Here is a 57671-nt window from a genome sequence, read left to right as displayed (position 1 = left end):
GGAGGATCTTCTCGACCCGGGCGCCGAGCCCGGCATACGAGGGCTCGGCGTCCGCGACCTGGGCCTGGGCGTTCTGCGTCTCGAGGTGCAGCTCCTCGATCCGCTTCTCGAGGGAGGTGATGCGAGCCAGTGCGCTGTCGCGGTCGGCAACGAGTTTGGAGATGCGGTCGTCCACCTGCCCGCGGTCGTAGCCACGCCGCACGAGCTCGAAGCCGAAGGGGGAGGAAGTGTCGCTCATGGGGTTCCTGTCGATTCAGACGGGTGAGTGAGTAGTGGTCTTGGGCCTGGGCGTTCAGCGCTTCGAGGTCGAGCTCCTAAGCGTTTGATCAGCCTTCGATTTCTCAGACGGGTCCACGCCCTCGAAGGCATCATCCTAGGGGGCGAACCGGCGTGTCTTCGAGCCGATCCCCATTCTCTGTGGAGAATGTTCGCCTTCTCCTGCGCGATCCGCCCGTTCGGGTGCCCGCCAGGCGCCGTAGGGGTCCTGACGGTCCTTAGGCCCTGGCCTAGGACCGAGGGGACTTGCCGCCAGGCCGCGGCGGGCCGGGGGCGCCCGCGCCGGCCGCGGCGCCGGACTTCGGCTTCGGAGCCTCGAACGACTCCAGCGCCTCCAGCACGTCCTGCACGCGGGAGATCTCGGCGTTGATGTCCTCCCGCCGCCGCGCCAGCTTCTCCAGCTCACGCCGGCCCTCGTCGACCACGCGCTTGGCCTCCCGCTCGGCCTCGGTGCGCGTCCGCTGCGCCTCCCGCAGCACCTCGGAACGCTGCTTCTCGGCCTCCTTCAGCAGCGCCTCGGCCTTCTTCACGGCCGCGATACGCACCTTGCTGGCCTCGGCGTTGGCCTCCGACACCATGGCCTCCGCGGTGGCGCGGGCCTCGGCGCGCTGCTCCTCGGCGGCCTTCATCAGCTTGTCGACCCGCTCGCCGGCCGTGCGGGCCTGCTCGGCCGACTCGCGGCGCGCCCGGTCGTGCAGCTCCTCGACCTCCGCCTCGACGCGGACGCGCAGCTCCTCGGCGCGGGAGCGGATCGTGACCGCGTCCCGGCGGGCCTCGTCCAGCAGCTGATTGGCGTCGGCCCGGGAGTTCTCCACCATCTCGCTGCCGGCATCCTGCGCGTCGGCGACGATCCGGTTGGCCTCCTTGCGGGCCGCGGCGACCATGGTGTCGGACTGCTCCTCGGCCGAGGCGGCGATGCGCAACGCCTCCTCCTGCGCCTTCGCGATCAGCTCGTCCGCCTGGGCCGCCGCCTCGCTCCGCTTGCGGGCCGCCTCGCGCCGCGCCGTGTCCTGGAGCTCGTCGGCCTCGGACCGGGTGCGCTCGGCCTCGGCCTCGGCGGCGGTGCGGATGCGTTCGGCCTCGGCGATCGCCTCCTTGACGGTGCGCTCGGCCAGCGCCGAGGCGGCCTCCTTCTCCTCGGCCGACTCCCGCAGCACGCGGGCGGCCTCCCGCTCGGCCTCCGAGCGGTGGGTGGCGATCTCCGCCTCGGCCGCCTCCCGCAGCCCGGCCACCGAGTCGCGCACCTGATGCGCCTTGTGCTCGGCGGCGGCCACCAGCGTCTCGGCGCGCCGCTCCGCCTCGTCCATCCGGGCCCGCGCGGCGGCCAGCACCTCCTCGGCCTGCCCGCGCGCGGTGGCGCGCTCCCGGTGCGCGGCGTCGCGGGCGTCGGCCAGGAAGGCGTTGCCCTCCGCGCGCAGCCGCGCCGCCTCCTCCTGCGCTGCCGCCAGCGCCTGCGCCGCCTCGTTCGCCGTCCGCTCCGCGGCGGCGGCCGCCTCGGCCCGCACGTCGTCGGCGGCCTGCCGCGCCTCCTGGCGCAGCCGGTCCCCCTCGGCGATGGCCTCGGCGCGCACCCGCACCGCCAGCTCCTCGCCCTCGGTCCTGGCCCGGGCCGCGTCGGCCGTGGCCTCCTCGCGCAGCTCCAGCGCGGACCGCTCGGCCTGCTCGGTCAGCGACCTGATGCGGTCGGCGGCCTCGGCGCGCAGCCGCTCGATCTCGGCGTTCGCGTCGCTGCGCAGCCCGTCGGCCTCGGCGCGGGCCTCGACCAGCGCCTCCTCGGCCTGCAGGACGCGGCGTTCGGCCTCCTCGCGCAGCCGCTCCAGCTCCGCGGTCGCCGCCTCGCGATCCGCCCGCGCCGCCTCGCGCGCCTCGGCCCGCAGCTGGCGGGCGGCCTCCTCGGCCTCCCTCGTGGTGCGCTCGGCCTGCGAACCGGCGTCGGAGCGCTCCTTCTCCGCCTCGGCGCGGGCCTTCTTCAGCGCCTGCTCGGCCTGGTTGCGCAGGGTGGTGGCGCGCTCGATGGCCTCGGTGCGAACCCGCTCGCTCTCCGAGATCGCCGAGTTCCGGGCCTCCTCCGCGTCGGCCTTGGCCTGGGCGATGAGCTCCTCGGCGCTCGCCGCGGCCTGCTCGATCTGCTGGACGGCCTCCCTGCGGGCCTCGGCGCGCAGCCGCTCGGCCTCCTCGACCGCCTCCGCGCGCAGCTGCTCGGCCTCGCCGCGCAGCCGCCGCGCCTCCTCCTGGAGCTCGACGGTCTTGGCGCGGTACTCCTTGGTGTCGTCCTTGGCGGCGCCCTTGAGCTGCTCGGCGACGTCGTGCGCCTCGGCGCGCAGCCGGTCGGCCTCCGCCTCGGCCTCGGCGCGCAGCCGCTCGGCCTCCTCGGTCGCGGCCCTGGTGGTGGCCTGCGCGTCCTTGGCCGCCTTGGTCAGCACCTCCTCGGCGGTGCGGGCCGCGTCGGCGAGCTGGGCGGCGTACTCCTCGGCCGACTTGGTCCGCGCCTCCTCGGCGGCCTCGGCCAGCAGCTGCTCGGCCTGCGCGCGGGCCTCGGCCAGCACGTGCTCGGCCTCGGCGCGGCGCGACTCCGCGTCCTGGGTGGCCTGGCTGACCATGCGGGCGATCTCGCCCTTGGCGGTGGCGGTGCGCTGCTCGTACTCCGTCTCCGCGACCGTGCGGCGCTTCTCGGCCTCGGCGGTGGCCTCGGCGACCAGCCGCCGGGCCTCCTCGCGGGCGGCGCGCAGCTCGGCCTGCGCCTCGGCCATCCGCTCCTCGGCCTTGCGCACCAGGCCCGCGGCCTCGCGCCGGCCGGCGTCGGTCTCCTGCGCTGTGGAGGTGCGCAGCCGCTCGGCGTGTTCGGTGGCCTCCTGCGCCTGGGCGGAGGCGGCGTTCAGCAGCCGCTCGGCGTCGGCGCGGGCGCGGCGCAGCAGCTCGTCGGCCTCGGTCCGGGCGGTCTCGGACTCCTCGGCCAGCCGCTGCCGGGTCTCCTCGGCCAGCCGCTGCGCCTCGGACCTGGCCTGGCTGAGGGCCTGGTCGGCCTCGGTCCGGGTGTCCTCCAGCAGCCGGCGGGCCTGGGCCTCGCTGCGGGCGCGCAGCTGCTCGGCCCAGGCGACGTTCTCGTTGACGTGGGACTCGACGGTGGAACGCCGCTGGGCGAGCTCCTCGTCCAGCTGGCGGCGGCGCCCCGCCGCCTCGGCGTGCAGCTCCGCCTCCATGCGGGCCCGCTGCTCGGACTGCTCCTGCAGCACCCGCTGGGAGCGCGCCCGGGCCTCCCGCAGCTCGCGTTCGGCCTCCGAGCGCATCTGGTCGGCCTGCATGTGGGCGGAGCGCAGGATCTGTTCGGCGTGGGAGGGGGCGTCCCCGTAGAGGGGGCGCAGCGCCAGAGCGCGTCGGGCCTCGTGCAGCTTGGCCCGCAGCACCTCGACCTGGTAGCCGAGGTCGTCGGCATGATCGACCGCCCGGTCGCGCTCCTTCTTCAGCCGAGCCATCTCGGCTTCGAGCCGCGAGAGGTGGTCGTCAGTCTGGTAGGCGTCGTGGCCCGGCACTGCGCGGTCCCATCCGTCCCCTGGTCGTGATCATGCTGATCCGGATGCGATCTGCGAGGCGAACACCTCCGCAGGTCGTACGGATCACCGGCCGAACGCGGGACGAGGTGAATGCCCATGCCCCGGCTGGGCCACTCTACCGGGCGGCACTGCCGGAGTCAGTGGCCTGATGGTTACGCCGACGGGGCGGAGGAGGGCTCGCCGGGGGGCGCGTCCGGGGGCGCGTCGGCGGAGGCTTCCCGCTGGTGGGAGGTGGCGGCGGTGACGAGTTCGGTGAGCACGCCGTGGCAGTCCTTGGGGTGGAGGAAGGTGATGCGCGAGCCCATGGAGCCGCGCCGGGGGGTGTCGTAGAGCACCCTGATGCCCTTGCCGCGGATGGCCTCGGCGTCGCCGTCCACGTCGGCGGTCCCGAAGGCGATGTGGTGGACGCCCTCGCCGTTCTTGGCCATCCACTTGGCGACGGCGGAGTCCTCCCGGATCGGCTCGATGAGCTGGAGGTACGCGGAACCGCCGTCGTCGGTACCGTTGATCCTGAGCATGGCCTCGCGCACCCCCTGCTCCTCGTTGACCTCGAAGTGCACGTCGTCGAACCCGTAGGTGTCGCGGTAGAAGGCGACGGTGGCGTCCAGATCGAAGCAGGCGATGCCGATGTGATCGATACGCGTCAACATTCGTCCAGTTCACAGGCTTTGGCCCCGTCGCGCAACCAACGTGCGCGGAGTCACAGGTGAGCTTTAGTGACCGCTTTAGTCACTCTGAGTACATTGAGGTAAACCCTCGTTCACTCCTACACGGAGGAGTTCTGTCATGACTGCGAGCAATGATGCTGCGCCAGTCGGGCCATCGGTGATCGTCGCGGGAGCGCGCACGCCGATGGGCCGGATGCTGGGGGCGCTGCGGCCGTTCTCCGCCGCCGAGCTGGGCGGCTTCGCCATCAAGGCGGCCCTGGAGCGCGCGGGCATCACCGGGGAGCAGGTCCAGTACGTGATCATGGGACAGGTCCTGCTGGCCGGGGCGGGCCAGGTCCCGGCGCGCCAGGCCGCCGTGAAGGCGGGCATCCCGATGAACGTCCCGGCGCTCACGGTGAACAAGGTGTGCCTCTCCGGGCTTGACGCGATCGCGCTGGCGGACCAGCTGGTCCGCGCCGGCGAGTTCGACGTGGTCGTCGCCGGCGGCCAGGAGTCCATGACCAACGCCCCCCACCTGCTGCCGAAGGCGCGGGAAGGCTACCGGTACGGGGCCGTGGAGGTGCTGGACGCCATGGCGTACGACGGCCTGACCGACTCGTTCGAGGGCATCGCCATGGGCGAGTCCACGGACCGGCACAACGCCCGTCTCGGCATCACGCGCGCCGAGCAGGACGCGTTCGCCGCCGCGTCCCACCAGCGGGCGGCCGCGGCCCGGAAGAACGGCGTCTTCGACGCGGAGATCACGCCCGTGACCGTCCCGCAGCGCAAGGGCGAGCCGGTGGTGTTCGACGCGGACGAGGGCATCCGCCCCGAGACCACCGAGGAGTCGCTGGCCCGGCTGCGCCCGGCGTTCCCCGGCCGGGACGGCACCGGCACGATCACGGCCGGCACGGCCTCGCAGATCTCCGACGGCGCGGCGGCGGTCGTCGTCATGTCGCGGGCGAAGGCCGAGGAGCTGGGCCTGACGTGGCTCGCCGAGATCGGCGCCCACGGCAACGTCGCCGGGCCCGACAACTCCCTGCACTCCCAGCCCTCCCGGGCGATCGAGCACGCGCTGGGGAAGGCGGGGCTGGCGGTCGCGGACCTGGACCTGATCGAGATCAACGAGGCGTTCGCGTCGGTCGTGGTCCAGTCAATGAGGGACCTCCGCGTAACCGCCGAAAGGGTGAATGTGAACGGCGGGGCCATCGCCCTGGGCCACCCGATCGGGATGTCCGGCGCGCGGCTGGTGCTGCACCTGGCCCTGGAGCTGGGCCGCAGGGGCGGCGGCACGGGGGTCGCGGCCCTGTGCGGCGGCGGCGGCCAGGGCGACGCGCTGACCCTGCGGGTGCCGGCGGCGTAGGCGCGAGGCGCATGAGCCGCACGAGGCGCCTTCGGCGCCGTGCCGCCGGCACCGGGGCGGAGCCGCGGGGCTCCGCCCCGGACCCGCGTGGGGGGTTCCGGCGCGGCTCCTGCGCGGGTATCGGCCGGCCCCGGACGCCGGTGAGGGATGGGCCCGGCCTTCGGCCCGGGAATTCGGCCTGGGCCCGGTGGCGGTTCCGCCTAGGGTCCTGCCGGGAGTTCGGGCCCGGGCCTGCCGGGGCTCGGTCCTCGGTCCTCGGCCCGGTGTGTGTCCGGACCGGAGTCGTGCGCAGGGCTCTGGCCTCGGGCGTCGGTGTGGGCTGGGTCCTCGGCCCCGCCGGGGCGCGGCGCCGAGCCCCGAGGTAACACTCCGCAAGCCCCGGTGGGGTTTCCTCCAGGCCCTGTCACTGCTCGGCCCCGGGCGTGGTGAGGGATGGCCCCCGGGCCCGGGGTGGGGGTTTCGCCTCGGGTTCTGCCGGGGATTCGGCCCCGGGGCCCGCCGGGTCTTGGCCATGGGCCCTGCCGGGTTCCGCCTCGGGCCCCCCTGAGGGCTCGGCCGGGCCCTGCCGGGGGTTCCGATCCCGGCGACCCGCGCCTCTCCATCCGGGGGTGTGGGCAGTCGCCGCCCGAAGGGCGGAGGGCGGCAGGGGCCGGCCCGCGCACTCGCCGGGCGGGGCGGGCCAGAATGAGCGTACGTACGACGACGAACGCCAAGGGGTGGACGTGTCCGAAGTAGCGGAACTGGTGGCCAGGGCCCGCGAGGGGCAGCCGCGGGCGGTCGCCCGGCTGATCTCGCTCGTGGAGGGCGCCTCGCCCCGGCTCCGCGAGGTGATGGCCGCGCTCGCGCCCTACACCGGCGGCGCCTACGTCATCGGCCTGACGGGCGCGCCCGGCGTGGGCAAGTCGACCGCCACATCGGCGTTGGTCGGCGCCTACCGCCGGGCGGGCCGCCGCGTCGGAGTGCTCGCCGTGGACCCGTCCTCGCCCTTCTCGGGCGGCGCGCTGCTCGGCGACCGCGTGCGGATGGGCGAGCACGCCTCCGACCCCGGCGTCTACATCCGCTCGATGGCCACCCGGGGCCACCTCGGCGGCCTGGCCTGGTCAGCGCCGCAGGCCGTGCGGGTGCTGGACGCGGCGGGCTGCGAGGTGATCCTCGTGGAGACCGTCGGCGTCGGGCAGTCGGAGGTGGAGATCGCCGCGCAGGCCGACACCTCCGTGGTGCTGCTGGCGCCGGGAATGGGCGACGGCATCCAGGCGGCCAAGGCCGGAATCCTGGAGATCGGCGACGTCTTCGTGGTCAACAAGGCGGACCGGGAGGGCGCCGACGTCACCGTCCGCGAGCTGAACCACATGCTGGGCCTCGGCGAGACGCGCCGCCCCGGCGACTGGCGGCCGTCGGTGGTGAAGACGGTTGCGGCGCGGGGCGAGGGCATCGACGAGGTGGTCCAGGCGCTGGACAAGCACCGGGCCTGGATGGAGGAACGCGGCGAGCTCGCCAGGCGCCGGGCCGGGCGGGCGGCGCGCGAGGTGGAGACGATCGCGGTCACGGCGTTGCGCGAGCGGATCGGCGACCTGCACGGCGACCGGCGCCTGGAGGCGCTGGCGGAGCGGATCGTGGCCGGGACCCTCGACCCCTACGCGGCGGCGGACGAACTGGTCGCCGGCGTCACGAACTCCTAGCGGCGACGACGGGGTCGAGGGGCGCGAGGCTGCTGGCGGTGCGGACGGGCGGCAGCGGCTTGGCGAAGCACAGCACCTGCCCCGCCTCGGCGGAGTAGCGGCCGTACGGCGCGGTGCGGGCGTAACCGGCGGACTCGTACAGCGCGATGGCCGCCGGCTGCCTGTGGCCGGTGGCCAGGCGGAGCCGCCGGTAGCCCACCTCCCGGGCCAGGCCCTCCACGGCCCGCAGCAGGGCGCGCGCCACGCCGCGCCCGCGCGCGGCGGGGGTGACGTACATGCGCTTCACCTCGCCGGTCGCGGCGTCCTCCGGCGTCGGCTGGAGCGCGACACATCCGGCGGCCTCGCCGTCGGCGACGGCGACCAGGTACCGGGCCTCGCGGTGAACGCCGGACCGGCCGCGGGCGCCGTAGCGGGCGACGAGTTCGGCGTATGCGGCGTGGAGCAGCCAGGTGAGCTCGGGGTCGTCGGGCGAGCGCTCCTCTATAAACATGCGCCCCATCGTATAGCCATGAGGAGCGGGCCCGGGAGGGGTTTCTCCCCTCTCCGGGCCCGCCCGCGCCCGCTCGGCGGGATCAGTCGTCGTCCCCGTCGTGGTCGTCGTGGTCGTCATGCGCGTCGTGGCCGTCGGCGTCGGCGTCGGCGTCATCGGCGTCGTCGGCGTTGTCGACCTGGTCGCTGTCCTGTTCCTCGCCCGCGATCTCTCCCGAGGTCAGGTCGATCTCCAGCTCGTACTCGGTGCCGTCGTCGCCGCGCAGCTCGACGTGCCAGCGGCCGTCGTCCAGGTCCGCCTCGCGGAAGGCGGCGGAGGTGTGGTCCTCGGCGAGCCGGATCGCCTCGGCGATCGGCACCCCGTCGTCGTTCAGCAGCCGCGCCGCCGCGTCCTGGTCGTCCCGGTCGTCCTGGTCGTCGTCGTCCGTGGCGGAGGCGCGGCTGTCGAGCACCTCGGTGCCGTCCGCGGAGACCCAGACGCGGTGCCACTGCGCGTCCTCGCCCCACAGCCCGATCTCCCAGGCCGCCCGGCCCCCGTCGTCGTTCCCGTCGAACTCGACGTCGGTCACCACGCCGGGCACCGCCGTCCTGGCCGTCTCCGTGGCCTGCTCGAAGGCCGCGCCCGCCCCTGGTGCCTGCGAGCCGTCGTCGTCCCCGTCGTTCTGCTCGCGGGCGTCATCGGCGTCATCGGCGTCATCGGGGTCATTGGCGTCGTCGGCGTCGTCGGCGTCGTCGGATGCGTCGCCGCCGACCACCATGTCGTTGGCGGCGGGCGCGATGGCGGACGAGGACTCCCCGGTGCGCCCGCCCTGGCCCGTCGTCTCGTCGTCCGAGCCGAGCGCGGCGCCCGCCAGCGTGCCGCCGCCGACCACAGCTGCCGCGGCGGCGACGGCGATGATGACATTGCGCTTCATGAGAAGTTCCTCCCGTTTTCTTCGCTTGCGTCGTAACGGGATCGACCATGACGCACCGTTGCTGAAGGGGACCTGAAGCAACCTGAAACGGACTTCAGGAAGGATTTGCGAAGCTGGCTCCATGCGCGTGCTGATCGTGGAGGACGAACGCCGGCTGGCCCGGTCGCTGGCCCAGGGGCTGACGGCCGAGGGGTTCGCCGTCGACGTGGTGCACACCGGGACCGACGGGCTGCACCGCGCTAGCGAGGGCGCCTACGACCTGATCATCCTCGACATCATGCTGCCGGGCATGAACGGCTACCGCGTCTGCGCCGCCCTCCGCGCCGCCGGCGACGAGACGCCGATCCTGATGCTGACCGCCAAGGACGGGGAGTACGACGAGGCGGAGGGGCTGGACACCGGGGCCGACGACTACCTGACCAAGCCCTTCTCGTACGTCGTGCTGGTGGCCCGCGTGCGCGCGCTGCTGCGGCGCCGGGGGAGCGGGGGCGCCTCGCCCGAGCTGCGCGTCGGCGACCTGGTGGTGGACCGGGGCGCGCGCCGGGTGGTTCGCGCCGGGGTGGAGACCACGCTGACCGCCAAGGAGTTCGCGGTCCTGGAGCACCTGGCCACCCGGGCCGGGGAGGTCGTCTCCAAGGCCGAAATCCTCGAGCACAGCTGGGACTTCGCCTACGACGGCGACCCCAACATCGTGGAGGTGTACATCAGCGCGCTGCGCCGCAAGCTCGGCGCCGGCCTGATCGACACCGTGCGCGGGGCCGGTTACCGGCTGGTGGCGGCGGGCGGCGGCGGCCGTGGCTAGCGTCCGCGCGCGGGCGGCCGTGGGAGCGACGACCGTGGTGGCCGCCGCCCTGGTGGCGGCCGGGGTGCTGATGCTGCTGATGCTGCGCGACAACCTCGACGAGCAGGCACACACGCGGGCGGAGCTCAGCGCGAGCGAGATCGCCGCGCAGCTCGCGACGGGCACGGCGTTCGACGACCTGGGGCTCGGCGACGAGGAGCCCGTGCAGGTGCTCGACGGGCGGGGGCGGGTGCGTGCGGTCAGCGACGACCTGGAGGCGATCACCGGCACCGGCAGCGGCGACGTCACCCCGTGGCAGCAGCCGCCCGGCGGGGAGTCACAGGACGCCCAGAAGCCGCCGCAGCGGCCCGAGGACGGCACCGGCGGCACCGGCGGCACCGGCGGCGGGGACGACGAGGGGGACGACGATGACGATGACGCGAGCGAGGACGACGGCGACAGCGACGACAGCAGCGACAGCGACGACGCCGACGCCGGAGACAGCGACAGCGACAGCGACGACGAGGCGGCACAGGAGGACGCCGAGGAGGCGGTGCTCGGGCCGGGGGACGTGGCACGCGGAGCCGATTTCAGCGAGGGCACGGCCCGGATCGACGGGCAGCTGGGCGAGTACCGCTTCGCCTCCGTGACCGCCGTCACCCGCGAGAACGTGCGGGTCACCGTCTACGCCGGGGCCCCGCTCGACGTCGAGCAGGCCGCCGTGGACAGCGTTCGCACCTCGATGCTCGTCGGCCTTCCCCTGCTGCTCGCCGTCGTCGCCGGCGTCACCTGGCTGGTGACCCGCCGCGCCCTGCGCCCCGTCGAGGGCATCCGCCAGGAGATGGCCGCGATCATGCGCTCCGAGGACCTGTCGCGCCGGGTGCCGCAGCCGGGCTCCCGCGACGAGATCGGGCGCCTGGCCAGGACCACCAACGAGACGCTCGCCGCGCTGGAGGCGTCCATCGCCCGCCAGCGCCGCTTCGTCGCCGACGCCTCGCACGAACTGCGCAGCCCCATCGCCTCGCTCCGGACCCAGCTGGAGGTCGGCGACGCCCACCCCGAACTCCTCGACCTCCCGGGCGCGGTCGCGGACACCGTGCGGCTGCAGGACCTCGCAGCCGACCTGCTGCTGCTGGCCCGGCTCGACGCGGGGGAACGCCCCCTGACCGGCTCGGTCGACCTGGCCCGCCTCGTCGCCGACGAGCTCGCGCGGCGCGGCGAGGGCCGCGTCCCGGTGCGCGCCGCCGAGCTCGCCGACGCCACCGTCTCCGGCTCGCGCGGCCAGCTCGGGCGCGTCCTGGGCAACCTGCTGGACAACGCCCAGCGGCACGCGGCCTCGGCGGTGCGCGTCTCCGTACGCCGCGAGCGGGGGAGCGGGCGCGAGGAGGCGGTCGTGGAGGTCGCCGACGACGGCGCGGGCGTTCCGGAGGCGGACCGCGAGCGGATCTTCGAGCGCTTCGTGCGCCTCGACGACGCGCGCAGCCGCGACGAGGGCGGCGCGGGACTGGGCCTGGCCATCGCCCGCGACGTGGCGGCGCGCCACGGGGGTTCCCTCACGGTGGGCTCCTCCCCGGAGGGCGGCGCCCTCTTCGCCCTGCGGCTCCCCGCCGCGCACGACGCCGGCGAGGCCGGCGACGTCGGCGCGCGGGGCTAGGGAGCCAGGGGCCTGCGAAGATCCGAACGCCAGGGCAATACACCTGGCGCCCCGGCCGGGCCGCGGGGGCGTTACGCCCGCCCGCGCTCGGCGCGCAGGTGGCGGGCGACCGGTGCGAGGGACTCCTGGAGGGCGGCCAGGCCCTCGGGCGTCAGCAGGTCGATGAAGTGGCGGCGCACGGAGTCCACGTGGTGCGGGGCCACCCGCCGCATCGTCGCCCAGCCGTGCTCGGTGAGCACGGCGTACAGGCCGCGCTTGTCGGAGTCGCAGTTCTCCCGGCGCACCAGCTCGGCCCTCTCCATGCGGGTGATCTGATGGGAGAGCCTGCTCTTGGACTGCAGGGTGGCGGCGGCGAGGTCGCTCATCCGCATCCGGTGGCCTTCGGACTCGGAGAGGTTGACCAGGATCTCGTAGTCGTTCATCGTCAGCCCGAAGGGCTGCAGGTCCCGCTCCAGCCGGTGCGTGAGGAGCCGCGTGACATCCAGGTGCGTGCGCCAGGCGAGCTGCTCCGCGCCGGTCAGCCAGCGGGTGGGGGTCGAGCCCGTCTCCGTCCCCGTGTCCGTGCCGGTGTCCGTGTCCATGCTTCGCACTCTAACCAAGCGCCCGACCCGGCCGGGGCGATCGCCGGGACAGCTGCGACAATAGCAAGGCTTGTGCATCCCTTCACAAGGCCGAGGGCCGCCGCTGCGGCCCTCGGGAAACGGCAACCCGCATCCGCAACCGCAACCACGTATCCGCAAAACCACGTATCCGCAAACCACGCATCCGCAATCGCGAAGGACGTTTCCATGGACCTGAAGACGGCGAGCGCCCTGCGGCGGCTTCGGCTGGTCTCCGCCCCCGAGGCGGTCTCCTTCCTGGTGCTCCTGCTGTGCTCCGTGCTCAAGCGGACCACCGACTTCGACGCCGTGCCGGTGATGGGCATGATCCACGGCCTGCTGTTCATCCTCTACGTGCTCTTCTGGCTCGACGCCTGGAACCGCGTCCGGTGGCCGCTGAAGACCGCCGCCTGGTTCTTCCTCATGTCCGTGATCCCCACCGGCGGCTTCTTCGCCGAGCGCCGGCTGCGCCGCTCCCAGGATGACGCCGTGATCGCCGCCCGCGCCCGCCGCGAGGGCGTCGTCAACGCCTGAGACGCGGACGGCCCGGCGGAACGCCCGGCCCGCCCTCCTGTTCCGCCGCCCGGGTCGCTGTCTTAGCCCTCCTAGCCCTCCCGGTTCGACAATCCCCAACTGCTCCCATGAGGTGAGGTATGTCGGCTTTGTCGGTCTGAGGAGGGCGCCGTGCGGCGGGGTGGCTACGACTACGAGACGTACAGCCGTCTCGCCGGGCCGCTGACCGAGCCGGGTCCCGGCTACCGCGTCCGCTACCGCCCGCTGCTGGCGGACGAGCCGCACCCCGCCCGCGCCGCGCTCCTCATGGTCCTGGCGCCGCTGCTCTCGGCCGTGCTGCTGCTCTGGCTGGTCTGGCCCGACCACTGGACCGAGCGCTCCGGCGCCCCGGCCTGGCTGGTGGCCGCCGACACCGCGATGCTGCTGTCGATCGGCGTCATCGAGTTCTTCCGGCTGGTCAACATCGTCTCCGTGGCCCACGCCACGCTGATGGCCCGCGACCCCGTCCCCGTCGTCCCCGAGCCCGGCACCCGGGTCGCCTTCCTCACCACCTTCGTGCCCGGCAAGGAGCCGCTGAGCATGGTGCGGACCACCCTCCAGGCGGCCGTCCGCGTGCGCCACACCGGGCCGCTGGACGTGTGGCTGCTGGACGAGGGCGACGACCCGGCCGCCCGCGAGCTCTGCGCCGAGCTGGGCGCCCTGCACTTCACCCGCAGCGGCGTCCCGCACTGGAACCGCCACCGCGGCCCGTTCAAGGCGCGCACCAAGCACGGCAACTACAACGCCTGGCTCGACGCCCACGGCGACGACTACGACTTCTTCGCCTCCGTGGACACCGACCACGTGCCGCTGCCGGACTACCTGGAGCGGATGCTGGGCTACTTCCGCGACCCCGACATCGCCTTCGTCGTCGGCCCGCAGGTCTACGGCAACTACACCCGCGCCGTCACCAAGGCCGCCGAGAGCCAGCAGTTCCTCTTCCACGCCCTCATCCAGCGCGCCGGCAACCGCTACGGCTGCCCCATGTTCGTCGGCACCAACAACGCCGTCCGCGTCAGCGCCATCCGCGCGGTCGGCGGCCTGGCCGACTCCGTCACCGAGGACATGGCCACCGGCTTCGAGCTGCACCGCGCCACCAACCCCGCGACCGGCAACCGCTGGCGCTCGGTCTACACCCCGGACGTGCTGGCCGTCGGCGAAGGCCCCTCCTCCTGGACCGACTTCTTCAACCAGCAGCTCCGCTGGTCGCGCGGCACCTACGAGACGATCCTGCGCCAGTGCATGCGCGGCCCGCGCCGCCACGAGCCCGGCCCGCGCTTCAGCTACGGGCTCATGCTGGCGTTCTACCCCATGGCCGCCATCACCTGGCTGCTGGGCGTCCTGGGCTGCGTCCTCTACCTCACCCTCGGCGCCTCCGGCACCCAGGTCGCCGCCTCCGCGTGGCTGATGCTCTACAGCGACGTCGCCGCCCTCCAGATCGGCCTGTACGTCTGGAACCGCCGCCACAACGTCTCCCCGCACGAGCCCGCCGGCTCCTCCGGCGCCGCCGGGATGCTGATGTCGGCGATGTGCGCGCCGGTCTACGCCCGCTCGCTGCTGGACGCGGTGCTGCGGCGCCGCTCCGGCTTCGTCGTCACGCCCAAGGGAGGCAGGGCCAGTCCCGACCGGACGGCCACCTTCCGGCTCCACCTCGGCTGGGCCGCGCTGCTGGGCGGCGCGTTCCTCGCCTCGCTCGCGCTGGGCCACACGCACGTCGCCATGCGCACCTGGGCGCTGCTGGCCCTGGCCGTCTCGCTCGCCCCGTTCGCGGTCTGGGCCCTGAGCGCGCACCGGCGGCGCGCCACCCGGACCGCCGAGGCGCGGAACGCCGTCACCGCCCGGCCCGCCCGCGCGCCGCGCGTCCCCCGTCGCGCCCCTCACCGCGCCCTCCGCCGCACGTCCGCGCCGCGCCACGCCCGCGGCCGCCACCGCGCCCCCCCGCGCCGCGCCAGGGCCCTCTCCCCGCGCGGGCGCCAGGCGGGCGTGGGCGCAGCGCCCCGCCGAATCCACGCCGCCCCCTACCCCCCGGTCCCGCCCTTCCCCGCCACGCCCCCCATCCCGCCGATTCCCTCCATGCCGCCCGTCTCCTCCGTCCCCTCCATCCCCTCCGTTCCGCCGATCCCCCCGATGCCGCCGCCGGCTGCCGCGACGACCGCCGCGAGTGCTGCCGGCCTGCCGGCCGACACGACTGCCTGGAGCCAGTAGCCAGAAGGGAGTTGAACCATGAGAGCCACGGCATCCCCGCGCCGCCGCCCCCGCAAGCGCCTGAAGAAGACCGCCCTCGGCGCCGGCGCCACCCTGCTGCTGGCAGGGCTCAACGTGCCCGCCGCCATCAGCTTCGCCGAGGAGAAGATCCACGAGTACCGGATATCCCGGCCCGAGTACCAGGCGCGCTACGGCTCCTGGGAGATCGTGGACGTCCCGGAGGAGTACCAGACGCGCGCGATCCACGCCGCCCTCCTGCACACCGGCAAGGTGCTGCTGATCGCCGGCTCCGGCAACAACCAGGAGTCCTTCGACGCCGGCACCTTCGACTCGGTGCTGTGGGACCCGGCCACGAACACCTTCACCACGGTCCCCACCCCCGACGACGTGTTCTGCGCGGGCCACGCCCAGCTCCCCAGCGGCCGCCTGCTGGTGGCCGGCGGAACCGCCCGCTACGAGGTGCTCGGCGACGCCGTGACCCACGCCGGCGGATCGATGCGCATCAAGAACGAGGACCCCGACAACCGCCGCAGGCTCCCCAAGGGCACCCGGCTGCGTTCCCCCGAAGGCCAGGAGTACGTCACCGAGGCGGCCGTCACCGTGCCGCGCGCCACCAAGGAGACCGACCCCGACACCGGCGAGGTCACGGTCACCGCCAGCGAGGCCCGGGTCTTCGTCACGGCCGTGGTCGAGGGCGAGCGCGGCGTGGCCGCCGAGCCCGCCCAGTACCGCGTCGTCGGCCTGAAGGGCAACCAGGCCGACAATCTCTACGGCATGGCGGGCCGGCTCACCCTCGACGACCAGGACTTCCAGGGCATCGACGTGGCCTACGAGTTCGACGCCGAGGCCGAGCGCTACGTGCCGGTGGAGCCGATGGACGAGGCCCGCTGGTACCCGACGCTCACGGCGCTGCCCGACGGCCGGGTGCTGACCGTCTCCGGCCTCGACGAGGTCGGCGAAGTCGTCCCCGGCGTCAACGAGATCTACGACCCGAAGACCAAGACCTGGTCCGAGGGCCCCGAGCGCTACTTCCCCACCTACCCCGCGCTCTTCCTCACCCAGGGCGGCAAGATCTTCTACACCGGATCCAACGCCGGCTACGGCCCGGCCGACGCCGGCCGCGACCCCGGCGTCTGGGACCTGGAGGAGAACACCTTCACGCCCGTCGGCGGCCTGACCGGCGCCGACCAGCTGGAGACCTCCGCCTCCCTCCTGCTGCCCCCCGCCCAGGACCAGCGGTTCATGGTCCTCGGCGGCGGCGGCGTCGGCGAGTCGCCCAAGTCCACCGCCCGCACCGCCGTCATCGACCTGACCGAGGACAACCCCCGCTACCGCGAGGGCCCGGAGCTGCCGCAGGGCACCCGCTACCTCAGCAGCGTGATCCTCCCCGACGACACGGTCTTCACCACCGGCGGCTCCGAGGACTACCGGGGCCGCGGCGAAAGCGACATCCTCAAGGCGCAGTTCTACGACCCCGCCGCCAACGCCTTCACCCCGGCCGCCGCCCCGACCGTGGGCCGCAACTACCACTCCGAGGCGCTGCTGCTGCCCGACGGCCGGGTGGCGACCTTCGGCTCCGACCCACTGTTCAGTGACGGCGACAACACCACGATGGGCGAGTTCGAGAAGCGGGTGGAGATCTACACCCCGCCCTACCTCCAGGGCGAGCGCGCCGAGAACCGCCCGGTCCTCGGCCGCGGCCCCGACCGCCTCACCCGCGGCGGCGAGGCCCGCTTCGCCACCGACGACGCCGAGCGGATCGCCGCCGCCCGGCTGATGCGGCCCAGCGCCGTCACCCACACCACCGACGTGGAGCAGCGTTCCACAGCGCTCCGGGTCGAGCGCGGCGACGGCGAGGTGACGCTCTCCGTGCCCGACGACGCCTCGCTCGTCCCGCCCGGCTGGTACATGCTCTTCGTCACCGACGCCGAGGGCACCCCCTCGGAGGCGGTCTGGGTCCAGGTGTCCTAGGTGCCCTAGGTCTCCTAGGGCATCGGGTGCCCCCGGGGCACGGCGTTCACCCGGCGGCCCGGCGCGCCAGCCCCAGGGCGTACTCCGGCCACCACTCGCCGGCCGCCGGCCCGCCCCGGCACTCGCCGTCGGACTCTCCCGGCCGCTTGATCCACAGGTAGGCGTCGATCAGCGGGTCCCCGGTGTCGGTGGTGGGCGGCGTGCCCAGCGCCCGGCCCGGCGGGTTGCACCAGGACTCGCCGCCGCCCTCGTAGGGACCAAGACCGTTGCGGCTGGTGTCGACGACGAAGTGCGCGCCGCCCAGGCGCTCCGAGAGCCGGCGCCCGTAGTCGGCGCTCTCCTCAAGCGTCTGGAAGTTCGCGACGTTCAGCGCGAAGCCGTCGGCCCGCCCGATCCCCGACCGCCGCAGCGCGTCCGCCAGCCGCTCGGGGTCCTCGATCCAGCTCGGGTTCCCCGCGTCGAGGTAGACCCGGGTGCCGGGCTGGCGCGTCAGCCGATCCACCGCCTCCGACAGCAGGCGGAAGCGCTCGTCCACGTGCATGGGCGCCGTGCAGCCGTCGGCGGTGTGCGGCACCGCGTCCGGCTCCAGGATCACGATCGCCTTGGCCGCGCCGACCGCGGCGGCGAAGGAGTCGATCCACGCCCGGTACGCCTCCGCGTCGGCCGCGCCGCCCTGCGAGTACTGGCCGCAGTCCCGGTGCGGGATGTTGTACGCCACCAGCACCGCCGTGCGGCCCGCCGCGGAGGCGGCCCCCGCCACGGGCCCGACCTGCTCGCCCGGGTCCGTCTCGCCGGAGGGCCAGTGCGCCACCGGCCGGTCGGCGATCCGCCGCAGCAGCTCGGCGTCCTCGGTACGCCCCTGAGCCCGCCACTCCCTCACCTGCCGGGCCGCCGGGCTGTCGGGATCCACCCAGAACTCGGGGTGAGAGGCCACCGGCGCGGCGGCGCCCCCGGAGCCCGACGACCCGGCACAGCCCGCGGCCAGGGTGGCGAGCACGACGACGAGGACGACGGGACGGGCCAGAGAGGCCAGAGGGGCGGAACGAACGGCGCTGCCATACATGGAGTCATGCTGTCATGACAGAGCGTGTGAAAGTGGGCGCGGCCCGGCATGCGACGACGAGTCCTGCCCGTTCCCGCCCGAGCTGCGCGAGGCCCGTCCCGTTGGCGAACCTACGGGTAGGGTCACTGGCGTGCCGAAACCGCTCAGCCTTCCGTTTGACCCGATCGCCCGCGCCGAGGAGCTGTGGCGGGGTCGCTGGGGCCCCTCGCCCGCCATGGCCGCGATCACGTCCATCATGCGCGCGCACCAGATACTCCTGGCCGAGGTGGACGCGGTGGTTCGCCCCTACGGTCTGACGTTCGCCCGCTACGAGGCGCTGGTTCTCCTCACCTTCAGCAGGGCGGGGGAGCTGCCCATGTCGAAGATCGGCGAGCGGCTGATGGTGCACCCCACCTCCGTCACCAACACCGTGGACCGACTGGTGAGGTCCGGCCTGGTCACCAAGCGCCCCAACCCCAACGACGGCCGGGGCACGCTGGCCGCCATCACCGAGGAGGGCCGCCGGGTCTGCGATGCCGCGACCCGGGACCTGATGGCGATGAAGTTCGGGCTCTCGGCGTACGACGACGAGGAGTGCGGCGAGATCTTCGCCATCCTGCGCCCGCTGCGGGTGGCCGCCCAGGACTTCAAGGACGACTGAGGACGCCCGACGACGTCCGAGGGCGGCCGACCCGGGTGCGGAACGCCCCGAATAGCCGGATAGGCTCTGCTTCCATGAAGCGGAGTGTGCTCACGCGGTACCGGACCTTGGCCTACGTCACCGCGGTGATGCTGCTGGTCCTGTGTACCTGCATGGTCTTCAAGTACGGATTCGACACCGGCGAGGACGTCACGCTCGTGGTGTCCCAGATCCACGGTCTGCTCTTCATGGTCTACCTCGTCTTCGCCTTCGACCTCGGCCAGAAGGCCCGCTGGTCCTTCGGCAAGCTGCTGTGGGTCCTGGTCTCCGGCACGATTCCGCTGGCCGCGTTCTTCGTCGAGCGGCGCGTCACGGCCGAGGTCCAGCCGCTGCTCGCCGGCGACGCGGCGGAGCCCGTCGGCGCGTAGCCGGGCACGCCCTCCGTCCCCTCCTCTCCTTCCCCGGAGGCGGGAGAGGGGGATGGCGGGAACAAAACCCGAGCCCGCGGCCCGTCGCGCTCGACGTTACTTGGACGTCCAAGTAAATTGGCTCGCATGGACGCTGACGCCATCGAAGCCGGCCGCCGACGCTGGCAGGCCCGGTACGACGCGGCCCACACCAGGGACGCCGACTTCACCACGCTCTCCGGCGACCCCGTCGAGCCCGTGTACGGACCCCGCCCCACCGACCGATACGAGGGCTTCGAGCGGATCGGCTGGCCCGGCGAGTTCCCCTTCACTCGCGGTCTGTATCCGACCGGCTACCGAGGCCGCACCTGGACCATCCGGCAGTTCGCCGGCTTCGGCAACGCCGAGCAGACCAACGAGCGCTACCGCACGATCCTGCGCAACGGCGGCGGCGGCCTGTCCGTCGCCTTCGACATGCCGACGCTCATGGGCCGCGACTCCGACGACCCCCGCTCCCTCGGCGAGGTCGGCCACTGCGGCGTGGCCGTCGACTCCGCCGCCGACATGGAGATCCTCTTCCGCGGCATCCCCCTGGACCAGGTCACCACCTCGATGACCATCAGCGGCCCGGCCGTCCCGGTCTTCTGCATGTACCTCGTCGCCGCCGAACGCCAGGGCGTCGACCCGGCCGTGCTCAACGGCACGCTCCAGACCGACATCTTCAAGGAGTACATCGCGCAGAAGGAGTGGCTCTTCTCGCCCGAGCCGCACCTGCGCCTCATCGGCGACCTCATGGCGTACTGCGCCCGCAGCATCCCCGCCTACAAGCCGCTTTCCGTCTCCGGCTACCACATCCGCGAGGCGGGCTCGACCGCCGCGCAGGAGCTGGCGTTCACCCTCGCCGACGGCTTCGGGTACGTCGAGCTCGGCCTCTCCCGGGGCCTGGACGTCAACGAGTTCGCCCCCGGCCTGTCGTTCTTCTTCGACGCCCACATCGACTTCTTCGAGGAGATCGCCAAGTTCCGCGCCGCCCGCCGCATCTGGGCCCGGTGGCTGCGCGACGTGTACGGCGCCACCAGCGAGCGGGCGCAGTGGCTGCGCTTCCACACCCAGACCGCGGGCGTCTCGCTGACCGCGCAGCAGCCGTACAACAACGTCGTCCGCACCGCCGTCGAGGCGCTGGCCGCCATCCTCGGCGGCACCAACTCCCTCCACACCAACGCCCTCGACGAGACCCTCGCCCTCCCCAGCGAGCGGGCCGCGGAGATCGCGCTGCGCACCCAGCAGGTGCTGATGGAGGAGACCGGCGTCACCAACGTCGCCGACCCGCTCGGCGGCGCGTGGTACATCGAGCAGCTCACCGACCGCATCGAGGCCGACGCGGAGAGGATCTTCGAGGAGATCATCGAACGCGGCAGGCGGGCGATCCCGGACGGCAGGGGCCACCCCATCGGGCCCGTCACCTCCGGGCTGCTGGCGGGGATCGAGGACGGCTGGTTCACGGGCCGGATCGCCGAGGCCGCCTTCCGCTACCAGCAGGCCCTGGAGAAGGACGAGAAGAAGATCGTCGGTGTCAACTGCCACACCGGCTCCGTCACCGGCGACCTGGAGATCCTGCGCGTGAGCCACGAGGTGGAGCGCGAGCAGTCGCGCGCGCTGGCCGCGCGCCGCGCGGCGCGTGACGAGCCGGCGGTGCGGTCGGCGCTCGCGGCGCTGCGCGAGGCCGCGCGGGGCGACGCCGGGATGATCGAGCCGATGCTCGCGGCGGTGCGCGCCGAGGCCACCCTCGGGGAGGTCTGCGACACGCTGCGCGAGGAGTGGGGCACCTACACCGAGCCCCCGGGCTTCTGACCCGGAAGCCCCGCCCCCCCGGGGCCCCGGGGGGCTTCCCCAGGGTTTGAGAGGGCGTGGGACGGGGGACGAAACCTGCCGCGTTACGGAACGGGGCCGGGAAGGGGGAGACTGTTCCCATGCAGCCACGCAACATGTCCATTAGCGGAGCGGTCGACCTCTCCGCCGTGAAGGCGGCCGCCGAGGCCAAGGAGAAGGCCGAGCAGGCCCGCGCCCAGCGGGCGGCCCAGGCAGGCGCCGGCGGGCCGCAGGCGGCAGGCTCGGACGTCCAGCTGGTGATCGACGTCGACGAGGCCGGCTTCGAACAGGAGGTGCTGCAGCGCAGCACCGAGGTGCCGGTCGTCATCGACTTCTGGGCCGACTGGTGCCAGCCCTGCAAGCAGCTGAGCCCGATCCTGGAGCGGCTCGCCGAGGAGTACGCCGGCAAGTTCGTCCTCGCCAAGATCGACGTCGACGCCAACCAGATGCTCTTCCAACAGTTCGGCGTGCAGGGCATCCCCGCCGTCTTCGCCGTGATCGCGGGGCAGGCGCTGCCGCTCTTCCAGGGCGCCGCCCCCGAGCCGCAGGTGCGCCAGGTCCTCGACCAGCTCATCCAGGCGGCCGAGCAGCGGTTCGGCATCGTCGGCGCCCCCGTCGACCCCGAGCAGGCCGCCGCCGCCCGCGAGGGCCGCGCCGCCGCCGCCCCCGAGCCGCCCGCCGACCCCACGCTCGCCGCGGCCCACGCCGCCCTCGACGCCGGCGACCTCGGCGGCGCGATCCAGGCGTACGAGAACGTGCTGGCCGAGGAGCCCGCCAACGCCGAGGCCAAGCTGGGCCTGGGCCAGGCGCAGCTCCTGAGGCGGGTGCAGGAGACCGATCCGGAGGTGACCCGCAAGGCCGCGGCCGAGCGGCCCGACGACGTGGCCGCGCAGCTCGCCGCCGCCGACCTCGACATGGTCGGCGGGCACGTCGAGGACGCCTTCGGGCGGCTGGTGGGCGCCGTGCAGCGCACGGCGGGGGAGGACCGGAACGCCGCGCGGGTGCGGCTGCTGGAGCTCTTCGAGCTGGTCGGCGCCGACGACCCGCGCGTGACGGCGGCCCGGGGCGCGCTGGCCCGGGTGCTGTTCTGACCCGCCGGTGAACGCCCCGGTGACCGCCCGCTCCACGGCGCTCGCCGGGGCCTCGCACGCCTCAAATGATCGTGGTGGCTGCGTTCATCCTGCTTTACCAAAACGTGATGAACGCGGCGGCCGTCACGTTGTGTCAGTGACGGGTCAAGGTTTCGTGGATGTTGCGCCCCATTGGTCGCCATGTGGGGCGCTCTTTCCGAATCACTCTCCGTGCCAGCGTGGGCAGCTGATGATGCGCTCTTGACATCCGGGAATTACCGGCTAGTAACGAACCCCTTGTGCCGTGACGTGAGATGCACCACGATCGGCCAAGCCGACGTGCCACGCGTCGGCTCCGGACCCAGGGGGGTGCCCGTCCCATGCGGGGCCTGGATCCGGTCAGGCCGCGGCTCACGCGGCCCGTGGCTGTCGCCGGGGTGCAGCCCGGGGATAGAAGCACGTCTCCTCTCCGGGCTTCAGGCAGCTCGCCGACCAACGGGTGGCCGGGCGCCGGAGATGTTCGTCCGAGAAGGAGGAAAGTATGGAGTCACAGGCTCGCGGCGGCACCAGATGGGGACGGTTCGGGCTTGTCATGGTGCCGAGCGTCGCCGCCACGGCCGCCATAGGTCTCGCCCTCGCCCAGGGTGCGCTGGCCGCGTCGTTCGCCGTCTCCGGCCAGGAGTTCAAGGTGACGGCCGACCGGCTGACGGGCGAGGGATTCGTTCAGTACGGCTCGATCGTCAGGCCCTCGGGTAACGGCACCGAGCCGGTCTCGATCTCGGCGTTCGACAACGCCACGATCGAGAACCTGTGCCAGTCGGTGGTCATCCCCGGGGTACCGTTCCTCGGCGACGTCACGCTGGAGCTGGGAGCCGGCACCGATCCGGACAACCCGGTCGAGGCCGAGAACCTCTTCATCGACGTCGCTCAGCTCGACGCCTCACAGGCGGTGTTCACCAACATCGACATCGGCGTGAGCGTGGACGACACCACCAAGGGGCCGGACCCGACCGGGGACTACCTTCCCGGCTCGTTCGCCCAGCAGTCCGACAGGGTGGTGCTTCAGAACATCGAGCAGACCGCGTGGGCCACTTCGGCCGGCACCTTCAAGCTGAGCGATCTCAGCCTGAATCTGCACGTCGGCAAGGAAGAGTGCTTCTGACGGTCGTTCAGCCGACTGTTCGACAACCCTGCCTGGGGCAGAGGAATCTGGCGCCTCTGCCCCAGGAGCCGCACCGCCTGGTGCGTGCCGCCCCCGCCATCGATCCGTGCCACCAGCACCACCAGGGAGTACGTGCCGTGAGCACCACCACCGAAGACCTGACGAGAGACCCGTTTCTCTCCCGGGCACGCCTGGCGTTCCGCTACTTCAGATGGCGACGTCCGTTCTGGGCGGGCCTGTTCACGATGATCGCCGGGTTGCCCATCGTCTACTTCCCGTACGCGCACGTCACCCTGGGCGATCTCACCATCCGCATGTCGACCACGGCGGGGGCGGGCTCGCTGGTGATCGGGGTGCTGCTGATGGTGCTGGGACTGGTCATGTGGTTCCAGCCGCAGGTACGGATATTCGCGGGCGTGGCGGCCATCCTGCTGGCCCTGGTCTCGCTGGTGGTCTCCAACTTCGGGGGCTTCCTGGTGGGCTTCATCTTCGGGCTGGTGGGCGGCGCCATGGGCGTCGCCTGGGTGCCGGGGCAACCCGGCCCGCAGGCGGCGGAGCGCAAGGACGCGGCGGGCGGCGATCCGCCCCCCGCGACACCCGGTACCGGCAGCGCGCTCGCCGGCTTCGGCGGCACCGGAGCGACACCGGGAGAGGGGACGACTCCGGGGAAGGGGAGGCACCGTGCCGAGTAAAGAGCCGAGCGGGTCAATGAGCGGGGGAATATCCGCCGAGGAGGGCGAGGGGGACGGTCAGCCCGCCCCGCGGGGCAGGCACGCGGCGAAGCGCAAGCCCCTGCTTCAACGCCTGCACATGCCGGTGGGAAAGGCGGTCGCGCTGGCGGCCATGCCCTCCGCGGTGCTGCTGGGCACGGGGTTCACCTCGCCGCTGGCCAAGGCCGACCAGCAGCCGGACAACCCGTTCCGGGGCGACTCCTGCGTGGAGATGCCCGATCCGGCGCAGGCGGAGGAGGAGCGGGAGCAGACCGAGCGGGAGCAGCAGCAACAGCAGGACCAGCAACAGCAGCAGCAAGAGCAGCCGGAGCGGGAGTCGGAGGCCGAGGAGTCCGCGGAGTCGGCGGAGCCGGACCGGGCCCAGGAGTCCGAGTCCGAGGGCTCCGGGCAGACGCCCGCGCCCGAGGAGACCCCGCGGCCGGAGGCGCAGGAGAGCGAGCAGGAGTCCGGGCAGTCCGAGCCCGAGCCCGAGCCCGAGGCCTCCGCGGAGGACGAGGCGACGGCCGACGGGACTGATGGCTCCGGCGGCCTGCTGGACGGCGTTACCGAGGGCCTGGAAGACATCGGCGAGGGGCTGGGCGACCTGCTGACCCCCGGCGACGGCGGGGAGACCACCGAGCCGGAGCAGCCCGGGGAGACCGAGGAGCCGGCGCAGCCCGCCCAGCCCTCCCCCGAGGACGAGGCACAGGACGAGCAGGGCGCCGGGGGCACTCAGGGCGGCGAGCAGGACAACGCCGCGCAGGAGAGCGGAGACCAGCAGGAGCAGCCCGAGCAGCCGGAGCAGGAGGAACAAGAGCAGCAGGAGCAGCCCGACCCGGAGGCGTCGGCGTCACCGCAGCTGCCGCCGGTCGGCGAGGACGGCGCGCAGCCCTTCCCCTGTCCGGAGGAGAAGCAGGTCCCAGGCGTGGACGAAGAGACCGACCTCGTGCTGCCGAACGAACCCTGGTATCTCGAAGCCTCGTCTCTCACCCTCTACGGCCTGGACTACCACGGGGTGGTCAACGTCACCACGGCGAACGGGACCACGAAGCAGGTGCTGAAGTTCACCGCCGAGGAGATCGACATCGGCGACCTGCATCAGATCGTCGACGGGCAGGGGGGCGTACGCCGCCACGTGGCCACCCAGCCCGGGTCGGTCTCCACCTTCCGCAACGGCACCGTGACCCTGTACACCGAGCGGCTTCAGGGCAACCTGTTCGGGCTCATACCCATCACCTTCGACCCCGAGCACGAGCCGCCGCTCGACCTGCCCATCGCCAACTTCACCGACGTCTTCGTCATCCAGGCCGGCCAGTTCGGCGGCGAGCTGACGATGACGGGCATGGACTCCTACATCAGCAACGACGGGCCCACGCCCACGGACCGTTGACGCGGTGATCAGACGCCGCTCTGGCCGCCGAGGTGGTGCACCCTGACCATGTTCGTGGTCCCGGTAACGCCGGGGGGCGAGCCGGCGGTGATGATCAGCGTGTCGCCGGGCTCGAAGCGGCCCAGCTTCGTCACCTCGGCGTCGCAGATCTCCACCATCTCGTCGGTGTGGTTGGCGTACCGCACCACGTACGTCTCCACGCCCCACGTCAACGTCAGCTGATTGCGCGTCGACGGATCGGTCGTGAAGGCGATGATCGGCTGCACCGCCCGGTAGCGCGACAGGCGCCGGGCGGTGTCCCCGGACTTGGTGAACGCCACCAGCGCCTTGGCGTCGAGGAAGTCCGCCATCTCGGCGGCCGCCCGCGCCACCGAGCCGCCCTGGGTGCGCGGCTTCTTCCCCGCCACCAGCGGCTGCAGCCCCCGCGACAGCAGGTCCTGCTCCGCCGCCACCACGATCTTCGACATGGTCTTCACCGTCTCGATCGGGTACCGGCCGACGGAGGACTCCGCCGAGAGCATCACCGCGTCCGCGCCGTCGAGGATGGCGTTGGCCACGTCCGACGCCTCGGCGCGCGTCGGCCGCGAGTTCTCGATCATCGACTCCATCATCTGCGTGGCGACGATCACCGGCTTGGCGTTGCGGCGGCACTTCTCGATGAGCTGCTTCTGCACCATCGGGACCTTCTCCAGCGGGTACTCCACCGCCAGGTCGCCGCGGGCCACCATCACGCCGTCGAAGGCGGCGATGACCTCGTCCATGTTCTCCACCGCCTGCGGCTTCTCCACCTTGGCGATGACGGGAACCCGCCGCCCGACCCGGTCCATCACGCGGTGCACGTCGACCACGTCGTGGGCGTTGCGCACGAAGGACAGCGCCACCATGTCGCAGCCCAGCCGCAGCGCGAACTCCAGGTCCTCCACGTCCTTGTCGGACAGCGCCGGCACGTTGACCGCGACGCCGGGCAGGTTGATGCCCTTGTGGTCGGAGATCACGCCGCCCTCGATGACGATGGTGCGCACCCGGGGGCCGTCCACCTCGGTGACCTGGAGCGAGACGTTGCCGTCGTTGATGAGGATCGTCTCGCCCTTGGCGACATCCCCGGGCAGGCCCTTGTACGTGGTGCCGCAGATGCTGCGGTCGCCCTCCACGTCCTCGGTGGTGATGATGAACTCGTCGCCGCGCTTCAGCTCCACAGGACCGTTCGCGAAGGTCTCCAGCCGGATCTTCGGGCCCTGGAGGTCGGCGAGCACGCCGACCGCCTGACCGGTGTCCTCGCTGGCCTTACGCAGGCGGTTGTACCGCTCCTCGTGTTCCTCGTGCGTGCCATGGCTGAAGTTGAAGCGGGCCACGTTCATGCCCGCCTCTATCAGGCTCTTGAGCTTCTCGAAGGAGTCGACGGCGGGGCCCAGCGTGCAGACGATCTTGGAACGGCGCATGGGGGCGATCCTATCGGTTTGTTCCGAGCCGGAATATTCAGGCGGGGGCCCCGCGAACGAGCCTGAACGCCTGTGTGGCGATCTCCAGTTCCTCGTCCGTGGGCACCACGGCGACCGCAGTTCGAGCGTACTCCGGGGAGATGAGCCGCGCGTCCCGGCCCGGGGCCGCGTTGCGCTCCGGGTCGATCTCGATGCCGAACCCCTCAAGCCCGGTCAGCGCCGCCGCCCGCACCTCGGCGGCGTGCTCCCCGACCCCCGCGGTGAACGCCACGGCGTCCACCCGGCCCAGCACCGCGCAGTAGGCGCCCACGTACTTCTTCAGGCGGTGGACGTAGACGTCGAACGCCAGCCGCGCCGCGTCGTCGCCCTCCCGCCGCCGGCGCAGCACCTGGCGCATGTCGTTGTCCCCGCACAGCCCCAGCAGGCCGGAGCGCTGGTTGAGCAGCGCGTCGATCTCGTCGACGGACATGCCGCCCACCCGCGCCAGGTGGAAGACGACCGCCGGGTCCACGTCGCCGGAGCGGGTGCCCATCACCAGGCCCTCCAGCGGGGTCAGCCCCATCGAGGTCTCCACGCAGCGGCCACCGGCCACCGCCGACGCCGAGGCGCCGTTGCCCAGGTGCATCACGATCACGTTCGCCTCCGACGGCTCGCGGCCCAGCAGCGCGGCCGTGCGCCGCGAGACGTAGGCGTGCGAGGTGCCGTGGAAGCCGTACCGGCGGACGCGGTGCTCCTCGGCGGTCGCGGCGTCGATGGCGTACCGCGCGGCGTGCTCCGGCAGGGTGGCGTGGAACGCCGTGTCGAAGACGGCGACCTGCGGCACGTGCGGCGCCAGCGCCATCGCGGTGCGGATGCCGGTCAGGCCCCCCGGGTTGTGCAGCGGCGCCAGCGGCACCAGCCGCTCGATCTCCGCCGTCACCCCGTCGTCGATGAGGACCGGCTCGGTGAAGCGGCGGCCGCCGTGCACCACCCGGTGCCCGATGGCGGCCAGCCCGGTGGGGGTACCTCCCGGGCCCCCAGGGCCTGGGGGAGAGTCCAGGCCCAGCCCGTCGGCGGCCAGTTCCTTCGCCGCCGCCGCGAGTGCCGCCTCGTGGTCGGGCACCCGCTCCTCGAGCTCCCGCCGCTCGCCGCCCTCCGGGGTGTGCACCAGGCGCGAGGCGCCCTCGCCGATCCGCTCCACCAGTCCGGTGGCCAGCCGCGCCGGGCCCGCCATGTCCAGCATCTGGTACTTCACCGAGGACGAGCCGCAGTTCAGCACCAGCACCCGCGCGGCCTCGGTCACCGTTTCGGTCACCGTGTCTCCTTCTCGACGTCCTGCTCGACGTCCTGTGCCTGGATCGCGGTGATCGCGACCGTGTTGACGATGTCCTGCACCAGCGCGCCGCGCGACAGGTCGTTGACGGGCTTGCGCAGGCCCTGCAGCACCGGGCCGACCGCCACCGCGCCCGCCGAGCGCTGCACCGCCTTGTAGGTGTTGTTGCCGGTGTTCAGGTCGGGGAAGACCAGCACGCTCGCCCGCCCGGCCACCTGAGAACACGGCAGCTTCGTCGCCGCCACCGACGGCTCGACCGCCGCGTCGTACTGGATCGGCCCCTCCACCATGAGGTCGGGCCGCAGCCGCCGCACCAGCTCCGTGGCCTCGCGCACCTTGTCCACGTCCGCGCCCGAGCCGGAGGTGCCGGTGGAGTACGACAGCATCGCGACGCGCGGCTCGACGCCGAAGCGGGCGGCGGTGGCGGCCGACTGGACCGCGATGTCGGCGAGCTGTTCGGCGTTCGGGTCCGGGTTGACCGCGCAGTCGCCGTAGACGAGCACCCGGTCGGCCAGGCACATGAAGAACACCGAGGAGACGATGGACGCACCCGGCCTGGTCCTGATGACCTCGAACGCCGGGCGTATCGTCGCGGCGGTGGAGTGCGCCGCGCCCGAGACCATGCCGTCGGCCAGCCCGCCCTCCACCATCAGCGTGCCGAAGTACGACACGTCCGCGACCACGTCGTAGGCCAGCTCGTGCGTGACGCCCCGGTGGGCGCGCAGCGCGGCGTACCGCTCGGCGAACGTCTCCCGCAGCGGCGAGGTCTGCGGGTCCACGATCCGCACGCCGCCCGGCCGGTCCAGGCCCAGATCCAGACCCAGGTCGGCGGCCCGCTTGCGGACCGCGTCCTCCTCGCCGAGCAGCGTGAGCCCGCACACGTCGCGCCGCAGCAGCACCTCGGCCGCCCGCAGCACCCGCTCCTCGGTGCCCTCCGGCAGCACGACGTGCCGCCGGCCGGCGCGGGCCCGCGCGATCAGCGCGTGCTCGAACATCATCGGCGTGACGCGGTCGCCGCGGGCCACCGACAGCCGCCGGGTGAGCGCGGCGGTGTCCACGTGCCGCTCGAACAGGCCGAGCGCGATCTCCGCCTTGCGCGGCGTGGCCGCCGTCAGCCTGCCCTCCAGGCCGGAGAGGGCGGTCGCGGTGGAGAAGGAGTCGCCGGCCACCGACAGCACCGGCGTGCCGGGGGCCAGGCGGGCGGCCAGCGCCATCGTCTCCGGGCCCGGCCGCTGGCCCAGCGTCAGCAGCAGCCCGGCGATCGGCGGCGCCCCGGCCGAGTGCGCCGCCAGCGCCCCGACCACCAGGTCCTCCCGGTCCCCGGGCGTGATCACCAGACAGCCGTCGGTGAGCGCGGTGAGAAAGGTCGGCAGCATGGCGCCGCCGAAGACGAACCCACGGATGTCCCGGGCCAGCCCCGCGCCGTCGCCCAGCAGCGCCTCGGCGCCCAGCGCCTCGACCATCTGCGCCACGGTCGGCGCGCTGAGCGCCGCGTCCTCGGGCACGACGAACGCGAGCTCGGCGGCGGCCTCGGTCGCCGCCGCTCCTGCCCCGCCGGGGCCGTGCCCCGGCCCCCGCTCGGGCGCCGACCCGGGAGCCACGTCCGGCGCGGAATCGGGATCGGGCCCCTGGCCCGGAATCGCGCCCGCGGCCGCGGCGTCGTCCGGCGTGCCCTGGGGTCCCGCGCCGGACGAGCCGTCGGTCGTCTCCGCGCCGGTGGCCGCCGTGGCGCCCGGCGCCGGACCCCGTCCCGGACCCGAAGCCCGCTCCGGCGCAGGACCGGGCCGCAGGCCCGGGGCCGCGTGGCCCTGGCCGGTCCGGCCAGGACCGAGCAGGGCGGCCGCCTGCGGCCTCTCCTCCGGGGCCACGCGGTTGGCGATCGTGGCGATCACCTCGCAGCCGAGCGAGGCGTACGCGCGGCGGGCGTTGCGCACCTCGGCCGCGACCGACTCGGCGCTCTGGCCCGCGCCGCCCACCACCGGGAGGACGGACGCGCCGAACTCGTTCGCCAGCCGGGCGTTGAGCGACAGCTCGGCCGGAAGCTGCGTGTCGGCGTAGTCCGTGCCCAGCACCAGCACCGCCTCGTACGCCCGCGCCACCTCGTGGAAGCGGTCCACCAGCCGCGTCACCAGCTCGTCCGTGCCCCGCTCGGCCAGCAGCGCGGCGGCCTCGGCGTAGCTCATGCCGTGGGCGCTGCCCGGCGGCTGCGCCAGCCGGTACCGCGCCCGCAGCAGGCCGAGCACCTGGTCCGGCCCCTCGTGCACCAAGGGCCGGTACACGCCCACCCGGTCCACTTGCCGCGTCAGCAGCTCCATCACGCCCAGCTCGACGACCTGGCGCCCGTCCCCCCGGCCGATTCCGGCCACATACACACTGCGCGTCACTGTCACGTCCTCTTCGGTTGCCCGCGTGGCAAGCTCGGATCAAGGGGCCCGGGGCAGCATGGCCACCATGCCGCCGCTCCTGAGCCCCGTCACCGACGGCTTCGACGGTACCGACCGCCGCCGACATCCGCCGAGGGCCCCCGCTCACACCCCCCGCGGGGGCGCGAAAGAGGTTCGCGAGCGCCGTTCGAATGCGACGCCCGCTCGTGAAACAATTCCGGCGGCTCGTACGTCGCCAGAGTGAGCAGGAGAGCAACCCCATGCGTATTGGCGTACTCACGGCAGGCGGTGACTGCCCCGGCCTGAACGCCGTCATCAGGTCGGTCGTGCACCGCGCCGTGGTGGACCGCGGCGACAAGGTGATCGGCTTCGAGGACGGTTTCAAGGGCCTGCTCGACGGCCGCTACCGCGAGCTCGACATCAACGCGGTGAGCGGCATCCTGGCGCGCGGCGGCACGATCCTGGGCTCCAGCCGGCTGGAGCGCAACCGGCTGGCCGAGGCGTGCGAGACCGGCGAGGCGCTGCAGCGCAAGCTCGGCCTCGACGCGCTCATCCCGATCGGCGGCGAGGGCACCCTGACCGCCGCCCGGATGCTCGCCGACGCGGGGATCCCCGTGGTCGGCGTCCCCAAGACGATCGACAATGACATCTCCGCCACCGACCGCACCTTCGGCTTCGACACGGCGGTCGGCGTGGCCACCGAGGCGATCGACCGGCTGAAGACCACCGCCGAGTCGCACCAGCGCGTGATGGTTGTCGAGGTGATGGGGCGGCACACCGGCTGGATCGCCCTGGAGGCGGGCATGGCGGGCGGCGCCCACGGCATCTGCGTCCCCGAGCGGCCCTTCCAGCTCGACGATCTCTGCAAGATGGTCGAGGACCGGTTCGCGCGCGGCAAGAAGTTCGCGGTGATCTGCGTGGCCGAGGGCGCGCGCCCGGCCGAGGGCTCCATGCCGTACGAGCGCGGCGAGATCGACCAGTACGGCCACGAGCGCTTCGCGGGCATCGGCAACCGGCTGGCGGGCGAGCTGGAGAAGCGCCTCGGCAAGGAGGCCCGCCCGGTCATCCTCGGCCACATCCAGCGCGGCGGGACGCCCTCGGCGTACGACAGGGTGCTCGCCACGCGCTTCGGCTGGCACGCGGTGGAGGCCGCCCACCGCTCGGAGTTCGGCATGATGACGGCGCTGCGCGGCACGGAGATCGTGATGACGCCGCTCGCGACGGCGACAATGGAGCTCAAGCACGTCCCGCAGAACCGCATGGACGAGGCCGAGGCGGTGTTCTGAGGGGCGGCTCTCAGGGGGGTTGGGGACAGCCGACCCCCTTTCGGGAGCTTCCCGGAGCGTGCCGACGCGCCCGCCGCCCCTGGCGTGCGGGCATGTTGACGTCCACGTGGATCAGGTCGCCGGGCCGGTCACGCTCGCCCGCTTCCACGGCCAGCACGTCGACTGGCACGCCTGCGCCCTCGGCCCGACTGCGCCGACACCGGCGGCCGCGCCAGAGGCCGACAGCGGCTGACAGCGGCTGACAGCGCACTGTGCGCTGGCTGACAGCACGCCCCGGCAGCCTGACTCCTGTCACCGCCGCTCCTCACGAGCGAGCGACACGAACCCAAGGACAGGAAGGAGGCCCCGAGCCGTGACAGCCAAGGCGTACGCATTCCAGGCCGAGGGCCTGGTCAAGCGCTTCGGCGAGACCACCGCGCTGGCCGGTGTCGATCTGGCCGCCCGGCCCGGCACCGTGCTCGGCATGCTGGGACCCAATGGGGCGGGCAAGACCACCGCCGTGCGCATCCTCGCCACACTGCTGCGCCCCGACGCCGGCACCGCCCGCGTCGCCGGGTACGACGTGGCGCGGCAGCCCGAGGAGGTGCGCCGCCGCATCGGGCTCACCGGCCAGTACGCCTCGGTGGACGAGGACCTGACCGGCACCGAGAACCTGGTGATGATCGGCCGCCTTCTCGACCTGCCGCGCGCCGCCGCCCGGGCGCGCGCGGCGGAGCTGCTGGAGCGCTTCGACCTCACCGAGGCCGCCGGGCGCCGCGCCTCGACCTACTCCGGCGGCATGCGCCGCCGCCTGGACCTGGCCGCCAGCCTCGTCGCCCACCCCGAGGTGGTCTACCTCGACGAGCCCACCACCGGGCTCGACCCCGCCAAGCGCGACGACGTGTGGGGCATGGTCCGCGAGCAGGCCGAGGCCGGCGTGACGGTCCTGCTCACCACCCAGTACCTGGAGGAGGCCGACGCCCTCGCCGACGAGATCGTCGTCATGAACCACGGGACGGTCATCGCCCACGGCACGCCGCACGAGCTGAAGGCCGTCGTCGGCGGCCAGAGCCTCCAGGTACGCCCGCTCGACCCGGCCCGCCTCCCCGAGGCCGCCGCCGTGCTGGAGCGGGTCACCGGAAGCCGGCCCGCCGAGCCCAGCCGGGGCGTGGTCAGGGTGCCGGTGGACGGCGACGCGGCGCTCGGCGCCGTGGTGGCGCGACTCGCAGCCGACGGCATCGCCGTGATGGAGCTGTCGCTGCGGCTGCCCAGTCTTGACGAGGTGTTCTACACGCTCACGGGTGCCGCCTCCGGCGGCGCCGAGCAGCCACGGCCCGGCGCGGAGCCCGGCCCCGTCCCCAACCCCACAGCGAAGGAGGCGTCAGCCACATGACCACCGCGACCGTTCACGCGGCCCCCGCCCGCCCCGCGGGCGCCCGCGTGCTGGCCCACAGCCTGACCCTCGCCCGCCGCAGCCTCACCAAGACGATGCGCACGCCGGAGCAGCTCATCGACGTGACGCTGCAGCCGGTCATCTTCATCGTGATGTTCCTCTACCTCCTCGGCGGCGCGATCTCCGGCTCCACCGACGCCTACCTGCGGTTCCTGCTGCCCGCGATCATGGTGCAGACCGTCGTGTTCGCCTCCGTGCAGACCGGCGTCAACCTCAACACCGACATCAAGAAGGGCGTCTTCGACCGCTTCCGCAGCCTGCCCATCGCCCGCGCCGCGCCCCTTCTCGGCTCGGTCCTCGGCGACATGGTGCGCTACGTCGTCTGCGTCGTCGTGATGCTCGGCTTCGGCTACGCGCTCGGCTTCCGGATCGGGACCGACCCGCTCTCGGCGCTCGCCGCGTGCCTGCTGGTGATGCTCTTCGCCTTCGCCCTCACCTGGGGCTCGGTGCTGCTGGGGGTGGTGCTGCGGGAACCGGGCAGCGTGCAGGGCGTGCTGTTCATGGCGATGTTCCCGCTCACCTTCGGCACGAACATGATCACGCCCACCGGCTCCCTGCCGGGCTGGCTCCAGTGGTGGGTCGGGGTCAACCCGGTCGCCGACGTGATGGCGGCGGCGCGCGGCCTGATGACCGGCGGCCCCGTCGCGACCCCCGTTCTCCAGACCCTGGCCTGGTCGGCCGCGATCTTCGCGGTCTTCTTCCCGCTCGCGGTCCGCGCCTACCGCCGCAAGACGTAGGAGAACGCGGGAGGAAACGCGGGAGACTAGCCCGGCCCGATCGCGGCCCGGAGCGCCTCGATCGCGGCCTCGCGGCTCAGCGCGAGGCCGCGACCGTACGCCGCCGCGTACGCCGCCTCGCCGAGCCGCCTGCGCAGCAGCCCCGTCAGCCGCTCGATGTCCGGCCCGGCGCCGGCCATGCCGCGCAGCGCCGCCGCCGCGCCAAGGGCGCCGGCGGCGACCGCATCACCGAGCGGATCGGCGGGAGCGCCGCGCTCCGCGCGGAACGCCGCGATGGCCACGCCGACGGCGGCGGTCACCGGCATGTCCGTCACGTCGACCGCCGCGTTCAGCGCCTCGCGCAGCAGGGCGGCGGCCCGTCCCGTCTCCGGCTCCACCATGCTGGACGAGGCGCGGACCAGGGCGTTCAGCTGCGGCTGGGCCCACGTGTGGCCGTCGACGCTGCTCAGCGCCACGGCGTAGTGGCGGGCGGCCTCGGCCGCGTCGCCCCGCCGGCGCTCAAGGTCGCCGAGGGCGAGACGGGTCGACACCCGCAGGAACGTCAGGCCCTTGCGGTCCGCGAGGTCCGCGACCTCCAGCAGCTCCGCGCGTCCCCTGGGGTCGCCCTGACCCGCCCTGATGACCGCCAGCCGGATGCGCAGGCTGTCGCGGTCCGGCTCGGCGCGCAGCTCCTGCATCAGGTGGCGCGCCTCGCCCAGCGTGGCGAGGGCCGGGCCCGCCTCGCCCCGCCGCGTGTGCAGCTCGCCGAGCTGGGTCAGCGTCATCGCCAGCCCCCACCGGTCGCCCACCTCCCGGAAGGCGGCGACCGCCGCCTCCAGCTCCGTCAGCTCGCCCACCGGATCGCCCTCGTTCTCCAGGATGGCGGCCCGCATCAGCCGCAGCATCGCCCGCGCCCACGGGTCGAGCCCGGGTTCGGACAGCGCGCGGGCCGCCTCCTCCATCCCCCGGTCGTGGCGGTCGTCGAAGAGCGCCAGGGCCGGCCGGATCAGCGCGACGACCGCGTGGCCCACGCCGGGATCGTCCTCCGCGAGCCGCTCCGTCTCCGCGCCCACCGCCTCGATCATGGGACGGATACGCTCCTGCTCGACGGCGCCCGACACCAGCCGGTTCATCACGAAGTGGACCGTCGCCAGCACCCGCGCCAGGCGCGGGGCCCGCTCCGCGCCCGGCGCCGCCAGCGCCATCTCCAGCCAGTTCGCGGCCTCCGCGTGGTTGCCCCGCATCGTCCAGAACATGCCGAGCCCGGCGGCCAGCCGGATCGCCACCACGGCGTCCCCGCCGCCGGCGGCGTGGTGCAGCGCGGCCAGCAGGTTGTCGTGCTCGGCGATCAGCCGGTCGACCCACACGAGCTGCCCGGGCCCGCGCAGCTCCGGCTCGGCCGCCTCGGCCAGCCGCACGAAGTACGCCGCGTGCGCGTCGCGCGCCTCCTTCACCCGCCCCCGCTCGGCCAGCCGCTCGAGCCCGTACTCGCGCAGCGTCTCCAGCATCCGGAACCGCGGCTCCTCGGCCGCACCGCCTCCGCCGCCGTCGTCCACCGCGTGCAGCAGCGACTTGTCCGCCAGCGACGCCAGCAACTCCAGCGCCTCGTCCTCGGACACGCCGGTGACGCCCGCGACGCTCGCCGGGGTCGCGCCCCCGGCGCCCCCGGCGAAGACTGCCAGGCGCTCCGCGAGGTCGCGCTCGGCGTCGGTCAGCAGCTCCCAGCTCCACGCCACCACCGCGCGCAGCGTCTGGTGGCGCGGCATGGCGGTGCGGCTGCCGCCGGTCAGCAGCCGGAACCGGTCGTGCAGCCGGGCCGCGAGCTGCGCGGGCGTCAGGGCGCGCAGCCGGGCCGCGGCCAGCTCGATCGCCAGCGGCAGCCCGTCCAGCCGGCGGCAGATCTCCACCACCGCCTCGGCGTTCTCCTCACCCACCGCGAACCCGGGCCGCACGGCGGCGGCGCGGTCGGTGAAGAGCCGCACGGCCGCGGCCGAGGCGACCGGCTCGCCAGGCCCGGGCACGGCCAGCGGCGGCACCGGGCACAGCGCCTCGCCGAGGATGGCCAGCGGCTCGCGGCTGGTCGCCAGCACCCGCAGCCGCGGGCGGACGCCCAGCAGCCGCTCGGCCAGCCGCGCGGCCGCCCCGATCAGGTGCTCGCAGTTGTCGAGCACCAGCAGCGTCGGCGCGTCCGGGAACTCCTCGGCCAGCAGGCCCATCGCGTCGCGGGGCGTGGCGGAGGGCCGGCCGCGGTCGAGCGGCCTGCCGCTGCCCACGCCGCCTACGCCGCCCACGCCCGGGCAGACCGTGCCGAGCACGGCCTGCGGCACGTCGTCCGGGTCTCCGACCGAGGCCAGCTCCACCAGCCACACCCCGCCCGGATAGTCGTCCGCGACGCCGGCGGCGGCCGTCGTCGCCAGCCGCGTCTTGCCCGCGCCGCCGGGCCCGGTCAGCGTGACGAGCCTGCCCTCGGACAGCCGCTTGGCGATCAGCCGCAGCTCCTCGTCCCGGCCCACGAAGCTGGTCAGCGCCGCGCGCAGGTTGCCCGTGCGCGTGCGCGCGTGGGCGCTCACTGCGAGGGCCGGGTCGGCGCGCAGCACGGCGAGGTGCAGCTCGCGCAGCCCGGGGGAGGGGTCGACGCCGAGCTCGTCGGCCAGCCGGGCCCGGAACGCCTCGTACGCCGCCAGCGCCTCGGCCTGGCGGCCGGCGGCGTAACGGGCCCGCATCAGCAGGGCCAGCGGGCGTTCCCGCAGCGGCTCCTCGGCGGCCAGAGCCTCGATGTCGGGCAGCGCGGCCTGGGCCCGGCCGGCCGACAGCTCCGCCTCGCACAGATCCTCGCGGGCCGCGAGCCGCAGCCCTTCGAGCCGGGCGGCGGGGGCGGCGGCGTACGGGACGCCGGCGGCGGTCGCGTCCGCGAGGGCCGGGCCGCGCCAGAGCGTCAGGGCTTCGCGCAGCAGCCGCGCGGCGGCGTCGGGGTCGCGCTCCTCGGCGAGGGCGCGGCGCCCGCGCTGGGCCAGCCGCTCGAAGCGGACGGCGTCGACGTCCTCGGCGTCGACGGCCAGGCGGTAGCCGCCGGGGCCGGAGACGACGAGGGCCGGGTCGGGCAGGGCGCGGCGCAGCCGCGAGACGAGCGACTGGAGGGCGTTCGCCTGGTCGGAGGGGAGGGCGTCGCCGGCGTCGCCCCACAGCCCGTCGACGAGCGCGTCGGCGGGCACGCTCGCGCCGGGCTGGAGCGCCAGCCGCGTGAGCAACGCCCGCACGCGCGGGCCGCCGACGGCGAGCGCCCGCCCCTGCTCACCGACGACCTCGAGCGGCCCGAGTACGCGCACCTCCACGCACGCCAGTCTCCCACCGGCGGCTCTGCGCACGCCCGGGACCCAGTGCCGCGTCAGCCAAGGTTCGCCCCGTCGCGACGCCCGGCACGGCACCTCGCTGCGTTGCCGAATCACCCAGGCGTTCCCAACACTCTGGGAGCCTCGGGAGGCGGGCCGATACCCGCAGGTCAGGGACGTGGTGACCGTGGCTGTGGCAGTGACCGGGCGACCCATGCGCTCCGCCATGGGCATGAAGACTCGTGCAGCGCAGGCGGCCGGGGACCGGCCGGAGGTTGACCTACTGGTCAGGAAGTCGAAGATCGTCCGCGACGGGGAGCACGCACTGTCGCTCCGGGCGCAGGAGCAGCGGGGCCGACGCTGGGCGGACCAGAACGGCTACCGGGTGCGGAAGGTGTGGAAGGAGAACCTGTGCGCCTACTCGGACGTGGAGCGCCCGAAGTACGACGCCGCCATGAAGGCGGTCCTTGACGGGGAGGTTCCGGCGCTGTGGTGTTTCGCGCTGGACCGCTTCAGCCGCAAGGGGATCGACGCGATCGGCCCGATCCTGGGCAAGGCCCGTGTCATCTTCGACTAAGAGCAGCTCGACTCGTCCAACGAGCGTGACCGGCGCTGGATCATCCAGCGGGCGGAGGACGCGCGGGAGTACTCCCTGCGGCTGAGCTACAACATCCGCAGCACCAAGCAGAGGCAGCGCAACCTGGGGCGTTGGCTGGGCCGTGCGCCGTTCGGGCTTGTGGTGGATGCCGACCGGACGCTGAGGCCGGACACCAAGCGCGTCAAGGGCCGGGACTACTCCCCGTGGGATGTCATCCGCCGCATCTTCCGGGAGGTGAGCGAGGGCGTCTCGGCGCGCGGGTGGCGCGGAAGTTCAACGCGGAGGGCATCACGACGGGCCGGGGGAAGTCGTGGCGTGCGGATGCCGTGCGCGCGGTCGTGATCCACCCCGTGTATGAGGGGGGCTGACCATGACGCAGAACAAGCGGCCGGTCCCCTACCTCACGGACGAGGGTGAGTGGGTGCGGTGCGTGGCCCGGGGAGCGGGTCGGCGCATGATTCCCGAGTAGCTCACCGATGACCGGATAACCGCCGCCCTGCCGAGCCGCAAAGGGTACGCACAATGTGCGCACCCTTGCTCCTGACCTGGGCGGATACGCCCGTGATCAAGGCCGGAAGACCGCAAGCGTATAGCAGGTCGGACCTTGTACGGGTTTTGGAGTCGCGAGCATGTAAGCCACTAAACAAGCTTGCGCATTCTCGGCGAAATGGTGCGCTTGGCGGCATTTATTTCCGAGAGGGAGCGGAAAATCTCGTTAGCTATATCATCGGGGACGAGATTTCCGTGCGCTTTGTACTCGTTCCAGGCAAGGCGCGTAAACCCCACCGCGGAGGTCGCTATCAGGGTGATCTTATCGGTCTCTTCAATTACGCTTTCTGGTCCCTCTAGGGATATTCCGGCGGCATGGCGATCCAGGTTATTCAGTGCATCTTCCATTTCGGTGAGCGCTCGATCAGCTTTGACGGCATCCCATGTTGCTTGATTCTCCTCATCGCAGAGGGCATTTGACGCGTGCCACAGTCGCGAACAAATCATCTCTGTTTCGTGGAGAAAGACCATGTAGGCGTCGCGCCGAGCTTGCCGCTTATGGAGGCGCTCCGCTGACCTCGCGGGCAGGTACGCACCCCCTGCGGTTGCTAGAGCCCCCACGAGCGCGCCCAGTACAGCAGCCAAACCCTGATCCATCAGGCCCCCATAGCGATCCGACCATCTCGGCAATTATAAGGGAGGGTGACGCCATGCCTGGACCTGTTCCAAAGCGCATGATCAACGCCGCAGGCTCAACCGGAGGGCCCAGAGCTAGTCAAGGCTCCGACGGGGCGCGAGCCCAGAGGTTTCTCCGGCTGATGAGAATTGGCATCCCATTGCGGCACGCTGGTATCCGTCGCTGAAGGCTCTGTAGCCAGGCGGACACCGTAACCAATGAGCTGAACTCCTTCCGCCCCTGCGGCATGAGCACGGCTGCACCATCCACACCGTGACGGCTCGGGAGGGTGACCGCGCCGTGCGCTGACCGACCGCACCCCGTGCCAGCGCTTCACGGGCACCGATACGGTGGCTTTCCCTGCGTCATGCCATGAGTGAGGCGGGGGTAACGAGTCTTGCGCGTTCGTACAACTCCCGAGCTGCGTGATTGTTGAGATACGGACGGATGAGTCCGAACATTGTCTTAATCCTCTGATCGGCGCGCCCCGACTGGACTAGTGGGTAATCATCGAGAGCTAGATTCCATGTGGCGCACGCCGCTTCTAGATGGCCGATCGAAAGTTGACGCTCGGCGAGGATTGCGCGTTCTTTCACACGGGTCCGCCGGTACACGTCATATCGCAGCCTGTCGGATCGTTGCATCGCCTCGACTGCACCATTCATGTCACCCAGTTCATACCGAACTTGGCTCGTGTGATAGTTCAATGCCGCAGGATCGTATGACCCGAATGCCTTTTCTCTAGCCTCGGCCTTCTCCATGGCCACCTCGGCTTCCCGGAGGTACATCAGCGCGTTATTCCGGTCGCCGATTTGAGCCGAAGCATGAGCCTGCTGTCCGGCGAGGAAAGCGCGCATTCGCGGACCGGCGTGCGGGGATGCGGCAGCGGCAGCATCGGCTAGCCGCATAGCCTCTCGGCCGTGCCCTAGATCGACCGCTTGGACGCTCATTCCTCGCAGTGTCGTGCAGTAAGTCAGGTGGTCTTGCGCGGCCCCCGCAAGCTCTAGTGCCTTCAAGTAATACTGCTGAGCGAGGCCTTGAACTCCCTCATCTACTGCCATGTATCCGGTCAGGTAGCAGAGGTCAGAGGCCGCCGACATCATTGCTTGACGCACCGACTCAGAAGCATCACAGCGCAGATAAGGAGCCACAGTGTTCACGAGAAATGCCGCAGCCATGGGACGTGCATGTCGTCCGCCGAACTGATCATCAAGCTCTGAGATTCGCTCAGTCATCGCGATGACCATATCGACCTCAGACATCCCTATGCGCTGAGTCTGGCCGGTCTGAGCCGCTTCCATACGCCCGACGACATCAGGCCAATCGGGAACGGTCACAGCGACAGAAAACAGACTCACCCCCAGAACGCCGCGCCGTGACGGGTCCATGTCTTGCCTTCCGAGATCAATCACCCCCTCGACCGTAGCCGGACGGCCAGCAGAACTCTCCGAAGGAGTCGGGAATCCCGCCTCGGAATGCGAGACCGGACGGCCAAGCCTACGGGAAAGGGCTTCGATGATTACTGGCCGCACGTTCTTCTTCGGCATGTGGCCCGCGAGCCACTGATGCGCCGATGGCTCCCGGTACTTGAGCGGCGTGCCCTGCTCGGTGCCCACCCGGTTGACCGCCTGGACGAACTGCCGGAGCGTCCAGCCCGCCTCACGGTACAGCCGTTCGAGATCACTGTTCGGCTCTGGGTCACCCACTGCCCTCAACTCCCCAGGCGCTTAAAGCTCTTAAAAGCTGTCGCTCTTGCCACGGTACCGCTACGCGACAGAGGCCGGTTGCCTAAGGCAGCAAGACCCCCGCGACCCGATGCACCGGGCCCGGGGGCATGGATCACCTGAAGGAAGCAGGCAACCATGCCCGAGTCTCACACAACAGCAGCAAGGAACCTCGAACCGGTTCCCCCACCGACACCACGCCAGGAGGCCGCCCACGCGCTGAACGAACTCCGCGCGGCGCTGGACGCGCACGGCATTGTGCTGCCCTCGCTGGACCTCGACCGTTTGTCGCTGCGCGGCCACGACATGGGCAGCCCGGAAGCCCGGCCGCTGATCGAGCTGGGGCGCTGCAACCTCGACACGGCCCGGAGGCTCACGCAGGCCCTCACCCCGGGGGACGCGCGGTGAGCACCGACACGCCCACGGTGGGCGCGCTGGTGCGCGACGGCAAGCGCGATCGTGTCGGCGTCTACATGGGCCAAGCCGGGCCGCACGTCATGCTCCGCCCGCTCGGTGGGGGCCAGGAATGGGAAGCGCTCCCCGCAGACGTGCGGCCGGAGGTCTCCGCGTACCCGCGTCCGGTGGACATCGAGCAGCTTCGCGCGGCGTATCGGCTCCATGTGGCCGAGTGCCGGACGTGCAGGCGCGGCGCGCGGTGCGCCATAGGGCGGGCATTGAGCGCGGCGTGCGAGGAAGTCACGCGCCCGGCCCGTGCCGTGCCCGGGGGCGGCGCCGATCGGGTCAGCGGGGACGCCACGATGGGCGGGGGTCGGTCATGAGCCGCGCCAGCTACCGGTTTCGCGATCACACGATCATGCCGGACACCGGCCCTGACGCCGAGCCCATCACGTTCGTCATGCAGTGTGTGACGTGCGACGCGCGATGCGGAGTGTCCGGCAACGCCGACGCCGGAGCCACCTGGGCGCTGGCACACCTGAGGAACAACCCTGGGCACGTCCGCTACCGCGAGCACATCACCCGCCCGTACAAGGTCGAGCCGGGGGCGTGGCAGTGACGCGAACCATCCTGAGAGGCAACGACCTGGTGCTCACTGCCGAACGGGCGCAGGGAGCACCGGACGGGATCTATCTCGCCGAGTGCATGACCTGCCCCGCCGCATCCCGGCGCGTGGACAGCGACCCCGATCCCGTCGCGCGCTGGGCCATCCTCCACACCCAGGAACACGGGCCGAATCACGGGCAGTTCCTCATGACCGTGGAGCGTCACTGGCGCGTGGAAGCCGCACACACCCCGGACGGAAACGGCACGGCAGCGACACCCCCGGCCCGGAGCGTCAGCACTGCCGACCGGACACCCGCCACACACCGCGCCCCCGGACGCTGGGCCGCCTGGTGGCACCGTGCCGTGGCGTGGGCGGGCAGATTCGCCGGGCCGCTCGTGCTGACCTCGTTCATGGTGGTCGCCGCACTCGGCGGCTACCTCGTCGGGGCCGATCAGGGCACCGGCTGACCCGCTGACGCCCGCGTGGCCGGGGACGAGTCCCCGCACCCTCCGGCCACACGGGAACCGGCGGCGCTCAGGGCAGCCACCCCCGACACCCGAGCGCCACCAACCAGCCCCGTCCCCGACCGGTCACGACCGGGGGCGGGGCACTTCCATGCCCGCTGACCTGCTGACTTTCCAACCTACAAGGGTGTACGGTTTGCCCAAGTGCGCCCAGCACGAGGGCGATCCGGCGCCTTGCGTTGCACCGCACCGGACGCCGCTCCTTGACGGGCAAACCTTGGCTGACGCGGCACTAGACCGCCAGGTCCGCCGGGTCCGTGTTCGCGCCGCAGAGCACGACGCACACCTCCTCGTCGGGGTCCGGGGCGTACGCCCCGCACCGCAGCGCGGCCAGCGCCGTCGCCGCGCCGTGCTCGACCGCGACGCGGTGGTCGCGCCACAGCGCGCGCCGCGCCGCGACGATCGCCTCGTCGGGGACCAGCACCGACCGCACGTGCGGCCGCGCCGCCAGCCGCACCGCGTGCGCCGAGGCGCGGCGCGCGCCCAGCGAGTCGGCTGCCACCGAGCGCACCGGCACGTCGACCGGCCGCCCGGCCGCCAGCCCGGCGTTCAGCGCGCGGCAGTGCTCCGGCTCCACCGCCACCACCCGCACCCCGTGCTCGGCCGCGGCCGTCGCCACCCCGGCGAACAGCCCGCCGCCGCCCACCGCCACCACGACCGAGGTGACGGACGGCCGCGCGGCGTGGATCTCCTCCAGCAGCGTGCCCGCCCCGGCGGCGATCAGCGGGTGGTCGTAGGCGTGGGAGGCCAGCGCCCCGCTCTCCGCCACGTACGCCGCGCACGCCTGAGCCGCCTCCGCGTACTCGCTGCCCACCTGCCGCACGTCGGCGCCGAGCGCCCGCAGCGCCGCCACCTTCACCGCCGGCGCGGCCTCGGGCACGAAGACCGTCGCCGGTACGCCGTGCTCCCGCGCCGCCCACGCGCAGGCCAGCCCGGCGTTCCCGCCCGAGGCGATGGCGATCCCGGCGTCCGGTACGGCGCACGACTGCGTCCGCGCCGCCGTGAAGTTGAGCGCGCCGCGCGCCTTGAAGGACCCGCTGTGCTGGAGGAACTCCAGCGCGAACCACAGCCGTTGCCCCGCCTGTGCCAGGGTCACGGGCCGCACCCGTCCCCCGACGCGCCCGGTGGCGGCCTTCACGTCGTCGTAGGTGAGCGCGTGGGTCTCGTGGGTCTCGTGGCTCTCATGGCTAAGCACCACCCCACGATAGATTCGCCGGCCATGGACATCGCGATCAGATCCGGATACGTCGTACCCATCGCCGCCGAGCCGATCGACGGCGGCACCGTGCTGGTCATCGACGGGAAGATCACCGCGCTGGGGCGCGACGACGAGGTGGCCGTGCCGGAGGGCGTGCCGACGGTGGACGCCGCGGGCCGCTGGGTGCTGCCGGGGTTCGTCGAGGCGCACGGGCACCTCGGGGTGCACGAGGAGGCCGAGGGGTGGGCCGGGCAGGACACCAACGAGATGACCAACCCCAACGGCGCGCGGATGCGGGCGCTCGACGCCATCAACCCCGCCGACCTCGGCTTCGCCGACGCGCTGGCGGGCGGCGTCACCAGCGCCGTGGTCAAGCCCGGCTCCGGCAACCCGATAGGCGGGCAGACCGTCGCCGTGAAGTGCTGGGGCCGCAGCGTCGACGAGATGCTGATCCGGCACCCGGTGAGCGTGAAGAGCGCGCTGGGCGAGAACCCCAAGCGGGTCTACGGCGACAAGAAGCAGCTCCCCTCCACCCGGCAGGGCGTCGCGGCGGTCATCCGCGACGCGTTCGCCAAGGCCCAGGACTACCGGGTCAAGCGCGACCACGCCGCCGACGAGGGCGCGCCGTTCGAGCGCGACCCGGGCATGGAGGTGCTGGTCAGGGTGCTGGACGGCGAGCTGCCGTGGTGCCAGCACACCCACCGCGCCGACGACATCGCCACGGCGCTGCGGCTGGCCGACGAGTTCGGCTACCGCATCGTCATCAACCACGGCACCGAGGCGCACCTGCTGGCCGACGAGATCGCCCGCCGCCAGGTGCCGGTGATCTCCGGCCCGCTCTTCACCACCCGCACCAAGGTGGAGGTGCGGCAGCGCACCCTGGCCAACCCCGGGATCCTCACGCGGGCCGGGGTGAAGGTGGCCATCACCACCGACCACCCCGTGGTGCCCGTCAGCTTCCTGGTGCACCAGGTCACCCTCAGCGTCAAGGAAGGGCTCGAGCGCGAGCAGGCGCTGCGCACGATCACCCTCAACCCGGCCGAGATCATGGGCATCGACGACCGCGTCGGGGCCCTGAGGCCCGGTCTCGACGGCGACGTCGTGATCTGGTCGGGCGACCCGCTGGACGTGATGAGCCGCGCGCTGCGGGTCTACGTCTCCGGCCGCGAGGTGTACGCCTACGACGAGGCGCGGCGCCGGGGCGAGGTCGTCGACCCGTACTACCGGGAGGACGGGGAGGACCGGGAACCGGAGGGCGCCGCCTGAGCCTCTTCCGTGGTGCCGTAGGTTCTTGTTTCAACCGCATGTTCTGCTCGTTACCGCATCATCGGGAGGGTTTTCCATGGCTGTATCGCTGACCAAGGGCGGGAACGTCTCGCTCACCAAGGAGGCGCCGGGTCTGACCGCCGTGACCGTCGGTCTCGGCTGGGACGTCAGGACCACCACCGGCACCGACTTCGACCTCGACGCCAGCGCCATCGCCGTGAACGCCTCCGGCAGGGTGTACTCCGACGCCCACTTCATCTTCTTCAACAACAAGCAGACGCCGGACCAGACGATCGTCCACACCGGCGACAACCGCACCGGCGAGGGCGTGGGCGACGACGAGCAGATCAACGTCAACCTCGCGGGCCTGCCGGCCGACATCGACAAGGTCGTCTTCTCCGCCTCCATCTACGAGGCGGAGAACCGCCAGCAGAACTTCGGCCAGGTGCGCAACGCCTACATCCGGGTTCTCAACCAGGCGGGCGGCGCGGAGATCGCCCGCTACGACCTGAGCGAGGACGCCTCGACCGAGACCGCCATGGTCTTCGGCGAGCTGTACCGCAACGGCGCCGAGTGGAAGTTCCGCGCCGTCGGCCAGGGGTACGCCTCGGGCCTGGCGGGCATCGCCTCGGACTTCGGCGTCAACCTCTGAGAGACCGCAATCGGTCACGGGGCCGCAGGGGGCGAACCCCCCCCCACGGCCCCGTCGTTGGCATACTGGCGGTTGGGGCCTGCAGGCAGCTCCCTCCGACGCCGGAATCGATCCGCTGTCCGCTAAGCGATGCCGATCTTCTGATACGCGCCGTCGATTGTGGCCAGCGTGACGGCCCGCGTGGCGGAGTTCCCGGCGAGATAGGTGTTGGTGACGTCCCGCAGCGCCTGGCGCATGTCCGCGAAATCCGACTGGCTCAGCAGCCGCACCAGGGCGAGGTAGACCAGCAGCGCCCACTCCTCGGCCTTGAGGACGGGCCTGCCCGCTCCGTTCACCGAGGTGAGCAGGTGGTACATGGCCTTGTTGTGGATGTTGCTGTTGGTGTGCACGCCACCGTTGTCGGCCGGGGTGTTCAGGTAGTCGCGCATATGGTCGGGATCGCCGGTACGGGTGGGGTCGCGCATGTCGCGCAACGGCAGACCGCCGGATCCGAGACCTTCCCCGATGTTCCAGGTCCAGGTCCGCACGTCGTTGCGGTCGCTCGCCTGATACCAGTTGGCGATGATGACGCCCATCGTGTCGGCCAGCGACTCGTTCAGAGCGCCGGACTGGTCCTGGTAGACGAGGTTGCAGGAGGTCTCGATCACCCCGTGGGTCAGCTCGTGCGCGATGACGTCGAGATGGCGCGCCAGGCTGACCAGCCGGGATCCGTCGGAGACCTGGCCGTACCACATGCGCCCGTTCCACCAGACCGCGTTGCGCCACACGGGCCCGGGGCCGTGGCGCCGGTAGACGCAGTTGACCATCGAGACCAGGTTCATGTCGGCGTCGTCGATGCCGTCCCGGTTCAGCTGGTCGCGGTAGAAGCTCTCCACGCGCTCGGCATTGACGTGGGCCGAGACGCCGGCCCGGTGTCCCGTGCCGAAGTCGGCCTTGGGCGAGCCGATCGCCGAGGCGGGCAGCGGCGTCTCCTCGATGTCGTTGAGCTTCAGGTCGTAGGTGGCGATCTGCTGCAACCGGTCGTGCATCAGGTAGGAGCCGTCCTGCTGGCTGCCGTGGAACTGGTGGTGGACGCTGATCTCGTCGTCTCCCTCCAGCCGGGTGGGCACCGCGATCGTGGGGGTCATGCCGTACGAGCGGAGGATCTCGCCGGAGTAGGCGTCGACGAGGTAGCCGGTGAGCGGGAAGTCCTCGCGCGGGGACGGATCGAGGCCGTGGCCGGGCTGGCCCTCTTCGCGGCGCATGTGCGGCAGTTGGGCCGGCACGTTGCGCAGATGCCAGGCCAGGTGCCAGTGGCCGGCCTGGTTCACGAACGCCAGCGTCGGCGGCGGCAGCTCCTGGGCGTTGACCGTGCTCCCGGTAGCCGCCCGCACCCGATCCAGCGCCTCCTCACCCGACAGTTCGGGCACGGAGCTGACGCCGGTGACCTCGCCGATCCGGCAGTCCATCGAGACCAGCCGCTGGTCTTCGTCGATCTCGACCAGCGCCTCGGCGCCGAAGACGGGGATCTCCTGCTGGGTCTGCTCGAAGCGGACCAGGGTGGTGCCGGTACCGGCCTGGTGGCGCGCTTCGCGCAACGCCAGATCGGGCACCCGCTCGGGCCGGTCCTCCCGCACCGCGGTGCGCAGCCCCGGCGCTTCCTCCTGCCCGAGCTTCTCGGCGAGATAGAACCGTGCGGCGGACTCATCCGAATTGAACTCCCGGCGGCCCTCGACGTACTCGGGAGCGCTCACTCCGCGTAGCGACGCGCGCCCCTGAGGAGTTCCCCGTGCCTGCGGGTCGTCGGCGACGTGATAGCGAAACCGCTCAAGGTGGGACATGTCTGTAACCCCTCGTCTCTGTGACCCCTCGTCTCTGTGACCCCTCGTCTCTCACTGATTTCACCCCTTCGCCATCGTCACGCCCCGGCGCCGGACCGGCAACCGGACGTCGGCCCTGGTCGCGCCCTGTGGCCGTGAGTGGAGGGCGTACAACGCCGTGCCGTCGGCGTAGCGCACGGCCGGGGCGGTCGGGTGGTGCGGCCGCAGCCCGCGGTCGCGGCCGCCGGGCGGGGGCTCGGTGTGCACCTCGGCGGGGCGTTCGCCATCAGGCAGCGGCCTTCGGCGGGCCACCACGAGCCCGCCGTGCGGGCCAGGTCCGCGAAGAGGGCGAGGACGGCGGCGTCCTCCCGGCGGTAGGTGACCGCGCCCGCGCGGGAGGGTGCGTCGCGCACCGGACTTCCGGCCGTCCACCCGCTGGCGCCTCTTCGGTTTCCGGACACCGTGCCGTCACGAGGGACGGGAACGTTCTTGTCGTCCCCGCTCGGCTCCCCGCCCGTCCGCCCCGCACCGCTCGGGCGTGACAGAAGGACGTACCCGTGTCCCCGCTCCAGCCGCTCGAGCTCAACGAGCTGCCCCGAACGCCGCTCGCCCCCGCCCCCGCCCCCGCCTCCGTCTTCCCCTTCTCCTTCCCCGCCCGCCAGGCACGCCGCGTGCTGTATGTGCTCCCGCCCCTGCTGATCGGGGTGTGGGCGGTGGCCAACTGGTGCGTGCTGTACGAAGGCGCCGCCCGGCTGCCGTCGGCAAGCCCCGGATGGCTGCTGACCGCGGTCGTCTTCGACTCCCTGTGCTGGGTGGCCGCCTCCTGCATGCGACAGGGATGCGTCCCGGAACGGCTCCCGCCACGGCTGCTGCTCGCCTCACAGGTCGCCGCGGGTGCCGCGAACCACATCGTTCCGGCGGGTCTCGGCGGCCACGCCATCACCCTGCGCCTCCTGCGGGGCCGCGGCATCCCCATGGCGCGGGCCACCGCCTCGCTCGCGCTGTACTCGCTGGTCAAGCCGATCGGGCGGATGGTGCTGATCCTCGCGCTCGTCGCGTCCTTCCCCGGCACGGTGCGGATGGGCATGCCCGCCCTGGACGAGCGGATGGTGGTCGTGGCCGTCGGGGGCGCGATCGGGGGTCTCGTCCTCGCGGTCCTGGCGGTGACGGTCATACCTCCGGTACGCCGCACGGTCCTGGGGTTCCTGCGCGTCGCCCTGACCGACGCGCGGGTGCTGCACACCCGGCCGAGCCGCGTCCTCGCCCTGTGGGGCGGGGCGGCCGCCTTCCCGCTGTTCCAGGCGAGCGCGTTCGCCTGTGTGGGGGCCTCGCTCGGCCTGCCGCTCGCCTGGCAGCACATGGTCCTGGCGTACCTCGCCGCCGGTGCCGCGGTCGGCGCCATCCCCGCACCCGGCGGCATCGGCTCGGTGGACGCGGCGCTGGTGTTCACCCTCGCGGCGTTCGGCGCGCCCATGGCGCTGGCGACGTCGGCCGTCATCGGTCACCGGGTCCTGACGGCCTGGCTTCCCCTGCTGCCGGCCGCACTCGTGCTCTCGGCCCTCGTGCGGAGCAAGGCGCTGTGAAGCCGTGAATCCGCCGCCGTGAGTCAGCCGCCGGGAATCAGCCGATGCGCTGCATGCCGAAGAGCGAACCCGCCGCGCTCGCGACCTCGGCGGCGCTGTCGACGGACACCTCGACGGGGACGTCCAGGCGGCGCAGCGCACCGGAGAAGGAGTCCTCGACCAGGGACAGCCGCCAGCTGAGCTGGTTCATCCGGTCGCTGGGGGGCACGCGGGCGATGACCGTCAGCAGCTCCTCGCCGAGCTTCTTCAGCTCGCTCAGTGCCGCCCACTCGCTGGGCTCGCCCGGCGGCTCCAGCTCGGGCGCCATGGTGGCGGGGACGGACAGCGCGTGCGGTATCCGCACCAGCAGGTCGGCGTACCACTCGGCGATGACGCCGGTGAGGTCGGCGCGGAGCCCGTCGAGAAACGTGACCAGCACGATCCCGCCCATGGCCGTACTCGTCGGCTCCGGGGCGGCGGACCCGGGCGCCTCCCGCTCGTGGGCGTAGATGCCGCCCGGGTCCAGGTACTGCCGGATGACGATCGGGACGTCCTCGTCCTGCGGGCGGGGCGCGGGCGGGCGGCGGGCAGGAGCCAGCACCACCCGGACCGGGGTGATGCCCCGGGCGGCCTCCTGGGCCGCCGCGTGGCATGCGTGATCCGTAGGCACGGCAGACCTCACCTGCTTCGTCCGCTTCGTTGCGCTGTGCGCGGAGATGAGGACGTACGCTACCGCTCCTCCTCGGAGGAATGAACATGTCCGTACGCATCGGACAGCCGACTGCCGCGGCCCGAGCTGCCGGAACGGCCCGAGCCGCCGGAACTGCCGGACCGCCGGAGCCGCGCGGGCGAGGAGCGCGTCAGGGTTCCGGGCACAGCCACACCGTGGCCAGTGGCGGCAGCGTCACGGTGATGCTCGCCTCGTGGCCGTGGCACGGGATGTCCTCGGCCTTCACCGGCTCGGGATGGGTGATGCCGCTGCCGCCGTAGCGCGTGTTGTCGGTGTTCAGGAGCTCCGCCCAGGCGGGGATGCCGGCGGGCGCGCCGAGGCGGTAGTCATGGCGGACGACGGCGGAGAAGTTGCTGACGGCCAGCAGCGGGGGGCCGTCGGCGGCGTGGCGGAGGAAGGCGAGGACGTTGTCCTCGGCGGCGTCGGCGGTGATCCAGGCGAAGCCGTCGGGGTCGGTGTCCCGTTCCCACAACGCCGGGGTGGCGCGGTAGCGGGCGTTCAGGTCGCGGATCAGGGCGAGGACGCCGCGGTGGTCGGGGGCCGCGGGCCAGGCCGGGTCGAGGACCCACCACTGCGGGCCGTCGGTCTCGGACCACTCCGCGCCCTGGGCGAACTCCTGGCCCATGAAGAGGAGTTGCTTGCCGGGGTGGGACCACATGAATGCGACGTACGCCCGGTGGCTGGCGCGTTGCCGCCACCAGTCGCCGGGCGGCTTGGAGACGAGCGAGCGCTTGCCGTGGACGACCTCGTCGTGGGAGACGGGGAGGATGTACCGCTCGGTGTGGGCGTAGGAGATGGAGTGCGTGATCTCGTCGTGGTGCCAGGCGCGGTGGACCGGGTCGCGGGCGAGGTAGACGAGCGAGTCGTGCATCCAGCCCATGTTCCACTTGAAGTCGAAGCCCAGGCCGCCGGCCTCCGGCGGGCGCGTGACGCCGTCCCAGGCCGTGGACTCCTCGGCGATGGTGAGGACGCCGGGGTGGCGGCGGTGGACGGCGGCGTTGAGGTCGCGGAGGAAGGAGACCGCGTCCCAGTTCTCGTTGCCGCCGTCGGCGTTGGGGGTCCACTGGCCCTCGGCGCGCGAGTAGTCGAGGTAGAGCATGGAGGCGACGGCGTCCACCCGGATGCCGTCGATGTGGTACTCCTCGCACCAGTACAGGGCGTTGGCGACGAGGAAGTTGCGGACCTCCCGGCGGGCGTGGTCGAAGACGAGGGTGCCCCAGTCGGGGTGTTCGGCGCACGCCGGGTCGGGGTGCTCGTAGCAGGCGGTGCCGTCGAAGCGGGCCAGGGCCCAGGCGTCCTTGGGGAAGTGGGCGGGGACCCAGTCGACGATGACGCCGATCCCCGCCTGGTGGAGGGCGTCGATCAGGTGCTTGAAGTCGTCGGGGGTGCCCAGGCGGGCGGTGGGGGCGTAGTAGCCGGTGACCTGGTAGCCCCAGGAGGGGCCGTAGGGGTGCTCGGCCGGCGGCATCAGCTCGACGTGGGTGAAGCCGAGGTCGCGGACGTAGGGCGGAAGTTCGCGGGCCAGGTCGCGGTAGCCGAGGCCGGGGCGCCAGGAGGAGAGGTGCAGTTCGTAGACGGAGAGGGGGGAGGCGTGCCAGGAACGCCCGCGACGCGCGGCGAGCCACTCGGCGTCGCCCCAGGCGTACGCGCTGCGCCAGACCACGGACGCGGTGGCGGGCGGGCACTCGGTGCGGCGCGCCATCGGGTCGGCGTGGAGGGCGAGGCCGCCGTCGGCGTGGCGGACGGCGAACTTGTAGAGGGCGCCGGGCGCGACGCCGGGGACGAACGCCTCCCAGACGCCCGGGGGGCGTCGCCGCATCGGGTGCGCGGCCGGGTCCCAGGCGTTGAAGTCGCCGGCGACGCCGACGGCGCGGGCGTTCGGGGCCCAGACCGTGAAGCGGGTGCCCTTCGCGCAGGGGTGGGCGCCGAGCGCCTCCCAGAGGCGTTCGTGGCGGCCCTCGGCGATGAGATGCAGGTCGAGTTCGCCCAGCGGGCGGAGGCGCATGGGTGGGTGCTCCGTTCACTCCGAGGCGGCGAGGCGCCGGATGGCGGCCATGGGGACGTGGAGCCAGGCGGGGCGGTGGCGGGCCTCGTAGAGCACCTCGTAGACGGCCTTGTCGGTCTCGTACGCGCGCAGCAGCTCGATCTGGTCCATCGGGTCGGTGCCGGAGACCTCGGTGTAGCCCGCGACGTAGGCGGCGCGGCTGGCGCGGGACCACGCCTGGACCCAGGGGCCGCCCGCGCGGTGCTGGCAGGCGGCGTAGTCGAAGGAACGCAGCATGCCGGCGATGTCGCGCACGGGCGGGCCGAGCGTGCGGCGGTCGGTGAGGGGGCGGGCGGGCTCGCCCTCGAAGTCGATCAGCGACCAGCGGCCTCCGGGGCCCCGGAGCACCTGGCCCAGGTGCAGGTCGCCGTGGAGGCGCTGCACCACGCAGCGCCGGCCGCGCCGTGCGAAGCCGGCCAGGTCCTCGTACGCCCGGCGCAGCCCGGTGCGGTAGGGGCGCAGGGCGGGGACGGCCGAGCTGGCCTCGGCGAGGCGTTCGGTCATGGCGGTGGCGGTCTGCTCCAGCTGGGGGCGGCGCAGCACGGAGGTGGGCAGGGCGGCGGCGAGCGCGGTGTGGACCTCGGCGGTGGCGCGGCCGAGCGACCGGGCGGCGTCGGTGAAGTCGGCGCGGCGGCCCAGCGCCGTGCACGCCAGGTGCCAGCCGTCGCGGGAGCCGGCGAGGTAGGGCTGGAGGACGCCGAGGGTCAGCGGCTCGGCGGTGCCGGGGGACGCCTCGAACCAGGCGGAGGGGGCGGGGACGCGGTCGCAGCCGGTCCCGGCGAGGGCGCGGGGCAGCTCCAGATCGGGGTTGATGCCGGGGCTGACGCGGCGGAAGAGCTTGAGGATGTGGCTGTCGCCGTAGACGACGGAGGAGTTGGTCTGCTCGCCGGTCAGGACGCGGGCGGCCAGGCCGGAGGGGATGGCGGTGCCGGGGGCGCGGCCGAAGCGGAGGGCGCCGAGGCGGCCGGGGGCACGCAGGCGTTCCAGGAGCAGGTCGGCGAGGCGCGGGTCGTGGAGGGCGTCGTAGACGGCGCGGCCGCGCAGCGGGCCGTCGACGGGGCGGCCGACGAGGGCGGGGGCGAGGGCGGGCGGCAGGACGGGGCGTACGCCGAGGAGCAGCTGGTAGCAGTCGCCCGTGGCGAGGGCGGCGGGGGCGTCCTGGCGGTCGGGGCGGGTGCGGACGAGGAGGTGGAGCAGGCCCGGGGCGGGTCCGCCGGTGCCGCAGGGCAGCAGCTCGGTGGCGGCGACGAGGGTGAGGCCGCCGAGGGCGCGGCCCTTGCCCGCGAACCAGCGCTGCCGGGGGAGCCAGCGGGCGAGCAGGTGGGTGAGGGAGTCCAGCAGGGCCGCGCCGTGGGGGGAGCCGGTCGCGAGGACGCCACGGGGTGCCGTCCGGGGTGAGGAGCTGTCAGACATGGCGTCCTTTCCCCGGGCACAAGAATTGTGCGAAGAAGTGTCCCGGATTGCGGCGTTGGATGTCCGGCGCGGCGCGGGACGTGTCGTGAAGGAACAACCGTGAGAGTGAGGCCCGTCACGCAAACGGAGGGCTTTGGGCAGTGCTGCGGTGCAACTGCGGGTGCGCGGCGGTGCGCGGCGGTGCGCGGCGGTGCGCGGCGGTGCGCGGCGGTGCGCGGCGGTGCGCTGGGGTGGGAGAGGCTTCCCCCAGGGGTGTGGGGGCAAGCCTGTCCCGGAATCCTAGGCGGCCTGTGTGTGGCCTATGTCTCGGGTGCTTTACGCAGCCGGAACCAGTAGAAGCCGTGTCCGGCGAGGGTCAGCAGGTAGGGAAGCTCGCCGATGCGGGGGAAGGGGACGCCGCCGATCAGCTCGACGGGAATGCGGCCCTCCCAGGGCCTGAGGTCCAGCTCCGTCGGCTGGGAGAAGCGGGAGAAGTTGTTGACGCACATGACCAGGTCGTCGCCGTGCTCGCGGAGGAAGGCGAGGACCGCCGGGTTGGAGGAGGGCAACTCGGCGTAGGAGCCGAGGCCGAAGGCCACGTTCTGCTTGCGGATCTCGATCATGCGGCGGGTCCAGTGCAGCAGCGAGGCGGGGGAGGCCATCGACGCCTCGACGTTGGTGACCTGATAGCCGTAGATGGGGTCCATGATGGTCGGCAGGAACAGCCGGCCGGGGTCGCAGGTGGAGAAGCCGGAGTTGCGGTCGGGGGTCCACTGCATGGGGGTGCGCACGGCGTCCCGGTCGCCGAGCCAGATGTTGTCGCCCATGCCGATCTCGTCGCCGTAGTAGAGGATCGGCGAGCCGGGGAGGGAGAGGAGCAGAGCGGTGAAGAGCTCGATCTGGTTGCGGTCGTTGTCCAGGAGCGAGGCCAGGCGCCGCCGGATGCCGATGTTGGCGCGCATGCGGGGGTCCTTGGCGTACTCCGCGTACATGTAGTCGCGCTCCTCGTCGGTGACCATCTCCAGGGTCAGCTCGTCGTGGTTGCGCAGGAAGATGCCCCACTGGCAGCCGGAAGGGATCATCGGGGTCTTGGCGAGGATCTCGGAGACCGGGTAGCGGGACTCGCGGCGGACGGCCATGAAGATGCGCGGCATCACGGGGAAGTGGAACGCCATGTGGCACTCGTCGCCGCCCTTCTCGTAGGAGCCGAAGTAGTCGACGACGTCCTCGGGCCACTGGTTGGCCTCGGCCAGCAGCATGGTGTCGGGGTAGTGGGAGTCGATCTCGGCGCGGACGCGCTTGAGGAACGCGTGCGTCGCAGGAAGGTTTTCGCAGTTGGTGCCTTCCTCGGCGAACAGGTAGGGGACGGCGTCGAGGCGGAAGCCGTCGATGCCCAGGTCCAGCCAGAACCGCAGCGCGGAGAGGATCTCGTCCTGCACGGCGGGGTTGTCGTAGTTGAGGTCGGGCTGGTGGGAGAAGAAGCGGTGGAAGTAGTACTGGCGGCGGATCGGGTCGAAGGTCCAGTTGGAGGACTCGGTGTCGACGAAGATGATCCGCGCGTCGGCGTACTGCTTGTCGTCGTCGGCCCACATGTAGTAGTCGCCGTAGGGGCCTTCGGGGTCCCGGCGGGACTCCTGGAACCACCGGTGCTGGTCGCTGGTGTGGTTCATGACGAAGTCGATGATGACGCGCATGCCGCGCTGGTGCGCGGCGTCGACGAACTCCACGAAGTCCGCCAGGTTCCCGAACTCGGGCAGCACGTCGGCGTAGTCCGACACGTCGTAGCCGCCATCCCGCAGCGGCGACTTGAAGAACGGCGGCAGCCAGAGGCAGTCGACCCCGAGCCACTGCAGATAGTCCAGTTTCGCGGTGAGTCCTTTCAGGTCGCCGATTCCGTCGCCGTTGCTGTCCATGAAGGAGCGGACGAGAACCTCGTAGAAGACCGCGCGTTTGAACCACTCGGGATCGCGTTCGCGGGCTGGCGTGTCCTCGAATGTGTCGGGGACCGGCTCATTGACGCTCATCTGTTGGGTGACCCTCCGGTCTGTGAGGCGGGTCGCAGGGAAAAGACGTGCGCCGAAGAGGCGAGTGCGCCTGGGCGTCCCGGCTCCAGCCGCACGTAGTTGTCCCTGCCCCAGTAGTAGGTTTCTCCGGTGAGCTCGTCACGCACCGGGAAGGGCTCGGCACCGGCTTCCTGAGCAGGGGACAGGCCGCACCCTTCAAGTTCCGACATATTCAACGACACCGTGGCCTCGTGCGTATGCGAAGGATCGAGATTGATCACGGTGAGAACGCAGTCGGCTTGAGGTGTCCTAACGCGCTTGGAGTACGCCAGGATGTGCTCGTTGTCGGTGCGGTGAAAGCTCAGGTTGCGCAGGCGTCGCAGGGCGGGGTGCCGGCGGCGCAGTTCGTTGAGGCGGGTGATGAGCGGGGTGATGCTGCGGCCCGTGCGGTCGGCCGCGGCCCAGTCGCGGGGGCGGAGCTGATACTTCTCGGAATCGGCGTACTCCTCGCTGCCGGGCGCCGCCGCCTTCGCCTCGCACAGCTCGTATCCGGCGTACATTCCCCAGCTGGGGGAGAGCGTCGCGGCCAGCACAGCGCGCGTTTCGAATGCCGCCCGCCCCCCTTCCTGGAGATAGGCGTGGAGGATATCCGGGGTGTTGACGAAGAGGTTCGGGCGCATATACGCCGCTGCCGGGCCGCTGAGCTCGGTGAGGTATTCGGTCAGCTCGTCCTTGGTGGTGCGCCAGGTGAAGTATGTGTAGGACTGCTGGAAACCGATCTGGGCGAGCGTGCGCATCATCGCGGGGCGGGTGAAGGCCTCGGCGAGGAAGACGACATCCGGATCGGTGCGGTTGATCTCGGCGATGACCTTCTCCCAGAACACCACCGGCTTGGTGTGCGGATTATCGACCCGGAAGACGCGCACGCCGTGCGCCATCCAGAAGCGCAGCAGGCGCAGCGTCTCCGCGACCAGGCCGCGGAAATCGTGTTCGAAGGAAATCGGATAGATGTCCTGGTACTTCTTCGGAGGATTCTCGGCGAACGCGACGGAGCCGTCGGCGCGCCGGCGGAACCACTCGGGGTGCTCCTTGACCCAGGGGTGGTCGGGGCTGCACTGGAGTGCGAAGTCGAGCGCGACCTCCATGCCGTGCGAGGCGGTGGCGGAGACGAAGGCGTCGAAGTCCTCCAGCGTGCCGAGGTCGGGGTGGACGGCGTCGTGGCCGCCGTCGGGCGAGCCGATGGCCCACGGGCAGCCGACGTCGTCCGGGCCGGCCTCCAGCGCGCCGTTGCCGCCCTTGCGGAAGGAGGTGCCGATGGGGTGGACCGGCGGCAGGTAGACGACGTCGAAGCCCATGGCGGCGATGGCGGGCAGCCGCCCGGCGGCGGTGCGCAGGGTGCCGGAGACCGGGGGCGAGCCGGGGCGTACCACGGCGCCCTCGGAGCGGGGGAACAGCTCGTACCAGGCGCCGACCAGGGCGCGTTCCCGCTCCACCAGCAGCGGCAGCGGGCGGGAGGCGGTGACCAGCTCCCGCAGCGGGTGGCGGGCCAGGACCGCGGTCACCTCGGGGGCCAGGGCGGCGGCGAGGCGCGCGGGCGCGGGGCGGCCGAGGTCGCGCAGGGCGTCGGCGGCCGCGAGCACGGTCCTGCGGCGCTCGCGCAGCGGTACGCCGGCGGCGGCGCGGGTGAGCAGCTCGGCACCCTCGGCGAGGGTGAGTTCGGTGTCGGCGGACTCGGGCGCGGCGCCTGTCTTGATGCGGGCGTGCTCGCGCCAGGTGGCGAGCGGGTCGCCCCACGCCTCGACGGCGTAGGTCCAGCGGCCCTCGGTGTCGGGGGTGATCTCGGCGCCCCAGCGGTCGGTGCCGGGGGCCAGCTCGCGCATGGGCAGCCAGGGGCCACCCCGGCCGGCGGGGTCGCGCAGCACGACGTTGGCCCCCACCGCCTCGGCGCCCTCGCGGAAGACGGTGGCGCTGACGAGCAGGGTCTCGCCGGGGACGGCCTTGACCGGGCGGCGGCCGCAGTCGATGCGCGGCTGGACGTCGAGGACGGGGATGCGACCGATCATCTGGGGATCACCTGGGTGGGCTCGGGGGGTGACGGGCGTGGGTCTCGTCCTTTGTAGCGGTTTGGCGGTGATGGGGCTGGTTTGGGGCGTGGCAGCTCCGGGGCGCGTTCACCCGTGTGGGCGGGTGGCCCGCGGGTCACTCGGGGGTGGTCCGGCGTCGGCCTTCAGCATCTCCCCGCCGTGTCAGGGGTCTGTACAGAGCGCGTGAACACGAAAACCGGCCCCCGCGCCGGGGGGCGCGGGGGCCGGTGAGAGGAGGAAGGAATCCTTCGGCCGGCGGCAGGCCTACTGCCAGGTGACGTCCGACTCCTCGTACAGGCAGTGCGTGCCGTCGGGACCGGAGCCGGCCTCCTCCGGCTCGTCGCCGGAGTCGTTGCCGATGTACCGCTGGCACACGGTGGTGTCGTCCGGCGATGACCCGGTGACGGTGAGGTTGGTGATCGTCGCCGTGTCGCCGTAGTTCTCGTTGATGCCGACGATCGTGTCGGCCGGGGCGTTCGCCGTCACGCCGTCCATGACGACGTTGCGCTGCGGCATCTCGTCGCAGTTGCCGCAGGAGCGGTACAGCGTGCCGAAGTCGGTGGCCGTGAAGCCCGTGACGGTCAGCGTGCCGCCGCCGTTGTGCTGCAGCACCTTGTCGTCGGCCGCGTTGGCGCTGCCGCCGATGACGGCGTAGTTCGAGCCGCCCCGGAAGGTGGCGGCGTCCTCGCCGACGTCCTCCCAGGTGATGTTCTCCAGGGTGCAGTCGCCCTCGCAGTGGATGCCGTCCGCCCCGGGCGCGGCGATGGTGAGGTTGCTCAGCGTCGCGCCGTTGCTCACCTCGAAGACGGCCGACTGGTCCTCGTCCTGGTCGCCGCCGCCGAGGCCCTCACCGGGGATGTAGGTGGCGCCGCCGCCGTCGAAGTCCTCCTCGATGACGATGGTCTCCTCGACCACCTCCTGCAGAGGCTGCGGTGAGTCCTCGGTCTCGGCGCCGTTCGCCATGGTCGTCGCCCCGCCGGCCACCAGGACGCCGGCGAACGCGGCGGCCGCGAGGAGGCGGCCCCGCCTCCCTATTCCTTTGCGATGTTCAGATCGCA

General features: G+C 72.6%; 47 protein-coding genes (2 of these 47 only partly in view). 25 read left to right on the top strand and 22 right to left on the bottom strand.

Features of this window, described 5'->3' with window-relative positions:
• From ACTWQH_RS13640 to mce, 3 genes are all read right to left on the bottom strand, one after another.
• On the bottom strand, nucleotides 1–238 hold the beginning of the coding sequence (locus ACTWQH_RS13640) for a cellulose-binding protein (RefSeq protein ID WP_443286754.1). Its footprint begins 710 nt before the window's first position; 238 of the gene's 948 nt are visible here — the first part of the coding sequence; it begins with the start codon at nucleotides 236–238; its stop codon lies off the left edge, out of view.
• Nucleotides 239–506: 268 nt separating this feature from the next.
• Complete coding sequence (locus tag ACTWQH_RS13635) at nucleotides 507–3806, bottom strand: hypothetical protein (RefSeq protein WP_443286753.1); 3300 nt, start codon at nucleotides 3804–3806, stop codon at nucleotides 507–509.
• 173 nt (nucleotides 3807–3979) lie between these two features.
• Entirely contained in the window at nucleotides 3980–4477 is a 498-nt protein-coding gene (gene mce, locus ACTWQH_RS13630; RefSeq protein ID WP_443286752.1) for a methylmalonyl-CoA epimerase, read from the bottom strand.
• Nucleotides 4478–4613: 136 nt separating this feature from the next.
• On the opposite strand from mce, the gene ACTWQH_RS13625 reads away from it, so the two are divergent.
• Complete coding sequence (locus tag ACTWQH_RS13625; protein WP_443286751.1) at nucleotides 4614–5837, top strand: acetyl-CoA C-acetyltransferase; 1224 nt, start codon at nucleotides 4614–4616, stop codon at nucleotides 5835–5837.
• Nucleotides 5838–6559: 722 nt separating this feature from the next.
• Nucleotides 6560–7516, top strand: a complete 957-nt coding sequence (meaB, locus tag ACTWQH_RS13620; protein WP_443286750.1) for a methylmalonyl Co-A mutase-associated GTPase MeaB — start codon at nucleotides 6560–6562, stop codon at nucleotides 7514–7516.
• On the opposite strand, the gene ACTWQH_RS13615 is transcribed toward meaB, so the two are convergent.
• Both ACTWQH_RS13615 and ACTWQH_RS13610 read right to left on the bottom strand, forming a co-directional pair.
• Entirely contained in the window at nucleotides 7503–8006 is a 504-nt protein-coding gene (locus tag ACTWQH_RS13615; protein WP_443286749.1) for a GNAT family N-acetyltransferase, read from the bottom strand. The two genes, meaB and ACTWQH_RS13615, sit on opposite strands and share 14 nt — an antisense overlap.
• Before the next feature lie 82 nt (nucleotides 8007–8088).
• Complete coding sequence (locus ACTWQH_RS13610; protein WP_443286748.1) at nucleotides 8089–8919, bottom strand: PepSY domain-containing protein; 831 nt, start codon at nucleotides 8917–8919, stop codon at nucleotides 8089–8091.
• A 121-nt stretch (nucleotides 8920–9040) separates the two neighbouring features.
• On the opposite strand from ACTWQH_RS13610, the gene ACTWQH_RS13605 reads away from it, so the two are divergent.
• A complete protein-coding gene (locus tag ACTWQH_RS13605; protein ID WP_443286747.1) occupies nucleotides 9041–9721 on the top strand; it encodes a response regulator transcription factor in 681 nt (226 codons plus the stop codon).
• A 70-nt stretch (nucleotides 9722–9791) separates the two neighbouring features.
• Nucleotides 9792–11354 carry a sensor histidine kinase gene (locus ACTWQH_RS13600; protein ID WP_443286759.1) on the top strand — a complete coding sequence of 521 codons (1563 nt, stop codon included), beginning with the start codon at nucleotides 9792–9794 and terminating at the stop codon, nucleotides 11352–11354.
• 71 nt (nucleotides 11355–11425) lie between these two features.
• Here the strand turns inward: ACTWQH_RS13600 and ACTWQH_RS13595 are convergent, their stop codons facing one another.
• Nucleotides 11426–11935, bottom strand: coding sequence for a MarR family winged helix-turn-helix transcriptional regulator (locus ACTWQH_RS13595; RefSeq protein WP_443286746.1), 510 nt, complete (start codon nucleotides 11933–11935; stop codon nucleotides 11426–11428).
• A gap of 207 nt (nucleotides 11936–12142) precedes the next feature.
• Between ACTWQH_RS13595 and ACTWQH_RS13590 the strand changes: the two genes are divergently transcribed.
• From ACTWQH_RS13590 to ACTWQH_RS13580, 3 genes are all read left to right on the top strand, one after another.
• Complete coding sequence (locus ACTWQH_RS13590) at nucleotides 12143–12487, top strand: DUF3817 domain-containing protein (RefSeq protein ID WP_443286745.1); 345 nt, start codon at nucleotides 12143–12145, stop codon at nucleotides 12485–12487.
• Between the two features lie 150 nt (nucleotides 12488–12637).
• Nucleotides 12638–14710 (top strand): glycosyltransferase family 2 protein, encoded by a 2073-nt coding sequence (locus tag ACTWQH_RS13585; protein ID WP_443286744.1) that lies wholly within the window; start codon nucleotides 12638–12640, stop codon nucleotides 14708–14710.
• A gap of 18 nt (nucleotides 14711–14728) precedes the next feature.
• On the top strand, nucleotides 14729–16681 hold the full coding sequence (locus tag ACTWQH_RS13580) for a galactose oxidase-like domain-containing protein (RefSeq protein ID WP_443286743.1): 1953 nt from the start codon (nucleotides 14729–14731) through the stop codon (nucleotides 16679–16681).
• A 46-nt stretch (nucleotides 16682–16727) separates the two neighbouring features.
• Here the strand turns inward: ACTWQH_RS13580 and ACTWQH_RS13575 are convergent, their stop codons facing one another.
• Nucleotides 16728–17744 carry a glycoside hydrolase family 6 protein gene (locus tag ACTWQH_RS13575; RefSeq protein ID WP_443286742.1) on the bottom strand — a complete coding sequence of 339 codons (1017 nt, stop codon included), beginning with the start codon at nucleotides 17742–17744 and terminating at the stop codon, nucleotides 16728–16730.
• A gap of 130 nt (nucleotides 17745–17874) precedes the next feature.
• On the opposite strand from ACTWQH_RS13575, the gene ACTWQH_RS13570 reads away from it, so the two are divergent.
• From ACTWQH_RS13570 to ACTWQH_RS13540, 7 genes are all read left to right on the top strand, one after another.
• Nucleotides 17875–18384 (top strand): MarR family winged helix-turn-helix transcriptional regulator, encoded by a 510-nt coding sequence (locus tag ACTWQH_RS13570; RefSeq protein WP_443286741.1) that lies wholly within the window; start codon nucleotides 17875–17877, stop codon nucleotides 18382–18384.
• Nucleotides 18385–18458: 74 nt separating this feature from the next.
• A complete protein-coding gene (locus ACTWQH_RS13565; RefSeq protein ID WP_443286740.1) occupies nucleotides 18459–18791 on the top strand; it encodes a DUF3817 domain-containing protein in 333 nt (110 codons plus the stop codon).
• Nucleotides 18792–18917: 126 nt separating this feature from the next.
• Nucleotides 18918–20621, top strand: a complete 1704-nt coding sequence (locus ACTWQH_RS13560; RefSeq protein WP_443286739.1) for an acyl-CoA mutase large subunit family protein — start codon at nucleotides 18918–18920, stop codon at nucleotides 20619–20621.
• Between the two features lie 119 nt (nucleotides 20622–20740).
• Nucleotides 20741–21730: a tetratricopeptide repeat protein gene (locus ACTWQH_RS13555; protein ID WP_443286738.1), complete on the top strand. Its 990-nt coding sequence runs from the start codon at nucleotides 20741–20743 to the stop codon at nucleotides 21728–21730.
• Between the two features lie 520 nt (nucleotides 21731–22250).
• Nucleotides 22251–22871 carry a DUF6230 family protein gene (locus tag ACTWQH_RS13550; protein WP_443286737.1) on the top strand — a complete coding sequence of 207 codons (621 nt, stop codon included), beginning with the start codon at nucleotides 22251–22253 and terminating at the stop codon, nucleotides 22869–22871.
• A 137-nt stretch (nucleotides 22872–23008) separates the two neighbouring features.
• A complete protein-coding gene (locus ACTWQH_RS13545) occupies nucleotides 23009–23563 on the top strand; it encodes a DUF6114 domain-containing protein (protein WP_443286736.1) in 555 nt (184 codons plus the stop codon).
• A gap of 16 nt (nucleotides 23564–23579) precedes the next feature.
• Entirely contained in the window at nucleotides 23580–24971 is a 1392-nt protein-coding gene (locus ACTWQH_RS13540) for a hypothetical protein (protein WP_443286735.1), read from the top strand.
• 8 nt (nucleotides 24972–24979) lie between these two features.
• On the opposite strand, the gene pyk is transcribed toward ACTWQH_RS13540, so the two are convergent.
• From pyk to pta, 3 genes are read right to left on the bottom strand one after another with little or no spacing between them, the layout of a single operon-like run.
• Entirely contained in the window at nucleotides 24980–26410 is a 1431-nt protein-coding gene (gene pyk / locus ACTWQH_RS13535) for a pyruvate kinase (protein WP_443286734.1), read from the bottom strand.
• 37 nt (nucleotides 26411–26447) lie between these two features.
• Nucleotides 26448–27704 (bottom strand): acetate kinase, encoded by a 1257-nt coding sequence (locus tag ACTWQH_RS13530; protein WP_443286733.1) that lies wholly within the window; start codon nucleotides 27702–27704, stop codon nucleotides 26448–26450.
• The gene (pta, locus tag ACTWQH_RS13525; protein ID WP_443286732.1) at nucleotides 27701–30106 is read right to left on the bottom strand and encodes a phosphate acetyltransferase; all 2406 of its coding nucleotides are present in this window, start codon (nucleotides 30104–30106) and stop codon (nucleotides 27701–27703) included. The genes ACTWQH_RS13530 and pta overlap by 4 nt, the downstream gene beginning before the upstream one ends.
• Nucleotides 30107–30366: 260 nt before the next feature.
• Here pta and ACTWQH_RS13520 point away from each other — a divergent pair, with 260 nt between their 5' ends.
• The 4 genes from ACTWQH_RS13520 (at nucleotide 30367) to ACTWQH_RS13505 (ending at nucleotide 33561) form a co-directional block, all read left to right on the top strand.
• Nucleotides 30367–31392 (top strand): ATP-dependent 6-phosphofructokinase, encoded by a 1026-nt coding sequence (locus tag ACTWQH_RS13520; RefSeq protein ID WP_443286731.1) that lies wholly within the window; start codon nucleotides 30367–30369, stop codon nucleotides 31390–31392.
• Between the two features lie 58 nt (nucleotides 31393–31450).
• Nucleotides 31451–31624 (top strand): hypothetical protein, encoded by a 174-nt coding sequence (locus ACTWQH_RS13515; RefSeq protein ID WP_443286730.1) that lies wholly within the window; start codon nucleotides 31451–31453, stop codon nucleotides 31622–31624.
• Nucleotides 31625–31744: 120 nt separating this feature from the next.
• Nucleotides 31745–32764 carry an ATP-binding cassette domain-containing protein gene (locus ACTWQH_RS13510; RefSeq protein ID WP_443286729.1) on the top strand — a complete coding sequence of 340 codons (1020 nt, stop codon included), beginning with the start codon at nucleotides 31745–31747 and terminating at the stop codon, nucleotides 32762–32764.
• Complete coding sequence (locus ACTWQH_RS13505; RefSeq protein ID WP_443286728.1) at nucleotides 32761–33561, top strand: ABC transporter permease; 801 nt, start codon at nucleotides 32761–32763, stop codon at nucleotides 33559–33561. The genes ACTWQH_RS13510 and ACTWQH_RS13505 overlap by 4 nt, the downstream gene beginning before the upstream one ends.
• Before the next feature lie 26 nt (nucleotides 33562–33587).
• On the opposite strand, the gene ACTWQH_RS13500 is transcribed toward ACTWQH_RS13505, so the two are convergent.
• Entirely contained in the window at nucleotides 33588–36872 is a 3285-nt protein-coding gene (locus tag ACTWQH_RS13500; RefSeq protein WP_443286727.1) for a BTAD domain-containing putative transcriptional regulator, read from the bottom strand.
• A 229-nt stretch (nucleotides 36873–37101) separates the two neighbouring features.
• Between ACTWQH_RS13500 and ACTWQH_RS13495 the strand changes: the two genes are divergently transcribed.
• Nucleotides 37102–37446, top strand: coding sequence for a recombinase family protein (locus tag ACTWQH_RS13495; RefSeq protein ID WP_443286726.1), 345 nt, complete (start codon nucleotides 37102–37104; stop codon nucleotides 37444–37446).
• A gap of 660 nt (nucleotides 37447–38106) precedes the next feature.
• On the opposite strand, the gene ACTWQH_RS13490 is transcribed toward ACTWQH_RS13495, so the two are convergent.
• Together ACTWQH_RS13490 and ACTWQH_RS13485 are read right to left on the bottom strand one after the other, a co-directional pair.
• On the bottom strand, nucleotides 38107–38613 hold the full coding sequence (locus tag ACTWQH_RS13490) for a hypothetical protein (protein WP_443286725.1): 507 nt from the start codon (nucleotides 38611–38613) through the stop codon (nucleotides 38107–38109).
• A 384-nt stretch (nucleotides 38614–38997) separates the two neighbouring features.
• Entirely contained in the window at nucleotides 38998–40338 is a 1341-nt protein-coding gene (locus ACTWQH_RS13485) for a tetratricopeptide repeat protein (protein ID WP_443286724.1), read from the bottom strand.
• Nucleotides 40339–40494: 156 nt separating this feature from the next.
• On the opposite strand from ACTWQH_RS13485, the gene ACTWQH_RS13480 reads away from it, so the two are divergent.
• The 3 genes from ACTWQH_RS13480 to ACTWQH_RS13470 all read left to right on the top strand — a co-directional run bounded on the left by ACTWQH_RS13480 (nucleotide 40495) and on the right by ACTWQH_RS13470 (nucleotide 41826).
• Nucleotides 40495–40764 carry a hypothetical protein gene (locus tag ACTWQH_RS13480; RefSeq protein ID WP_443286723.1) on the top strand — a complete coding sequence of 90 codons (270 nt, stop codon included), beginning with the start codon at nucleotides 40495–40497 and terminating at the stop codon, nucleotides 40762–40764.
• A gap of 406 nt (nucleotides 40765–41170) precedes the next feature.
• Nucleotides 41171–41371, top strand: coding sequence for a DUF7848 domain-containing protein (locus ACTWQH_RS13475; RefSeq protein ID WP_443286722.1), 201 nt, complete (start codon nucleotides 41171–41173; stop codon nucleotides 41369–41371).
• On the top strand, nucleotides 41362–41826 hold the full coding sequence (locus tag ACTWQH_RS13470; protein WP_443286721.1) for a DUF7848 domain-containing protein: 465 nt from the start codon (nucleotides 41362–41364) through the stop codon (nucleotides 41824–41826). The genes ACTWQH_RS13475 and ACTWQH_RS13470 overlap by 10 nt, the downstream gene beginning before the upstream one ends.
• 289 nt (nucleotides 41827–42115) lie before the next feature.
• Here ACTWQH_RS13470 and ACTWQH_RS13465 read toward each other — a convergent pair whose 3' ends face one another.
• Nucleotides 42116–43078, bottom strand: coding sequence for a serine/threonine dehydratase (locus ACTWQH_RS13465; protein WP_443286720.1), 963 nt, complete (start codon nucleotides 43076–43078; stop codon nucleotides 42116–42118).
• 24 nt (nucleotides 43079–43102) lie between these two features.
• Here ACTWQH_RS13465 and ACTWQH_RS13460 point away from each other — a divergent pair, with 24 nt between their 5' ends.
• Both ACTWQH_RS13460 and ACTWQH_RS13455 read left to right on the top strand, forming a co-directional pair.
• The gene (locus tag ACTWQH_RS13460; RefSeq protein WP_443286719.1) at nucleotides 43103–44347 is read left to right on the top strand and encodes an amidohydrolase; all 1245 of its coding nucleotides are present in this window, start codon (nucleotides 43103–43105) and stop codon (nucleotides 44345–44347) included.
• A 76-nt stretch (nucleotides 44348–44423) separates the two neighbouring features.
• Nucleotides 44424–44999 (top strand): TerD family protein, encoded by a 576-nt coding sequence (locus ACTWQH_RS13455; protein WP_443286718.1) that lies wholly within the window; start codon nucleotides 44424–44426, stop codon nucleotides 44997–44999.
• A gap of 122 nt (nucleotides 45000–45121) precedes the next feature.
• Here ACTWQH_RS13455 and ACTWQH_RS13450 read toward each other — a convergent pair whose 3' ends face one another.
• Together ACTWQH_RS13450 and ACTWQH_RS13445 are read right to left on the bottom strand one after the other, a co-directional pair.
• A complete protein-coding gene (locus tag ACTWQH_RS13450) occupies nucleotides 45122–46732 on the bottom strand; it encodes a M4 family metallopeptidase (protein ID WP_443286717.1) in 1611 nt (536 codons plus the stop codon).
• A 147-nt stretch (nucleotides 46733–46879) separates the two neighbouring features.
• Complete coding sequence (locus tag ACTWQH_RS13445; RefSeq protein WP_443286716.1) at nucleotides 46880–47110, bottom strand: hypothetical protein; 231 nt, start codon at nucleotides 47108–47110, stop codon at nucleotides 46880–46882.
• A gap of 245 nt (nucleotides 47111–47355) precedes the next feature.
• Between ACTWQH_RS13445 and ACTWQH_RS13440 the strand changes: the two genes are divergently transcribed.
• Nucleotides 47356–48381 carry a lysylphosphatidylglycerol synthase transmembrane domain-containing protein gene (locus ACTWQH_RS13440; protein WP_443286715.1) on the top strand — a complete coding sequence of 342 codons (1026 nt, stop codon included), beginning with the start codon at nucleotides 47356–47358 and terminating at the stop codon, nucleotides 48379–48381.
• A 37-nt stretch (nucleotides 48382–48418) separates the two neighbouring features.
• On the opposite strand, the gene ACTWQH_RS13435 is transcribed toward ACTWQH_RS13440, so the two are convergent.
• The 6 genes from ACTWQH_RS13435 to ACTWQH_RS13410 form a co-directional block, all read right to left on the bottom strand.
• Entirely contained in the window at nucleotides 48419–49030 is a 612-nt protein-coding gene (locus ACTWQH_RS13435; protein WP_443286714.1) for a hypothetical protein, read from the bottom strand.
• 190 nt (nucleotides 49031–49220) lie between these two features.
• Complete coding sequence (glgB, locus tag ACTWQH_RS13430) at nucleotides 49221–51095, bottom strand: 1,4-alpha-glucan branching protein GlgB (protein WP_443286713.1); 1875 nt, start codon at nucleotides 51093–51095, stop codon at nucleotides 49221–49223.
• A gap of 15 nt (nucleotides 51096–51110) precedes the next feature.
• Complete coding sequence (locus ACTWQH_RS13425) at nucleotides 51111–52547, bottom strand: maltokinase N-terminal cap-like domain-containing protein (protein WP_443286712.1); 1437 nt, start codon at nucleotides 52545–52547, stop codon at nucleotides 51111–51113.
• A gap of 299 nt (nucleotides 52548–52846) precedes the next feature.
• Complete coding sequence (gene treS / locus ACTWQH_RS13420; RefSeq protein WP_443286711.1) at nucleotides 52847–54550, bottom strand: maltose alpha-D-glucosyltransferase; 1704 nt, start codon at nucleotides 54548–54550, stop codon at nucleotides 52847–52849.
• Nucleotides 54547–56592 carry an alpha-1,4-glucan--maltose-1-phosphate maltosyltransferase gene (locus ACTWQH_RS13415; RefSeq protein ID WP_443286710.1) on the bottom strand — a complete coding sequence of 682 codons (2046 nt, stop codon included), beginning with the start codon at nucleotides 56590–56592 and terminating at the stop codon, nucleotides 54547–54549. Before ACTWQH_RS13415 ends, treS begins: the two co-directional genes overlap by 4 nt.
• Before the next feature lie 285 nt (nucleotides 56593–56877).
• On the bottom strand, nucleotides 56878–57671 hold the 3' portion of the coding sequence (locus tag ACTWQH_RS13410) for a pectate lyase (RefSeq protein ID WP_443286709.1). Its footprint extends 1 nt past the window's final position; 794 of the gene's 795 nt are visible here — the last part of the coding sequence; its start codon straddles the right edge of the window (only 2 of its three bases are visible, at nucleotides 57670–57671); it ends in the stop codon at nucleotides 56878–56880.

The organism is Streptomyces sp. 6N223 (assembly GCF_052246635.1).
GTDB lineage: Bacteria > Actinomycetota > Actinomycetes > Streptomycetales > Streptomycetaceae > Streptomyces.
The sequence above is the reverse complement of the archived record's forward strand: the minus strand, read 5'-3'. Positions and strand labels throughout refer to the sequence as shown.

Coding starts and splice junctions, on each gene's coding strand:
- ACTWQH_RS13480 (WP_443286723.1), top strand. CDS start 40,495: ATGCCCGAGTCTCACACAACAGCAGCAAGGAACCTCGAACCGGTTCCC.
- ACTWQH_RS13615 (WP_443286749.1), bottom strand. CDS start 8,006: ATGTTTATAGAGGAGCGCTCGCCCGACGACCCCGAGCTCACCTGGCTG.
- ACTWQH_RS13490 (WP_443286725.1), bottom strand. CDS start 38,613: ATGGATCAGGGTTTGGCTGCTGTACTGGGCGCGCTCGTGGGGGCTCTA.
- pyk (WP_443286734.1), bottom strand. CDS start 26,410: ATGCGCCGTTCCAAGATCGTCTGCACGCTGGGCCCCGCCGTCGACTCC.
- ACTWQH_RS13550 (WP_443286737.1), top strand. CDS start 22,251: ATGGAGTCACAGGCTCGCGGCGGCACCAGATGGGGACGGTTCGGGCTT.
- ACTWQH_RS13610 (WP_443286748.1), bottom strand. CDS start 8,919: ATGAAGCGCAATGTCATCATCGCCGTCGCCGCCGCGGCAGCTGTGGTC.
- ACTWQH_RS13565 (WP_443286740.1), top strand. CDS start 18,459: ATGAAGCGGAGTGTGCTCACGCGGTACCGGACCTTGGCCTACGTCACC.
- ACTWQH_RS13575 (WP_443286742.1), bottom strand. CDS start 17,744: ATGTATGGCAGCGCCGTTCGTTCCGCCCCTCTGGCCTCTCTGGCCCGT.
- ACTWQH_RS13520 (WP_443286731.1), top strand. CDS start 30,367: ATGCGTATTGGCGTACTCACGGCAGGCGGTGACTGCCCCGGCCTGAAC.
- ACTWQH_RS13540 (WP_443286735.1), top strand. CDS start 23,580: ATGAGCGGGGGAATATCCGCCGAGGAGGGCGAGGGGGACGGTCAGCCC.
- ACTWQH_RS13595 (WP_443286746.1), bottom strand. CDS start 11,935: ATGGACACGGACACCGGCACGGACACGGGGACGGAGACGGGCTCGACC.
- ACTWQH_RS13600 (WP_443286759.1), top strand. CDS start 9,792: ATGCTGCTGATGCTGCGCGACAACCTCGACGAGCAGGCACACACGCGG.
- treS (WP_443286711.1), bottom strand. CDS start 54,550: ATGAGCGTCAATGAGCCGGTCCCCGACACATTCGAGGACACGCCAGCC.
- mce (WP_443286752.1), bottom strand. CDS start 4,477: ATGTTGACGCGTATCGATCACATCGGCATCGCCTGCTTCGATCTGGAC.
- ACTWQH_RS13605 (WP_443286747.1), top strand. CDS start 9,041: ATGCGCGTGCTGATCGTGGAGGACGAACGCCGGCTGGCCCGGTCGCTG.
- ACTWQH_RS13495 (WP_443286726.1), top strand. CDS start 37,102: ATGAAGACTCGTGCAGCGCAGGCGGCCGGGGACCGGCCGGAGGTTGAC.
- ACTWQH_RS13625 (WP_443286751.1), top strand. CDS start 4,614: ATGACTGCGAGCAATGATGCTGCGCCAGTCGGGCCATCGGTGATCGTC.
- ACTWQH_RS13505 (WP_443286728.1), top strand. CDS start 32,761: ATGACCACCGCGACCGTTCACGCGGCCCCCGCCCGCCCCGCGGGCGCC.
- ACTWQH_RS13460 (WP_443286719.1), top strand. CDS start 43,103: ATGGACATCGCGATCAGATCCGGATACGTCGTACCCATCGCCGCCGAG.
- ACTWQH_RS13555 (WP_443286738.1), top strand. CDS start 20,741: ATGCAGCCACGCAACATGTCCATTAGCGGAGCGGTCGACCTCTCCGCC.
- glgB (WP_443286713.1), bottom strand. CDS start 51,095: ATGCGCCTCCGCCCGCTGGGCGAACTCGACCTGCATCTCATCGCCGAG.
- ACTWQH_RS13415 (WP_443286710.1), bottom strand. CDS start 56,592: ATGATCGGTCGCATCCCCGTCCTCGACGTCCAGCCGCGCATCGACTGC.
- ACTWQH_RS13455 (WP_443286718.1), top strand. CDS start 44,424: ATGGCTGTATCGCTGACCAAGGGCGGGAACGTCTCGCTCACCAAGGAG.
- ACTWQH_RS13425 (WP_443286712.1), bottom strand. CDS start 52,547: ATGTCTGACAGCTCCTCACCCCGGACGGCACCCCGTGGCGTCCTCGCG.
- ACTWQH_RS13590 (WP_443286745.1), top strand. CDS start 12,143: ATGGACCTGAAGACGGCGAGCGCCCTGCGGCGGCTTCGGCTGGTCTCC.
- ACTWQH_RS13580 (WP_443286743.1), top strand. CDS start 14,729: ATGAGAGCCACGGCATCCCCGCGCCGCCGCCCCCGCAAGCGCCTGAAG.
- ACTWQH_RS13560 (WP_443286739.1), top strand. CDS start 18,918: ATGGACGCTGACGCCATCGAAGCCGGCCGCCGACGCTGGCAGGCCCGG.
- ACTWQH_RS13475 (WP_443286722.1), top strand. CDS start 41,171: ATGCCGGACACCGGCCCTGACGCCGAGCCCATCACGTTCGTCATGCAG.